The organism is Propionivibrio sp. (assembly GCF_029255185.1).
Classification (GTDB): domain Bacteria; phylum Pseudomonadota; class Gammaproteobacteria; order Burkholderiales; family Rhodocyclaceae; genus Propionivibrio.
The window spans coordinates 1-41377 of sequence record NZ_JAPUVO010000081.1 but is presented as its reverse complement, the minus strand read 5'-3'; the positions used below and the strand labels follow the sequence as shown (position 1 = coordinate 41377).

General features: G+C 55.5%; 37 protein-coding genes and 1 pseudogene. 8 read left to right on the top strand and 30 right to left on the bottom strand.

From position 1 onward, the window contains the following. A partial coding sequence (locus Q1J43_RS05440; RefSeq protein WP_301101374.1) for a hypothetical protein occupies nt 1-219 on the top strand: 219 nt, incomplete at its 5' end. A gap of 173 nt (nt 220-392) precedes the next feature. Here the strand turns inward: Q1J43_RS05440 and Q1J43_RS05435 are convergent. The 10 genes from Q1J43_RS05435 to Q1J43_RS05390 all read right to left on the bottom strand — a co-directional run bounded on the left by Q1J43_RS05435 (nt 393) and on the right by Q1J43_RS05390 (nt 12775). Further along, nucleotides 393-1367, bottom strand: coding sequence for a hypothetical protein (locus Q1J43_RS05435; protein ID WP_301101373.1), 975 nt, complete (start codon nt 1365-1367; stop codon nt 393-395). Nucleotides 1368-1511: 144 nt separating this feature from the next. Next, nucleotides 1512-2651, bottom strand: a complete 1140-nt coding sequence (locus Q1J43_RS05430; RefSeq protein WP_301101372.1) for a glycosyltransferase family 4 protein — start codon at nt 2649-2651, stop codon at nt 1512-1514. Continuing rightward, the gene (asnB, locus tag Q1J43_RS05425; RefSeq protein WP_301101371.1) at nt 2648-4612 is read right to left on the bottom strand and encodes an asparagine synthase (glutamine-hydrolyzing); all 1965 of its coding nucleotides are present in this window, start codon (nt 4610-4612) and stop codon (nt 2648-2650) included. Before asnB (Q1J43_RS05425) ends, Q1J43_RS05430 begins: the two co-directional genes overlap by 4 nt. Beyond that, the gene (gene asnB / locus Q1J43_RS05420) at nt 4600-6528 is read right to left on the bottom strand and encodes an asparagine synthase (glutamine-hydrolyzing) (RefSeq protein WP_301101370.1); all 1929 of its coding nucleotides are present in this window, start codon (nt 6526-6528) and stop codon (nt 4600-4602) included. The genes asnB (Q1J43_RS05425) and asnB (Q1J43_RS05420) overlap by 13 nt, the downstream gene beginning before the upstream one ends. Before the next feature lie 3 nt (nt 6529-6531). Next, on the bottom strand, nt 6532-8508 hold the full coding sequence (locus Q1J43_RS05415) for a glycosyltransferase (RefSeq protein ID WP_301101369.1): 1977 nt from the start codon (nt 8506-8508) through the stop codon (nt 6532-6534). Continuing rightward, the gene (locus Q1J43_RS05410; RefSeq protein WP_301101368.1) at nt 8505-9296 is read right to left on the bottom strand and encodes a class I SAM-dependent methyltransferase; all 792 of its coding nucleotides are present in this window, start codon (nt 9294-9296) and stop codon (nt 8505-8507) included. Before Q1J43_RS05410 ends, Q1J43_RS05415 begins: the two co-directional genes overlap by 4 nt. 14 nt (nt 9297-9310) lie before the next feature. Then, entirely contained in the window at nt 9311-10039 is a 729-nt protein-coding gene (locus Q1J43_RS05405) for a class I SAM-dependent methyltransferase (RefSeq protein WP_301101367.1), read from the bottom strand. After that, nucleotides 10032-10964, bottom strand: a complete 933-nt coding sequence (locus Q1J43_RS05400; RefSeq protein ID WP_301101366.1) for a glycosyltransferase family 2 protein — start codon at nt 10962-10964, stop codon at nt 10032-10034. The genes Q1J43_RS05405 and Q1J43_RS05400 overlap by 8 nt, the downstream gene beginning before the upstream one ends. After that, nucleotides 10958-11956, bottom strand: coding sequence for a glycosyltransferase family 4 protein (locus Q1J43_RS05395; RefSeq protein ID WP_301101364.1), 999 nt, complete (start codon nt 11954-11956; stop codon nt 10958-10960). The genes Q1J43_RS05400 and Q1J43_RS05395 overlap by 7 nt, the downstream gene beginning before the upstream one ends. Before the next feature lie 357 nt (nt 11957-12313). Then, the gene (locus Q1J43_RS05390) at nt 12314-12775 is read right to left on the bottom strand and encodes an AP2/ERF family transcription factor (RefSeq protein ID WP_301101363.1); all 462 of its coding nucleotides are present in this window, start codon (nt 12773-12775) and stop codon (nt 12314-12316) included. 136 nt (nt 12776-12911) lie between these two features. On the opposite strand from Q1J43_RS05390, the pseudogene Q1J43_RS05385 reads away from it, so the two are divergent. Further along, a pseudogene (locus tag Q1J43_RS05385) lies at nt 12912-13463 on the top strand (IS110 family transposase); the annotation flags it as partial. Nucleotides 13464-13647: 184 nt separating this feature from the next. Here the strand turns inward: Q1J43_RS05385 and Q1J43_RS05380 are convergent. From Q1J43_RS05380 to Q1J43_RS05370, 3 genes are all read right to left on the bottom strand, one after another. Further along, complete coding sequence (locus Q1J43_RS05380) at nt 13648-14133, bottom strand: VOC family protein (RefSeq protein ID WP_301101362.1); 486 nt, start codon at nt 14131-14133, stop codon at nt 13648-13650. Between the two features lie 127 nt (nt 14134-14260). Next, a complete protein-coding gene (locus Q1J43_RS05375; RefSeq protein ID WP_301101361.1) occupies nt 14261-15307 on the bottom strand; it encodes a hypothetical protein in 1047 nt (348 codons plus the stop codon). A gap of 418 nt (nt 15308-15725) precedes the next feature. Beyond that, nucleotides 15726-15953: an ATP-binding protein gene (locus Q1J43_RS05370; protein ID WP_301101360.1), complete on the bottom strand. Its 228-nt coding sequence runs from the start codon at nt 15951-15953 to the stop codon at nt 15726-15728. Nucleotides 15954-16056: 103 nt separating this feature from the next. Here Q1J43_RS05370 and Q1J43_RS05365 point away from each other — a divergent pair, with 103 nt between their 5' ends. After that, on the top strand, nt 16057-16185 hold the full coding sequence (locus tag Q1J43_RS05365; RefSeq protein WP_301101359.1) for a hypothetical protein: 129 nt from the start codon (nt 16057-16059) through the stop codon (nt 16183-16185). 49 nt (nt 16186-16234) lie between these two features. On the opposite strand, the gene Q1J43_RS05360 is transcribed toward Q1J43_RS05365, so the two are convergent. Then, nucleotides 16235-17419: an NnrS family protein gene (locus Q1J43_RS05360; RefSeq protein ID WP_301101358.1), complete on the bottom strand. Its 1185-nt coding sequence runs from the start codon at nt 17417-17419 to the stop codon at nt 16235-16237. 262 nt (nt 17420-17681) lie between these two features. On the opposite strand from Q1J43_RS05360, the gene Q1J43_RS05355 reads away from it, so the two are divergent. Then, nucleotides 17682-18011, top strand: a complete 330-nt coding sequence (locus tag Q1J43_RS05355) for a DUF2934 domain-containing protein (protein WP_301101357.1) — start codon at nt 17682-17684, stop codon at nt 18009-18011. An 80-nt stretch (nt 18012-18091) separates the two neighbouring features. Here the strand turns inward: Q1J43_RS05355 and Q1J43_RS05350 are convergent, their stop codons facing one another. Further along, a complete protein-coding gene (locus Q1J43_RS05350) occupies nt 18092-18514 on the bottom strand; it encodes a BON domain-containing protein (RefSeq protein ID WP_301101356.1) in 423 nt (140 codons plus the stop codon). Between the two features lie 438 nt (nt 18515-18952). Between Q1J43_RS05350 and Q1J43_RS05345 the strand changes: the two genes are divergently transcribed. Then, on the top strand, nt 18953-20656 hold the full coding sequence (locus tag Q1J43_RS05345) for an ABC transporter ATP-binding protein/permease (RefSeq protein WP_301101355.1): 1704 nt from the start codon (nt 18953-18955) through the stop codon (nt 20654-20656). 383 nt (nt 20657-21039) lie between these two features. Here Q1J43_RS05345 and Q1J43_RS05340 read toward each other — a convergent pair whose 3' ends face one another. From Q1J43_RS05340 to Q1J43_RS05275, 13 genes are all read right to left on the bottom strand, one after another. After that, nucleotides 21040-21303 carry a helix-turn-helix transcriptional regulator gene (locus Q1J43_RS05340; RefSeq protein ID WP_301101354.1) on the bottom strand — a complete coding sequence of 88 codons (264 nt, stop codon included), beginning with the start codon at nt 21301-21303 and terminating at the stop codon, nt 21040-21042. A gap of 142 nt (nt 21304-21445) precedes the next feature. Beyond that, entirely contained in the window at nt 21446-22762 is a 1317-nt protein-coding gene (locus Q1J43_RS05335; RefSeq protein ID WP_301101353.1) for a type II toxin-antitoxin system HipA family toxin, read from the bottom strand. A gap of 1 nt (nt 22763) precedes the next feature. Then, nucleotides 22764-23132 carry an XRE family transcriptional regulator gene (locus Q1J43_RS05330; RefSeq protein WP_301101352.1) on the bottom strand — a complete coding sequence of 123 codons (369 nt, stop codon included), beginning with the start codon at nt 23130-23132 and terminating at the stop codon, nt 22764-22766. Between the two features lie 136 nt (nt 23133-23268). Continuing rightward, nucleotides 23269-26154: an adenosylcobalamin-dependent ribonucleoside-diphosphate reductase gene (locus tag Q1J43_RS05325; protein ID WP_301101351.1), complete on the bottom strand. Its 2886-nt coding sequence runs from the start codon at nt 26152-26154 to the stop codon at nt 23269-23271. A gap of 371 nt (nt 26155-26525) precedes the next feature. Then, nucleotides 26526-27950, bottom strand: a complete 1425-nt coding sequence (locus tag Q1J43_RS05320) for a bifunctional enoyl-CoA hydratase/phosphate acetyltransferase (RefSeq protein WP_301101350.1) — start codon at nt 27948-27950, stop codon at nt 26526-26528. 196 nt (nt 27951-28146) lie between these two features. Next, nucleotides 28147-29100 carry a flagellar filament capping protein FliD gene (gene fliD / locus Q1J43_RS05315; RefSeq protein ID WP_301101349.1) on the bottom strand — a complete coding sequence of 318 codons (954 nt, stop codon included), beginning with the start codon at nt 29098-29100 and terminating at the stop codon, nt 28147-28149. Between the two features lie 248 nt (nt 29101-29348). Next, nucleotides 29349-31064 (bottom strand): alpha/beta fold hydrolase, encoded by a 1716-nt coding sequence (locus tag Q1J43_RS05310; RefSeq protein WP_301101348.1) that lies wholly within the window; start codon nt 31062-31064, stop codon nt 29349-29351. 426 nt (nt 31065-31490) lie between these two features. Beyond that, nucleotides 31491-32363, bottom strand: coding sequence for a carboxylating nicotinate-nucleotide diphosphorylase (nadC, locus tag Q1J43_RS05300; protein WP_301101346.1), 873 nt, complete (start codon nt 32361-32363; stop codon nt 31491-31493). Between the two features lie 61 nt (nt 32364-32424). Continuing rightward, complete coding sequence (locus Q1J43_RS05295) at nt 32425-33165, bottom strand: UDP-2,3-diacylglucosamine diphosphatase (RefSeq protein WP_301101345.1); 741 nt, start codon at nt 33163-33165, stop codon at nt 32425-32427. 26 nt (nt 33166-33191) lie between these two features. Continuing rightward, complete coding sequence (locus tag Q1J43_RS05290; protein ID WP_301101344.1) at nt 33192-33683, bottom strand: peptidylprolyl isomerase; 492 nt, start codon at nt 33681-33683, stop codon at nt 33192-33194. A 9-nt stretch (nt 33684-33692) separates the two neighbouring features. After that, nucleotides 33693-34259 (bottom strand): peptidylprolyl isomerase, encoded by a 567-nt coding sequence (locus Q1J43_RS05285; RefSeq protein ID WP_301101343.1) that lies wholly within the window; start codon nt 34257-34259, stop codon nt 33693-33695. After that, entirely contained in the window at nt 34259-35497 is a 1239-nt protein-coding gene (locus tag Q1J43_RS05280; RefSeq protein WP_301101342.1) for a L,D-transpeptidase family protein, read from the bottom strand. The genes Q1J43_RS05285 and Q1J43_RS05280 overlap by 1 nt, the downstream gene beginning before the upstream one ends. Next, entirely contained in the window at nt 35467-36573 is a 1107-nt protein-coding gene (locus Q1J43_RS05275; RefSeq protein ID WP_301101341.1) for a tetratricopeptide repeat protein, read from the bottom strand. The genes Q1J43_RS05280 and Q1J43_RS05275 overlap by 31 nt, the downstream gene beginning before the upstream one ends. A 121-nt stretch (nt 36574-36694) precedes the next feature. On the opposite strand from Q1J43_RS05275, the gene cysS reads away from it, so the two are divergent. Together cysS and Q1J43_RS05265 are read left to right on the top strand one after the other, a co-directional pair. Then, complete coding sequence (cysS, locus tag Q1J43_RS05270) at nt 36695-38086, top strand: cysteine--tRNA ligase (protein WP_301101340.1); 1392 nt, start codon at nt 36695-36697, stop codon at nt 38084-38086. Between the two features lie 85 nt (nt 38087-38171). Continuing rightward, a complete protein-coding gene (locus tag Q1J43_RS05265) occupies nt 38172-38810 on the top strand; it encodes an MBL fold metallo-hydrolase (RefSeq protein ID WP_301101339.1) in 639 nt (212 codons plus the stop codon). A gap of 49 nt (nt 38811-38859) precedes the next feature. Here the strand turns inward: Q1J43_RS05265 and Q1J43_RS05260 are convergent, their stop codons facing one another. Both Q1J43_RS05260 and Q1J43_RS05255 read right to left on the bottom strand, forming a co-directional pair. Continuing rightward, nucleotides 38860-40077 (bottom strand): HDOD domain-containing protein, encoded by a 1218-nt coding sequence (locus tag Q1J43_RS05260; protein ID WP_301101338.1) that lies wholly within the window; start codon nt 40075-40077, stop codon nt 38860-38862. A gap of 139 nt (nt 40078-40216) precedes the next feature. Beyond that, nucleotides 40217-41011, bottom strand: a complete 795-nt coding sequence (locus Q1J43_RS05255; protein WP_301101337.1) for a M90 family metallopeptidase — start codon at nt 41009-41011, stop codon at nt 40217-40219. Nucleotides 41012-41162: 151 nt separating this feature from the next. Between Q1J43_RS05255 and Q1J43_RS05250 the strand changes: the two genes are divergently transcribed. Continuing rightward, a partial coding sequence (locus tag Q1J43_RS05250) for a hypothetical protein (RefSeq protein WP_301101336.1) occupies nt 41163-41377 on the top strand: 215 nt, incomplete at its 3' end.

Below are 41377 nucleotides of genomic sequence, written 5' to 3'. Positions count from 1 at the left end.
TCGCTAAACTTCACCGCTGAGGTATGGCGCAACTTCCGCAGTTGGCTTCGCACCATGAATCCAGCGCTACCCCCATCCGAGCTTGTCGTCGCAAACGCCCTGCGGGCGGCCATCCCGGCATTTTTAACGTTTCCACAATTAGACCCCAGCCTCAAGAAAATAACGAGCAAATACACCCGTTACGATCTGGCCTCGGCCGCCAGCCTATTGGTCGCGTGAAAAAAATCGGAAAAGTCGACACTGTCCAGTTCCTAGTTAGTTGGGGTAAGTGTTGTGCAATCAATGCACGAACAGCGCGATCAGGATGATGATCGGGATGGGAATGCCGAGAAAAAACAATAGAAGTGAACGCATAGTGAGGCCTCTTGAAGTTGGATATTTGAACTGGATAGTCAGGCGTCACGCTGCCGGCCACCGTAAGTAGCAGCCAAGCTCGCGACGAAGGCACCGATGAGCAAGGACACAAACACCCACAACGCCGCGTAGGCCGATGCCTTGCGTGCCTTGTCGAGGGCATCTTTGGCGGCAACTTCGGCATTGTGCAGCTTGGCCTGAGCGCGCGCGTAGACGTCGGTCACGCGCTTCTCGGCCTCTTGCTGCGACATCCCCGTACGTTGGGCAACGAGCTGACCGACGTACTGTATGTCCGTGGGCGGCAGGGGTTCGGAACGGCTGACGTTCATGAAAATACGGCCAACCTCCGCGGCATCTTTGGTCATTGTGCGCTCGGAGGCTTGAGCAGGTACGGAAGATCCGGTCGGACTGGCAGCCTCAGCGCTCCCACTACGGCGAAACAGCGAATCGACAAAGTAAGCCATTGGCCCACTGTCCTCAGCGGCCATCTTTCCAGATGCAGTAAAGCCACTCGCAGCCACGGTGGCAGTGTTGGCTACACCACTAACGACCGAGGCCCCGGCCTGGATACCGCCATTGAGGATGCCCCCGATAGCCGAGGTCAGCAGCGTGGCGGTGGCCAGCGAGGCCACCGCCCAAGCCAGAAAGCCATGCGCGGTGTCACGGAAATAGACCTCGTCGGTGTGCGTATCCATCCATTTGCTTCGCAGTCGGCCGGCCAAGTAGCCCCCCATCGCGGAAGAAAGCAACTGCGTGAGCGTGAGCCAAACGATGGTGGATACGCCAAAATTCGCTGCACTAATTCCTTCAGAGGACCACGGGGATACCGATGACAGGCCGAGCCCGACACCGAGAATGAGCAGGATCAATGACAGGGCAGCGCCGGCAGCAGCGCCCGCAGCGATGGCGCCCCACGAGACAGCGCTGGTGACGGAAATTACGGTGTCGGCGTGGCTGTCGGCCAGGGCACCGCGTTGGCGTGGATCAGGAGGTAAGGTGGCAGTAATGGGCATGGCAGTCCTTTCGGTCAAAGGTGATCACAGGTGCTCAAATCATGTGCCCCCTATTGGGTTCACGAGTTGCACACTAAGGTTCCTGAAAATTTGCGTCGGTGCGGTAACCAACACAGGTGTTTGGACGTCTTGCGATACTGTCGCTCACTCTGATTGCCCTGACAGAACTTTCCCAATAGCCACCAGATATTTCTGGATCACAATCTTTTCGTCAAATTCTCGAATAATCCGCTCCCGTGCGGCTTTGCCCATCTGGGCCCGCTCCTTTGCTGACAGCAGCAGCATGCGGCGCATTGCTTCGGCAAGCGCTGTTGAATCCCGCACTTTGCAGAGCAAGCCGGTCTCTCCATCAAGCACGGCTTGCCGGCACCCGGGAACATCCGTTGCTATCGTTGGCAAGGCCATGCTGGCTGCCTCAAGTAATGTTTTTGGCATGCCTTCCCGATATGACGGCAACACCACGCAATCGGCTTCGGCATAAATCGAAACCGTATCGTCCGAGTGACCAAGATACTCAATAACGCCTTCATGCACCCAGGCATCCACCTCGGCCCGTGTTACCGCAGAAGGGCTAGGCACATCCAGAAAACCCAGCAAACGAAAGGACACTGCAGGAAACTCTGCTTTCAACTGGCGAGCGGCGGCAATGTACTCACCAACGCCCTTGTCCCACATCAGCCGCGCCACCAACAAGAAGACGAAAGCCCCCCCTTCCCGTGCGTTTCTCCTTGGAGAAAACCGGGATACATCGACGCCGGAACCCGGAAGCAAGGCCGTTTGCTCCGCCCTGACCAAACCGGCATCAAGAAAAACCGCCCGGTCTTCGGCATTCTGAAAAAAAATGCATTTTGGCCAAGAGAAAGCGATTCGATACAGAACTCGTGCTATGCGGTTGAGCCAGCCGCCGGCGATAAATGTCCGCCCCAAGCCTGAAACATTCGCCACCACCGGTATGCCCCACACGCGAGCCACCAGCGCAAGATAAATATTCACCTTTGGGGTGTAAGTCAGCAGTAAGGCCGGACGTTCGCGCCCCAACAAGCGCACCATTTGCCACAAGGTCATCAACTCTCGTAATGGATTGGTGCCTGCATTATTGAGTTGCATTGGCACATAGCGCACGCCGCAAGACTCTACCCTGCCAATGTAATCATCTGGCGGCGCATAGGCGGTGACGCGAAACCCTGCTGCGCCAAGTGCTGTAAGCAAACCACGACGAAAATTGAAAACATTCCATGTGGTATTTATAGCAACCCAAACTTCCTTGGACGGGGCCTTGCTCATGGCGAAGCGTTTTCCGCCTCCAGCCACGCCTGATACATCAGCACATCCCACAAGTGGTACTGCCAATTGCGTTGGCCGGAAAGATGCTCTTTCCATTTGCGACGGATGGGCGCCGGCTGGAAATAGCCTTCACGCCGTAATCTTTCCTCACCAAGCAGTTCTTCGGCCCATTCACGCAAGGGCCCACGCAGCCAGGAGTCGATCGGCACACCAAAGCCCATCTTGGGTCGATCGACGAGTGCTGCTGGCACATGCTTGTACAGCACTTGGCGTAAAAGCCACTTTCCTGTTCCCCCACGAACCTTGTAATGCATGGGCAGACGCCAGGCAAATTCAAAGATTCGATGGTCAATCAGTGGCACCCGTGATTCGAGACTGACCGCCATGGCGGCACGATCCACCTTTACCAGGATGTCATTGGGGAGATAATTTAACGCATCGAGCAGCATCATCTGCTCGGTTAACGAAGGCAGTGAGGGCGGCCGACCAGACAGCGGCGTTTCCGGCTCGGCTGCGCCCAGCACCACGTCGCTAGGTTCCCAGTGGCTCACCAGGCCGCGATACAAGCCCATGCCACTGGCAGCGTCGAGCAATGTTGCTCCCTTGTGCAGCTTGTCGCCGGGTGCTGGCCAGCGGTGTGCCTTGGGAATGAACGGGGCTGCCAGTCGATAGATGTTGTCCCAAGCTTGAGGCGATAGCGAAAAAATGACATGTGCAACAGCCCTTCTCAACGCATGAGGCATCAGTTCAATCTTCCCCCACAGTCGCGCGGCGAGAAAGTAGCGCGAGTAACCACCGAACAGCTCGTCGCCGCCATCGCCAGAGAGAGCCACCGTGACCCGCTCACGAGCCAGTTGCGCGACCAGGTAGGTGGGGATCTGCGAGGAGTCAGAAAACGGCTCATCGTAGATTGTAGGCAGCTTCGGGATCACCGCCAGCGCATCCTGTGGCGATACGTACAGCTCAGTGTGCTCGGTTCCGATATGGCGGGCAACTTCGCTAGCGTAAATGGCTTCGTCATAACCCGCCTCGCGAAAGCCGATCGAAAAACTCTTGACCGGGCGGCTAGACTGCGTTTGCATCAAGGCAACGACGGCCGAGGAATCGATCCCGCCGGAGAGAAAAGCGCCGAGCGGAACATCGGCCAGCATTTGCCCGGCCACCGCGCGGGACAACTCGGCCTCAAGTGCCGCTACGGCCTGCGCATCGCTGGCAAAGGTAAATGGCTTGCTTACCCCGGTCATTGCCGCGGCCAATGCCGACCAATAGGCCAGGGGTTGCGGCATCTGCTGTTGTCGCATCGCATCCGAAGTCAGTTCCAGCCATGTTCCCGGCATAAGCTTGGACAGGCCACGGTAAATGCTATAGGGCGCCGGAATGCAGTTGTGGCGCAATAGCAGCGCCAGTGCTCCCCGGTCGACTTCGCCGCTAAAGCCGGGCAATGCTTTGAGTGCTTTCAACTCCGAGGCAAAGGCAAAGGCCCCGGCCACATAGCCGTAGTAGAGAGGCTTTTCACCCAGGCGATCGCGGGCCAGGACAAGTTTGCGTTCCTGCCTGTCCCACAGGGCGAAGGCGAACATCCCCACGGTCGCTTTTAGCGTCTTCTCGACACCCCAAACGGAAAAGCAAGCCAGCAGAGTTTCCGTATCCGATTGTCCGCGCCAGGGGGTGAGGGCGGACGTCTGCAACTCAACCCGCAAATCCAGATGGTTGTAGATTTCTCCGTTAAAAACGATCACATACCGCCCGCAATGGGAGTGCATGGGCTGATGGCCCGCAGACGAAAGATCAAGAACCGAGAGACGAACATGCGCCAGACCAACAGCCTCATCGTTGTCGCACCATACCCCTTGATCATCCGGGCCACGGTGCTGCAAAGGGGCAATCATTAGCCCCATCACGGATGCGATCGGTTGATGATCCAGGGCGGCAAGCCCCAGTACGCCGGCTAGGCCGCACATGCGTTGCGACCTTTAACCCAGTTTTTACGCCATTGGACATACATCAGAACCGTCCATAGCCGAGGAAGCCTGTCTGCGCCGGCCAGGTGTTCACGCCACGCCTGTTTGACCGGCCCAGGAATCAGACCCGCGTCTTCAAGGTCAGCAGTGCCTAGCATGGCCTCAGCCCAATCGCGTAATGGCTCCCGGAGCCACTTGCCCATTGGCATGCCGAAACCTTGCTTGGGTCGCTCGATCAGTTCCCTCGGCACATGGCGATAAAGCACTTCCCGAAGCAACAACTTCCCCTGATCACCATTCTTGGCAAGCTTGAAACTTTGCGGGAGGCGCCAACTCCATTCAAACAGCGGATGGGTCAGCAAGGGCACCCGGGCCTCCAGCGACACGGCCATACTGGCCCGATCAAGCTTGGTCAGAATGTCATCTTGCAGATAACACTGTTGATCGACAAGCATCATTTCTTCTGCCCACATCAGGTCGGGGTAATTCACAGAATCCGGCCCTAACGCTGCACGCGACGATTTCCCGAGTAGCTCCTCTGGAAAAGGCCACGCTGACATCGTCAACGCATACGCCTGATCACGAGAACATCCGAGATAGGCGGCAACACGCCTCACCCTCTCTGACAAACCGGATGCTCCGCCATAGCGATGTCCCAATAGAGGATTTATCGTATCGTCCCAAAATACATTGGGGACGCATTGCAGCATGCCCGCTGCCAGTTTTGAGCCTCGTTTTCCCAGGCGCTTGCGCCATTTTTCAATCCGCTCGGCCCAAAAATATCGGGGGTAGCCACCGAAGAGCTCATCCCCGCCATCGCCGGAAAGGCTAACCGTGACATGTTCACGAGCGAATCTTGAGACCAGGAAAGTCGGGATCGAACTCCCGTCAGCAAAAGGCTCGTCATAGTATGACGCCACCTCGGGAATCAGCGCCGGTATGTCTTTGGCATTCAGAATCAATTCATGATGATCCGTACCCAAATGAACGGCCACAGCCCTGGCATAGCGTGACTCATCATGGCTGGGATCTGAAAATCCAATCGCAAACGTAGTAACCGGCCGGGGCGATACGGCCTGCATCAAGGCCACTACAGTAGAAGAATCAACCCCGCCGGAAAGAAAGGCCCCATAAGGAACATCCGACTGCATATGCAAGCTAACGGAGCGGCGTAAGCGCGCTTCTAACTCATCAGCAGCTTCTGAAAAACTTAACTTCAAGGGCTTGTCGCGACCTGCCCGCGCACTTGCCTCGGCACTCCAGTAAGGAAAAATACGGACACCATTGGCGCCCCGGCGGAGCAGACAACCCGAAGGCAGTTTTTTAACTCCGAGCACGATCGAAGCCGGAGCGGGGATGCTCAAATAACGGAAATAAGCATAAAGCGCATCAGGGTTAATCGAATCATCCAGCCAGGGTACAGGCTGTAACGCTTGCAATTCAGAGGCAAAGGCAAAGCCGGCCTTCGCATCGGCGTAATAAAGAGGCTTGATGCCCAGAGGATCGCGCGCGAGCCACAACGCTCTTTCAAAGGTGTCGTACAGGCCAAAAGCAAACATCCCTTCAAAACGAACCGTTGCGGCCTCAACCCCCCAGCACTCACAGGCAGCAAGAACGACTTCAGTATCGGAACGGCCTCGAAAAACCGTACCGACGTCCTCCAGTTCCCGGCGAAGATCGAGATAGTTATAAACCTCGCCGTTAAACGTCAACACATAGCGACCGGTGTTGGAAATCATCGGTTGCCGGCCTTCAAGGGACAGGTCAAGCACTGACAAACGACGGTGACCGAGCCAGACACCCTCTGCGGACCACTCGCCGGCTCCGTCAGGGCCACGATGCGTCAAGCGCTTCAGAATCTCTGTCGTACAGTTTGACGCAGTGAATTGACCCAGTAGGCCCGCGATTCCGCACATAGGCTATTTCTTGACGCCTACAGCACACCAGTAAGGCTCCCGATCAGAGAAGCGAACATCGATCATTCCTGCTTCTCGCAACATGCATTCAATCTGCCCTTTACTAAAGCGCTGCTCCAGACGCGTACCGAAACGATCCAGCGCATCGGTTCGCATTACATAGAACGACTTGTCTCGGTAATAGGCAAGTGGCCACCCCATCGGCATTTTTCCCATAGCGGCGAGTTGTTTTGCGCATCGCGCCATAGGCCAGTAAACCAAGGCTGCAATAATTTCACAAAGGATGCTTTTTGCACCGAACGGCATTGTCGAAACAATTTTTCGTGTCAGATCGCTGAGTTTCCACACGGCTCTGTACCACCACGACCTGTTATCAAAAGCGTAATAAAGATACAAGAGCAGAGGTGCTCCACGCTTCATCTTCACGGCAATAGATGCGATGGCTGCGGCAGTATCGGGTACATGATGCAAAACCCCGAGTGAGTACGCGAAATCCAGACTCCCATCTTCAAAGGGAAGTTCAGCAACTGAGGCGTGGCCAAAAGTGCAGTTAGCGATGTTGCCGAGATTTTTTCGCGCTACTTCGAGAGCTTGTTCACTGGCGTCAATTAAATGCAGAAAACCGACTCTAGGGGCAACAATCGAAGCCCATCGGCCGCTTCCACAGCCTATATCAGCGCCTACTGCGTTGCTTGGCAAATTGCCCCAAGGAAATATCGAGAAATAATCGTTGAATATTTGCTTTTTTTCGATCTCGATCAAACCACTTTGATCAAATGCCGCCCATTCAAGACCGAACCCTCCCACCGTTTTTGTATCAACATTCCTCATCTGAAAGTCTGAATCTATTCCATGGACAATCCGTTTAATGGCAATCTCATGGAACTTCGCACAGGCGCCCAGGGTGAATTTATCGGCCACCTTTTTTTTGCCTGCCTGACCAAATTTAACGGCGAGGCTGCCGTCATTCAACATCGTGATGATTTTTTCAGCCATGGCAGTCACATCCCTTGGCGGAACAACAAACCCATCGACATTATCGTTGACCAACTCAGGTATACCGTCAGCTGCATATGCAACAACCGGACATCCCCACGCAAAGCTTTCTAGCAAAGCCGTTGGACACCCTTCGCCCGAAGGCGAAGGCAAGACAAATAGTCGTGCCCGCTTCAAATAGGACGAGACATCCATCTGAAAACCAACGCACCGCACTGCATGCGCAAGCCCCTTCTGCTCAATCGCATGTTGAACCTCACCAGACATATCATCCCGCCCGACGAAAATAAAGCGGGCTTGAGGGATCGTAGCGAGAACAAGTGTTATGGCATTTAAGTAGTTGAGGTGGTCTTTCCGCGGACTGAGATTCGCTACCGTCAATACTTCTAAGGGACGCGCGCTAGTCTCTGAATCGTCTGCGGGAATTTCTGCAAGGCCGTTGTAGATGACATGAATGCGGCGCGTGGGAATCCTGCAACGCTGGGCCAGCGTATCCGCTGCGATCTGCGAGTTTGTTATGTAGCCATCCACCAGCAGGTTAGACCAACGCTCAAGAAACCTGAACCAGTGATCGAGTCGCGAATCCGAAGCCGGATTCCAACGCACACCTTGCACCAGACAGACACCAGGCATGAGTGGCTTCATCCAGCGCAAAATAAATGCGGCGCGAATACCACAGACATAAATCACATTGATCTGCTCGCGTCGAATGTAAGCCCGCAAGGCAATAAATGCGCGCAGGTTCAACTGGCCGTGAGCTTTTGCTCCCTTGCGATAGCCAAAAACAACGGGGTGGCGCTGTAGTTCACGCACCCAATCGCACCAAGGCCCTTCGCCATCCAGAGTTGCAAGATGATATTCAAGCGCTGACGACTGACACGCCATTCGCGTCAGACTCCGTTCAGCTCCGCCAAGCTCACTACTTGAAAAAAGAAGGAGAACACGTGCAATCGGTACGGAATTTGTGGGAAGCGCCACATTCATTTGGCGTCAGCGCCAAAAGTATGAATAGTATCGTCGAGCCGTGCCCCTTCTCCAGCGCGCAACTTAAAAAATCCCTTGCCCAGCTTGATGATATTACTGGGATCGATACCCGCCATTTCGAACATGGAAAAGATTTCTGGCTCAGTGAAATAGCGCTGGTATTGATGGCTACCAAACCAGTCATACGCTGTGTGCCTGGCATTCTTAAATCCCATCTCCCTGCCAGCTTTTCGTACCATGAACAAAGGCGCCAGAACGGGGCTTAAAGCCCATAACAGTGATTTCGGTAGCCGCTTGGTGATCGAACGGATCGGCTCTAACGCCATCGTTGCCGGCGTGACCATATAAAATGAAACCACCAACTCACCGCGATCGTTCAAATTGTTGATCACTCGCTTCAGAACATTGAGTGGGTCTTCCACATGCTGAATCGCACCAAGTAAATAAATAAAATCCGCTTCGAACTCAACTAAGCCAGCATCGCCCTGAATTACTTCGACGCGCGGCTCGCCTGCAAAGATTTGTCTTTGAAGAGCGGCTGCAGGCTGCGCAAGCTCCACAGAAATGATCCGTACAGCCTTCGTCATGTTTGCCAACGCCCAAACATGCCGACCGTTGCCCGAGCAGACATCAGCGATCACTTTGTCATCATGATGATCGAACCAGAGGCCACAATCCGTGAACAGGCGTCGATGGAAGGTCCGTGTCGAATCGATTACTGTTTGTTTAGTCCATTGCCAGCTAAAAGACTCAACAGATTTTTGAGACTGGGCAGGTGTTGAAAGCATAGTAAAGCCTTTTGTTATCGCAGACGGGCAAGCACGATATAGTGGGTTGCCATCAAGCGGCTGTATAGAGTCAGTCCAATACCAGCTAGAAGGAGTCGTTCTGCGGTTCGTTTAAGCAAGGTGTTGTATGGCGAATAAGGCGCAGACGCATAGTGATAATCTCGAACGATCAAAAAACCGTTTTCCTCCAGGAAAGCCCTGAACGATTTTGTAGTCCAAAAATTGACATGTCCAAGATCATTTTGCTGCCGATGTGTGCGGCGTAAGGCGTGTGAAATGTTTTGCCACAAACAAATCTCAATGGGAACTTCGAAAACAAACCAATCACTTAATTTTCGCAATTGGCTCAGTGTTGTTTCTGGATTAGGCACGTGCTCCAGGACATGGGATGACACAACAACGTCGAATTGCTCGCGATCCGTAGTGTTTGATAAATAATCAATAGTTTCGAAATGCAAGCCATTTCCTGAAAATGTTTTTCGTGCGTTGTTCACACCGGAATTGCTCACATCAACGCCGAGTATTGATGTGCCAAATCCATTACAGTGCATCCAATAGCTTAATACGCCATTCCCTGAGCCGAAATCCAAGACGCGATTTGGTAAAACCATTTCTCCCCAGACTTTTTTAATAGCGGGGAATCTGTCACGAACAGCAGAATCGAATGCATAGGCCTGCTGATAAATAGTGTCCTCCCAAAAGGACTCGTAGAAACCCGAAGGGATGTTTGTCGCTTTATCCATAACGCCTAATCAGTCCAATTTGTTTGGCCATTTTAGCGATTGCGCCACCAAATTTTTGGCCAAGTACTAAAATCACCGCCACACCTAAAGACTCTTTCACGCAGGAAAGAGACGCGCCACGAAACCAAGTTCGCCAAGCCCCTTTTAGGCCCGAAAATTTTAAGTAAACTGCATAGCGCAGTAGCTTTGTTCTATAGATTTTTGGAGCTTCACGAATATATAGAAATGCAAAACGATCAAACAGGTTTTTATAACACTCGGCGGTCTCTCTGGCCTTGTTTGGTGTAGTCCAGGCAGCCGACACAGAGGCGACTCTATCGTCGTGATAGATACGCAGCACTTGCGGCGTGATCCAGAATGGCCCATCCAGAGCAAAGTTAATGTAACTCACAATTCCACAAGACTTGCGCATATTTAGATCAATATAAGGTTTTTGACGAATATATTCGCCGCGAAATAGCGGGATGTATTCCCCGGAATGGCGCTCATTCAGGAGGTCATTAAGAGACAGCAGTCCTTTATAATCAGGTTCTTGAGAAGTTATTTGAAATTTTGTATTTTGGCAGGCGGCATAGCAAATATTAACTTTGGCGGGCCATTCCTGAAGGATTTTCTCCATCACCGAAGGCCATTTCACCACCAACTCGTCGTCCGAATCCAGTATGGATACAATATCTCCTCGCGATGCTGCAATACCGCTATTACGTCCTGCGCACATGCCGCGATTAGTTTTGTGCACCACCAATTGGGCAGCGGTGAACTGTTCAACGATATAGGCTAATTCCAGGGCATCATCGCTACCATCATCAACCACAATCGCTTCAACCTGCCAATCCGTCGGCACGGGCCATCGAAATACAGATTCCAGTGTTCGTAGTATTGTTGTGGATGAATTATGTGCGGGAATAACGTGCGATATCAACATGCGAAACGCTCCGTCATTAGTTTTGTGCTGGCCTGTCTTGCTCGTAAGCGCCACTCCCGATCCACTACAAAGCGCTCAATCGACTGCTCTAATTCTAACTCGAATAAACTCGTATCCGCCGCACGGATGAGTTGTTTAATATCGGATAGCTTGAAGTAAGCGGAAGACGGCATTACACCATCCCAGATCGAAATTGGCGGCGACAGAAGGTTTCCATTAACCCCGTTATCAACCAACTCGCTCAAGGCATAAACATCGGTGGCGATCACTGCCAAGCCATGTGCCAAAGCCTCTAGTGCGACCATGCCAAAAGATTCAACATAGGTAGGAAGAATAAGAACGTCAGCATTCTGCATGAAGCGGGTGTGCACCTCATCGCGGGTAAAGTGAGCCTTGTGGACAACAAGGCCGTCGCAACCTTCCGCGAGGGCGGCGAAATCGGGAGGAAGATGGGCGATTACATCCAAGCGGCACGACCCCAGTCGTGCATACACACGTCGAAAAGCCTTGAGCATGGCCTCACCGCCCTTGATTTCGAATTGCGTACCGACAAAAAGGAATCGACACACATCGCCAGATGGCTTTATAACAGTAGAAACAGGGGAAATGCATGGATAGTGCACCGTGGCTTTAGCATAAACGGCCATCCCGAAAAGCGAACAAAGGCTGTTTCGGCAAGCCTCGCTCATACAACGAATTTCACGGCAGCGCTTTGAAAGAAGGATAAATTTTATTAGCCGATTATAAAGTGGCATGGCCCGCAAGTTATAACCAACAAGCGACCAAGGATTATCAATATCAATAATAAAATCACCAGTGGCTATTAGGGCGCCCCATACATAAATCACTGAATCCTTCGGTGCAACTCTTGGGCGTAACTTGATATTTAACAACGGCAGGGTTTGTTTCCAGGACATTATTAGTTTTGAAGAATTTGCATAACTAACATCAACCTGAGTACCGGTGTGTAAATCAAGCAGGTCGCGATTCATTACCTCGCTTACAGGCCACCGACGGATGGTGTCCAGTTGACGATCTCTAAATGTGCAATGAGGGTAAAAGTAAATTTTAGTCACAGATGGACTCAGAGGCTGTGAATTAATGGATAAACACTCCAAAAGCTATCATTCCGGTGAAAACTGGAATCCGTTCATTCCTCTGATATTCATTAACAATTAGATAAACGAGCTAGACCCCGGCTGCCGCCGGGGTGACGAGCGAGGAAATCAGGTGGTAATCAATTTTTCACATGCTTTCAATCTTGAAAGAAGCGTTCTTAATAAACATTAACGCAGCAGCCATTTCCAAGAAGTTCGGCCCAAGACACATCAGGCAATATGTTGCACGATCTAACCTTGTTCGTTAGGCCAGCAAACTTGAGTGTTTTTTATTTCAAATATCCGTTCAAGCTGGCGCTGTCTCTCGGCAATGGCAAGTTGTTTTGCCTTGCGTTTGCCATAAATGCTTACTGAGAATGTTCGTGATTTTCTAATTCCATTTTCATCGATCCATTCGGCTCTCCATCTTTCTGAGCCATTCGTTCTTTTATAAAGACCAACGCCCGGAATGCCCGATGTGTTATTGCGCCGGACAATCGTCCGATGCCACAGATTACGCTCGGCTGCTGGAGCAGCAAGGATTAGCTCATCGCGGTATTCAAGGGCGGCTGATAAGGCTTTTTGCTTCCCACCCAAAATATTATCAGAGAACATTTTTATGATGACGTTGCCTCTCCGTTGAACTTGCACGAGCCAAGCATGGGTCCTCCGGGTGTCATTATCTATGCGGCGAATGTTGCGATGGTGTTTCATTGTCCCTCAGGGATTAGGCATAACGAATGAAAGGGACTTCCCCGTCCCGAGGAAGCGGAGTTAAAGCCGCACGCCAACGCAGTGCCAAAATGGTGATGTCGAAGTCGTCCATTTGAAACCACGAAAGGGGAAGTGCATGAGCATTATGACGATAGGAATTGATCTTGCCAAGAACGTCTTTGCTGTTCATGGTGTTGATGAGAATGGCAAAGCGGCCCTGATCAAGCCCAAGGTAACAAGAGAGCAACTGCTACCGATGATCGTCCAGTTGCCGCCCTGCCTGATCGGCATGGAAGCCTGCTCAGGCGCACATCACTGGGCACGGTTTTTTCGGGAATATGGCCACAGCGTCAAACTCATCGCCCCCAAGTTCGTCACCCCCTACCGTCTGAGCGGCAAACGCGGCAAAAACGACGCGGCCGATGCCGCCGCCATCTGCGAAGCCGTCACCCGACCCAGCATGCGCTTTGTCCCGGTCAAGGAAGAACATCAGCAAATCATCCTCTGTCTGCATCGCACCCGCCAAGGCTTTGTCGAAGAACGTACGGCGATCTATAACAGGATGCGCGGCCTGATGTCCGAGTTCGGCATCGTCCTGCCGCAGAAGGTCGCCTGCCTGCGCCGAGCGATTGGAGCGTACCTCGAAGATCTGCCGGGCCACGCCAACCGTTGTATTGGCGACCTCCTAATGCAGTGAAAATGAAATCAGACCAGAGAAAAAAATGAACTAAAAAATATCACGCGCACTTGCGAATTCGGGGAAGCCCTTGTCGTAGAGCTAACCGGCGCTGCGCGGCTTTATCGCGCAGCGTCCAGCGACCGAAGGGAGCGAGCTTGAGCGCCATGTCGTTATCCCGTCTTTCACGAGAACCTCAACCACGTATCGCCGCCTCGATTGTGGCAATGTCGATCTTTTTCATCGTCATCATTGCATCGAACGCGCGCTTGGCGATAGCGCGATCGGGGTTGGTGTACGCTTGAGTCAGGACGATCGGCGTAATCTGCCAGGACAATCCCCACCTGTCTTTGCACCAGCCGCACTCGCTCTCTTGCCCACCGTTGCCGACAATCGCGTTCCAGTATCGGTCCGTCTCGGCCTGGTCAACGGTCGCGACCTGAAACGAGAACGCCTCGTCGTGCTTGAACGCGGGCCCTCCGTTGAGCCCGATGCAGGGAATACCCATCACGGTAAACTCGACTGTCAAGACGTCTCCCTTCTTGCCCGACGGGAAGTCGCCTGGTGCGCGGTGTACCGCGCCGACGAACGAATCGGGAAAAGTCTCGGCGTAGTACCGCGCTGCGTTCTCAGCGTCATCGTCGTACCAGAGGCAAACCGTGTTTTTCGCAGGCTTTGTCATGTCATGACTCCATTGTGATGAACCATTGGAATTCAGGGGCGACGGAACGTTCCACTGGCGAGATAACGTTCAAGCTTAGGGACGCGCCGCATGCGGCGCGTCCCTTGGAGCGCAGTGTTGGGCGCCCTCACGGCAAGACCGCAAGGAAGATAAACACGGCGAACAGCACTAGATGTACGGCTCCCTGAAGCACTGTAGAACGCCCCCCGGCCAAGGTCATTGCCGAAATCATCAGGGTGAGCACGAGCAGCACCATCTCCTTTGGAGGCAGCCCGAGATCCAGCCGCAGTCCCCATATGATGGAAGTGGCTGCCACAGCTGGTATGGTCAGGCCGATTGTGGCAAGCGCAGAACCCAGAGCCAGATTGAAGCTCGTCTGCATGCGATTGCGCATGGCTGTTCGGACTGCGGCCCAGGTTTCGGGCAGCAGAACCATAAGCGCGATAGCGATGCCGATGACCGCATGCGGCACCGATGCCGCATTAACAATGGCCTCAATATTAGGCGCAAGCGCCTTGGCAAGGCCAACGACGGCAACTAGACAGAGAAACAGCAGCGCAAAACTTGTGAACGCCACAGACGCAGGGGGCGGAGTTGCAGGTTGGTCCTCGGACTCCACTCCGACGGGCAGAAAATAACTACGATGGCGCACGGTCTGCACGAAAACAAAAACTCCGTAAAGCGTAAGTGAGACCACGCCAACAAAGGCAAGTTGGACCGACGAGAGCGTTGGCCCAGGCGTGGAGGTAGTGAACGAGGGCAGCACCAGCGTCAAGATAGTGAGGGTGGCAAGTACCGACAACGCCGGGTTGGTTCCTTCGACCCTGAAGGTGAGCACGCGATGCCGCAAAGCCCCCATCAGTAGGCACAGTCCCACAGTGCCGTTACAGACGATCATCACGGTCGCATACACCGTATACTGATACGGTGTCGTCAGGAGTTCGTGGCTAAACTCCTGACCATCGCAGATCTCCCTGGCGCGAACAAGAAATCCGCGTTCAACTTCCTCTCGCTTATGAGCACCGGCGCCGTTGGCGAATAGCTTGTATTGCCGTGGTCCGACTTCTAGAACTTCAAAACTCATCATCGCCCCCTCAAGCCAACGAGAATTCGGGGTTGAAGCACATCCGTCGATCATTGCCAGAGCGGGCAAAAGAAATAGGTAGGGCCGCATGTAATCTCCTAAGAAGAGCTCCAATCGGGATAGGAAGAAGCCTCACGGCCCCTCCCTCCCACACCACCGGACATACGGGTCACGTATCCGGCGGTTCGACGAATTAAATTTCTACCGTGGTGGTGCAAGATTCGGTAGTCCCAAGTTTATGAAGAACTGTAATGTGCGTATTTCGCCGAACGTGACCGGTGATTTCGCCAAAGCGTGACCGATGCGGAGATGCTGTATGGGTAAAGATTGATGTTGCCTCAAACGGTCATGCTCTTGGCGAAATCGCGGTTACGCTTTTGTGAAACGACGGTCACGCTGTCGCGAAATTGGAGAGGCGGCAGGGTTATCCACGGTGCCGCCTCCCGCTGATTTATCAAGCGGGAGGCGAGCGGCGCGGTGGGTAACCCGTGTTGCGTGCAAAGGCGGTTCATCGTGCTGGATTTTCCTGCTTACGCAGGGATTCGCCAGTCAGGGCGAGCTTGTGCGCCGCGTGCAGCACCCGATCCAGAATGGCATCCGCCAGTATTGGATCGTTGAGATAGGTATGCCAGTGTTCCGTCGGTAGCTGGCTGGTGATCAGGGTGGCACGCGTCCCCACCCGGTCATCAATCACCTCCAGCAGATCGTTACGTCCCGCCTGATTCAACGGCGCCAAGCGTGGTCAAGCGATCTACATGACAAATGTCGCCGTGGAAGCGTACCCGACTTCAGGGAGGAATGTACCTGTCAGAAATGAAAGGTGACAGCAGAAAAGCAAGGTGGGTGCGAAGATGGCGCCGCCAGCGGCAGCAATCGACAATCTCGTCTATCAATCGCTGCGCAACGCCAGGGCGACGGCGTGGGTCTTATTGGAGGCGCCGAGTTTCTCGACGATGTTGTTGACGTGAAATAAGGCATTGGCAGTTCAATGCCAAAATTCCGATTTGACATTAAACACTAGCCCGCTTGCCCATCCAGGCGGGGGCGGGTCAGAACGGGCCAGTAACGTACGCCATAAAGACCGAAGGCCAGGGCCCACAGCAGTCCCGAGAGTTGAATGCTCGCTAGATAAAAGTCCGGCGATACGATGCCGCCGAAGACACGAACAAGCGCTGCGATCTGAACCAGAAGAAACATGAGCACTTCGAAGCCATCCGCGATCAGATGCCGCCCGGTATGGCCGCGGGCGGTTCGGGTCATCATGCCCAGCGTCAATCCGCCAATTGCGCCTGTTGTCAGGGCGTGAATGGCATAGGATCCGGACAAAAGGTGCAGTGCAGTCATGCCACGCAACGCGAGATAAGCCACTATCCAGGCATAGGCCGCATGCAGTATCCATACCAGCGGCGTATTCAGGGTGCGCCACGGTTTCCACAGGGACAGCCGCAGTCCATGGGCCAGGGCACCGAGCAGTGCAATTATGGCGATGACATTCTGAGGTAATTGCAGCAGGTCTGCGGCGAACAGCAGCAATATCGCGCCAAGTGCGCATTTTTCCAGCAGCGCGTGGCGTGTGGCATTGGCTCCAGGTACTCCGTTGTTGGTGAACATCGGAATCACGCGGCCAGCCACGACTGCCATGGTGAACAGGATCACGTCCAGTGCGAGTTGCAGACCCAGGCGCGGTTCCACTTCGAAGCGGCCTTGCAGCGCCAGGTGCAGGGCCAGGGACAACAAGGCCATCAACACCAGCAGGCCGACAAAGAAATAGTTGCGGACATTGCGCGATCGGAAAAGCGGAACGCCAATTGCCACGGCGATGGCGAGAGGAAAGGCCGCATTGACCACCGCTGCCGTCATGGCCAGAGGGGTCAGTAGCAAAACCCTGCCGCCGATCCAGAGCGCTGCCAATGCCATCAATGGGACGCCACTCGGAGTCGGCTGCTTCGTCCACGCGCGCACGGCAGTCAGCAAAAAGCCAGCGATCACCGCCGTGGCATATCCGAACAGCATTTCATGACCATGCCATGCTGCCCCTTTCAGGTACGCGGAGGGCAGGTCGCCGGAAAATTGCATTGACCAGAGCAGCACACTGAAAGCACTGAAAAAACTCGCCAGCAGATAAAACGGGCGAAATCCTAAATTCCATAGCGCGTGGTGGTGATTCGTTGTCGGCACGTGTGCAGGCGGCAGTTGGTTCATGGGGCGTCCTGAAAAATCCATCGTGATAGCCAGTTTAGCCGTCCTTCATCGAGAACACCTTGTTGTTTTCGAATCGGATGCTGGCGATTGGCAGATGCAGACTTTGCTGTGCCGCGACGCTTGAGCGGCCTAAGCGCGCCAGCGCACAGAACGGCAGGCGATATCCGCCTAATCTCATCGGCACCGGTGGTGGTCACCGATCAAGCGGCCCCGAGCGCAGATTTCTGAAGCTGCGGTTTACTGGGCGCGTGTCAATAAGGAGATGAAAATGAAGAGTAGGCACAGGATCGAGAATAAACACGAAGGCAATCACAAAGATAAAGCAGTGATCGCCGGAGCGGCTGATTTCCACGGCGAACGAATTCAGCAGGAAGCGGACATCGAGGCGAAGAATGAGACGGCGAACCGCCCCGAGGGTAATTACGAATACGAGCAAATGATCGCTGAGAACGCCGTATTCAACCCCAAGCAAATGATTGAGGAAGCGGCCTTTTATATCGCCGAACAGCGCGACTTCGCTCCCGGAAATGAGCTAATCGATTGGCTCCAGGCCGAAAATGACGTGGAGACCACGCTGGGCAACGCGAAATAGCTGCAACTTATAGTTTTCTTTCTCGCCCGCGCCGAAAATCGCGCCGTCGCCATCTTTTCGTTGGCGGCGGCGGTCACGCGTCAGTTCAACTTCAGCACTAGCCGGTTATCAACACCCTTAACGCCTGACACCGCAGCGGCCAAGGCTTTGGCCCGCTCGCTACTGGCCAGCGAATCCGCTGAGCCGCTCAGGCTTACGACGCCTTTTACGGTGTCTACACTGATTTGCAGGGTCTTAAGGCCCGGCTCGGCAAAAATGGCCGCCTTGACCTTCGCCGTAATCTCAGCATCGTCAATGGCGACCGCAGTTTTGGTGCCTTGTTCGCCCAGCTTGTCACCGACCTTATCGACCGTCTCGCCAATTTTCTTGCCGGCTTCATTCGCGGTCTGGTCGATCTTTTTGCCAGCGCTCTCCGCCGGGCCGGGCTTGCTGTCACAGGCGGAAAGCCCGGCAACGAGTAGCAGCGAAATGCCGATTAATTTTAAATTTTTCAAGGTTTTCATTGTGCGGCCCTTTCCAGAGGTGTTCACATCGCCAAAGTGGTTCCCCTCAGTTGATGGCGAATCAAATGAAGAGGCCGCCTTCCCAAACCGGAAGCCGGGCGATTATTCACGCGAACGCACTGTCCCACTTTCTTACACAAACTTCCGTGCGCTATCGAACATAGGCAAGGGCTTTTGGAAATGCGTGCAGATGTCCCGGCGCGCTGCGATTTTTCAAAGGCTATGTGCGCTGCAGGACAGACCCTGCCAGTTTCTGGGCGCGATAATCGACGGACGATCCGGGGTGGATTGAACGCCGGGCGCGCCCGCCTGGGGTCGATTTCTGGAGCAGCGCATGAACTATCGTCTGTCAGTGTTTGATACTCAAACCCAACGGAGGTCATATCGTTGTTTCGAGGGCAGGAATGACCGTTACGAGCCGTTCGCCAGGTCTTGTCCATGATCTACTTTGATTACCATCTTTGGCGGCGCTTCCGGTCAATTGCCGCACCCTACTGGTTGCGTGAAGAAAAATGGCAGGCGCGCGGACTGCTTGTCCTGCTGGTGCTGTTATTGTTGGGGCAGACCGGGTTTTCGGTGCTCTTCAACCAGCTTACGGGCGAGTTCACCTCGGCATTGGCGGCCAAGGATGCTGACCGGTTCTGGACGTCGATCGTGCAATGCCTGGGCATCCTGATCGTGGCCATACCGATTTATGCGTTTTATTACTATGTGCGCGACAAACTCGGTCTTAACTGGCGGCGCTGGCTAACGCGAAATTTTCTCGGCAGCTATTTTAGCCATCGGGCTTATTACGAATTGAATGCCAATGCCGAGATCGACAACCCCGATCAGCGTGTTGCCGAAGACATCAACACCTTTACCCAGAAATCACTTCAATTTCTGCTGGTCATCGTCGGTGCCGTGCTGCAACTGATCGCCTTTTGTGGCGTGCTTTGGTCGATATCCACCGAACTGGTTTTTTTCCTGGTCATCTATGCCGTTGCCGGAACGGCGGTTACCGTGTTGGTATTCGGCAAGGTTCTCATCAGGCTCAATTTTTATCAGCTCAGGCGTGAAGCTGATTTCCGTTTCAGTCTGGTGCGTATTCGCGAGAACGCCGAAGCCATTGCCTTCTATCGTGGTGAAGCCCAGGAAGCTTGGCAGGTCGGTCAGCATTTCAATGAGGCCTTCAGCAATTTTAATAAGCTGATCCGCGCGCAACTGAATCTGAATCTTTTTCAGTACGGCTTCAGTCTGATGACCATTGTGTTGCCCTACGCGATCATTGCCAGCCGGGTTCTCTCAGGGGAACTTGAAGTCGGGCGGGCGATCCAGGCAGCCGGTGCGTTTGCCGCGATATTGAGCGCACTGACGGTGATCATCGATAACTTTGAAAGCTTCAGCAAGTTTGCCGCCGGGATTGATCGTCTCGATAGCTTCGCCAGATTCCTTGCTAAGAAAGATGGTGGTTTGCGCAAGCCAGGGGATGAAATCGTTTTTGTCAGCAATTCGCACCTGGCAATCGAAGATCTGACCTTGCTGACGCCGAATCATGCGCGAACTCTGGTCAGGGATCTTTCGTTGACCATTGATCCGGGGCAGGGGGTGATGATCGTCGGTGCCAGCGGTTGCGGAAAAAGTTCGCTGCTACGCGCCATTGCCGGTTTGTGGCGTTCCGGAAGTGGCCGCATCATCCGGCCGGATGCCGGAGAGATGCTATTTCTGCCGCAACGTCCGTACATGCTGCTCGGCAGCCTGCGCAGTCAGTTGTTGTATCCGCAGCAGGACCGGCAGATCAGTAACGAGGAACTCCAGAGTCTGCTTGAGCGTGTCAATCTGCCTGATCTTGCCGACCGCTTTGGCGGCTTTGAAGCCGAACTTGACTGGGCCAAGGTATTGTCTGTCGGCGAGCAACAGCGCGTGGCTTTTGCCCGCGTGTTGCGCGTCGAACCGCGCTACGCCATCCTCGATGAGGCGACCAGCGCTCTCGATATTGCCAACGAGGACAGTCTGTATCAACTGCTGGCGGGCAGCACGACGACGCTGATCAGTGTCGGTCATCGTCCTTCAATCCTGAAATACCATCCACAGGTTCTGGAGCTTCTGGGTAACGGGGAATGGCGGCAGTATGCAGCGGAAGACTACCGCGCGAAGCAGTAGCCCTGCGTTCGCCTCTTTGGTCAATAGTTTGAAGCCAGGAGCGATTGGGCCAAGTCGAGCTCCTCGTGCTCAAATGCTGGCGAAAAATCATCAAGTTCTTGTGGCTTGAGGCCAACTTCGGCGCTCAGTGCGACGGTCCGCCAACTCGTTATCGCCTTTAGCACGTCAGAAAGAGTTGCCCGAGCCTGATTGGCATCCAGCATGAAGCGGTTGGCGAGCTCAAACAACGTTTTGATGGACGTAATGGGACCAGTAAGCGAAGCTTGAATACTCTCGGGTGCCGTCCTTTGCGTACGCCAGACGGCCAAGGTCGGCGCCCTCCTTGCCGATGCATACGTCCAATCGAGCAGTTAGCCTCCGAGAGTTGTTGCCAGAGGTGGGCTTCATAGGGCGCCAGCGCCTTTTTCGAGTTTTGGGGGCCTGGCGCGTTGCGGAAGCTTCTCGTCAGCAAGCATCAGCCCAATGGAGTCTTCCGCAGTGTCCATCAGCCGTCCGAGGCGGTCCAGTTCACCAAAGACTTGCAGTGCACGAGCCAGGTGCTGTAGCGCGATGCCCGCGTGGCCTTGTTCCATGCGCTGCACAGTCTTTGTGGACACACCTATGCGCTCGGCCAGCATGCCTTGCCATGCTGCGGCGCAGCCGGGCACGCTCGAGGTCGCCCCCCAATTTCTTGAGCGTACGACTGACGGGTAAGGGCAGTGGTGTCGCCATATTAAATCCAGAATTTGTCTTAATAAATAGATTAAAAAGTCATATAAGTCGCATTGTTGTTTTTATCGCCAGTCTTTGTCAAGTTCGCCGGAAAGGGCTTGTTCGCTTTCTCTTCGCCGGCGCAGACTGAAATCTAGTCTGGTCGAAGCCTGTGCGTTGGGCTAGGAGTTCTGCGCCGTCGATGCGCTCCGCCAGGCTCTCGATGTCGCGCTCTGTCACGCCGGCCTGCGCGAAGTGCTCCTGCCAGGTGTTCACGACGTCGATGACGGCGACAACTTCGGCCACGGCCTCCGCGGGCAGCAGACCGAATGCATCGCACTGCGACATTGCATTTTCGAGCGTCGAGTCTCGGCCCAGTGCTCCGCAAATAAATTCCTGGTATCCCTGCCCCGAGTTGGTCGGCAGGACGTCGTACGCCGGCGCCAGTTTCAGGCGGCCATTGCTCAACGGGTTCACGACCAGTAGGGCGTGGTTCTTTTCGTGGTCATCCGTGTTGTCGACCAAAATGTTGAAAACCATGCGACGGAAGAGCTCGCGTGCGTCGCGCTGGTTGATGTCGTCTTTGGTGATGCCGACGCGGCGGAGAATCCGCGCCAGTTCGGGGTAGCCCATCTCTGGCTCCTCGCCCGATGCGGTGGCCGCCCGGATGGCGGTGCCGGCCGAGATGCTGTGAATCCGCATACCCAGTTCGCGGTCGAAGCGGCGAATGGCGACCGCGTTTGCCCCGGTGAGGTGGATGACCTGCGTCTTGGCCACCGTGATGCCCGCGCGCTCGGCCAGAGTCATCGTCGCGTGTTCTATGAGTGGCGTGTCGACGGGTTCGTTGTTGAAGAACTTGATAACCCACTGCTCGCCATCGATGTCGATGAGCGCCTTGGGTTTTGCGCCACCGAGCGGAGTGCCTCCGCCCGCAATAATCTTGGCTTCCAGGGGGGTTATGGGTTCCGAAGCTTCAATCTTGGCCGCCACCTCGCTTAGCTGTTGCGCATCGTCAAGCCGAGGAAGCGGACCTACGTCTCGTGGGCTGTAGGTGCTCGACGATGTTGAAACACCGAGCGCACCGAATCGGTCGTCGCCGGCGTAGTACAAATACTCCATGAGGGAGAGGCGCTTGGGCTTTTCCACGCAACGGATGACCTTCTCGCCCCAACGGTCCGGCCGCGCATCATCGACTGCGCCGACCGCGCGTTGCGCATCGGCCGCCAGACGGCCTGGAGGCATGTGCCCTATGTCGACGAGGGGCAGGTCCTCGCTCAGCGCGAACCCATTGTCTAGCCACTGCTTGCCGTAGTGCAACGAGACGCCCTTGCCGGCGGCAACCAGCCTCAGCGCTCCGACGTAGCGCGGTGTGCCCGGGTCACCCAGGTACCAAAGGTACAGGTCGTCCAGACGCATCTTAGCCCGTCGTCTGGTTCTTACGCGTACGCCCTTCCGCGGAGGCTTGGGTACGCGCGCGGCCTAGTTCAAGGGCCTCACGGACATCCATCTCAATGGCACCTCGGTCGTACTCAGGCGCCGCGAGATTTCCAAGCTCTCCGTCTCGCTGGATGAGCCAGAGCGCCGTCGCGATGATGCCGATGCCCACAGACGGGTCACCGGCTTCGAGGCGCTGCAGCGTGGGCACAGAAACCCCCATGCGTTTCGCCCAGGTCTTCAATGACTCTTTGCGACGCAAGCGGGCCACAGCCAAGTCGGCACCAAGTTTTTCGAGGGCGGCAGCCGTCGCAGGCGGGAGATGCAGGAGGGCACGAGCGGTTTTTGGCATACACATAGATTATAACGGAATTAGCTGTTTGGTCAATATCTATGTGTATGCCACATGGCCTCTCCTCACTTATCTTGCGAAGCCCCCGGCAAATGACGGGGTGCGATTCAAACTCATGTGACCATCTACACAAGCCTTAACCACAGGTCCCTACCGCGCCACAAGCAGTGCAGAAGTCGCAACCGTCCTTGCGGATCATGGTGTGGTTGCCGCATTCGGCGCACAGTTTGCCGGCCGTGGGTTTGGCTGCCGTGCTGCCGACCGGGGTTTGCAGAATGCCCATTTGCTGTAGCGGCATACCGTTCTCGTCGAGGATGCCGAGCATGGCGTAGCGGTGGATGATGAGTTGTGCCATGTAGGCCACTGTCGATGGGTAATTGGTTTGCTTGCGCGTGCCGGGGATGAAGGCCATGAAGTCGCCGAGCGGCTCGGGGTAGTCGAGCAGTTTCCGAAGTTTCATGCCAATCCAGGCCGGGTCGAGAACGCGCATGTCGAGCGAGAGCAGCTTGGTCAGGCCGTCGAGGGCGCGCGGGTAGTTGCCGGAGAGCCATACCGAGTAGGGGCGGGTGACACCGTCAGGCAGGGTGATTTCCTTGAGGCCGAGAACGAAGTCTTCATCGGTGGCCGGGTTGAAGATGTCGACCGTCCATGACAGGGTGCCGTCAGTACCGGTCTTCGGTTCTTTCAGGCTGAACATGGCATCGAGCACTGGCGTCGGACCCTCGTTCTTGAAGGCGCCGAGTTGCTCAACGCGAAACTGGATCAATCGCGCCATGGCGGAGACCAGGGAGGGCATGCGCAGACGCTCGCCATGCGGCGGGAAATGCATGTCAAAGCCTTCGCCATTTGGCGTTTTAGCCAGTGTTTCGAGTTTCAATGCCAGCCAACCGTGGTCTTTGGCGCGCATGTCCATCGATAGTGTCTTGGCGACGGCGCCGAGGCCGCGTGGTTGCGCTGGGCCGTTGACCCAGGCTTCGAACGGCCATGAGCGGCCTTCTTCCTCGACATGGCCGACGAAGAGGGCGAACTTGCCAAGTTCGTGCTCAATCATGTAAGTCCACGCCATATTGCCTTCCGGTAGCTTAGGCCGGCCCGGCCAGCGCAGGCTGGAGAGCACCGGCGCAGGAAGGTTCTTGATCGACAGGCGGCGGTTGGCGTCGCCGCTGATAAAGTCCTGAGGCTGCTTTTTGTCTTCGGCCTGCTTGGTCGACTCGACCGAGAGCACCGAGCCCAGTACGCTGTTCGGGCGGTAGGTGGCCAGACCCTTGAGGCCGGCTTTCCAGGCGCTCATGTAGAGGTCCTGGAATTCCTCGTAGGGGTAGTCGGCCGGGACGTTGACCGTCTTCGAGATCGAAGTGTCGATGAAGGGCGCGACGGCGGCGACCATGTCCTTGTGCGCCTGCGCCGAGATTTCGAGCGCGGTGACAAAGTAGTCGGGCAACTTCTCGACATCGCCGCCCATGTGCTTGTACAGACGCCAGGCGTAATCCTCGACGGCGTATTCCTTGAGCGTGCCGTCGATCATGCGTTTCTTGCGGTTATAGGTCCACGAGAAGGGGGGTTCGATGCCATTGCTGGCATTGTCGGCAAAGGCCAGCGAGATGGTGCCTGTGGGGGCAATCGAGAGTAGGTGCGAATTACGCAGGCCGTGCTTGCGGATCTCGGCCTTGACCTCGGTCGGCAGACGCGAGGCGAAGTTGCCACCGGAGAGGTACAGTTCAGCGTTGAACAGCGGGAAGGCGCCGCGTTCCTTGGCCAGTTCGACCGAGGCGAGGTAGGCGGTGTTGCGCATGTGTTCGGAAATGCGCGCGCCCATGGCGGTGGCTTCCGGCCGATCGTAGCGCATGCACAGCATGCACAGAGCATCGCCCAAGCCGGTATAGCCGAGGCCGACACGGCGCTTGCTGGCTGCTTCTTCGCGCTGGCGGTCGAGCGGCCAGGCGGTGACATCGAGCACATTATCGAGCATGCGGGTCGACACCTTGACGACTTCGCCGAAGGCAGCAAAGTCGAACTCGGCACGGTTGGTGAAGGCGTTTTTGACGAACAGGGTCAGGTTGATCGAGCCCAGGCAGCAGCAGCCATAGGGCGGCAGTGGCTGTTCGGCGCAGGGGTTGGTAGCCTCGATAACTTCGCAGTAATAGAGGTTGTTATCCTTGTTCATGCGGTCGAGGAAGAGAATTCCCGGTTCGGCATGATCGTAGGTGGACTTCATCACCTGGTCCCACAGGTCACGGGCGCGTACCTTGCGATAGACCCACGTGCCGTCGTCACGCTGATAGGCGCCGCCGGCTTTCATGTCGGCATTGGGTTCGGCGCGGTGTGTCAGTTCGACCTCGGAATCGGTTTCAACCGCCTGCATGAAGGGGTCGGTGACGCCGATCGAGATGTTGAAGTTGGAGAGGTCGCCGTGGTCCTTGGCGTGGATGAAGACTTCGATGTCCGGATGGTCGCAGCGCAGCACGCCCATCTGTGCGCCGCGGCGGGCGCCAGCGGATTCGACGGTTTCGCACGAACGGTCGAAAACACGCATGTAGGAGACCGGGCCGGATGCGCGCGACTGGGTGCCCTTGACCTGCGCGCCTTGCGGGCGGATCGACGAGAAGTCATAGCCGACGCCGCCGCCACGACGCATGGTTTCAGCGGCTTCGGCGAGCGCACTGTAGATGCCGGGTTTGCCGTCGACGAGTTCGACGATGGAATCACCCACCGGCTGCACGAAACAATTGATCAGCGTAGCCGCCAACGGCGTGCCGGCGGCCGAATTGATGCGACCAGCCGGGACAAAACCGTTTTCCTGCGCCCACAGGAAGCGTTCCTCCCATTTGGCGCGGTATTTTTCTTCTTCGTTGGCGGCCAGGGCGCGAGCCACACGGCGGCGAACGTCATGGACGCTGGCTTCGCTGCCTTTGGCGTACTTTTCGATCAGGACTTCGGCGGAAATTTCCTGTTCGGCCATGGGCGCGGTTTGCGGCATTTCAACGATCGCGGTCAAGGATAGTTGCTGTGAATTCTGGCTCATGTTTTCCTCTCTGTTTTTGTGGCAACGGCCTGCGGTGTGTGCGGTGTGGACGATACGGGTGACCATTGAAATCAAACCGACGCGAACGGGGTGCTCTGAACATCAGGGGGTAAAGCTGAGTTTTTTAGTCAGGCAAGACATAAATCTACTGCATGTAGTGTCCATAGGCAAGAAAATGACTAAATGTAGTTGTTGTTGACCATGCGCAACAGGCAGAAAAAGACTGTGGAATCACCAATTTGCGTGGAATGAAGTTTATTTTTACTGCGCCGCACAATTCGGTGTGTGGCGCGCCGGCGGGTAACACGGCAAGCGCGTTACCCGCTGCGGCAGGTGTTTTGCGCTGGCGTTGATGGCGAGGATACCCTTGCTTAATCCGGCGTCAGTTCCTTGTTGCGGTTGGCGTGGGCGATCAGCGTGGCGATGACGCAGGAGGCGATGCGTGTTTCGGCGGTGTCGGCGCGGCTAGTTAGTACGATGGGCACCTTGGCGCCGAGGACGATGCCTGCGGTGAGGGCGTTGGCAAGATATTCGAGCTGTTTGGCGACCATATTGCCAGACTCCAGATCGGGAACGACGAGGATTTCGGCACGACCGGCGACTGCCGAGTTGATGCCCTTGGTCTTGGCGGCCTCGATCGATACCGCGTTGTCAAAGGCCAGCGGGCCGTCGAGCAGGCCGCCCTTGATCTGGCCGCGATCGGCCATTTTGCACAGTGCGGCGGCGTCAAGCGTGGACTGGATCTTGGGATTTACGGTTTCGACCGCCGAGAGAATCGCCACTTTCGGTTCCGGGATGCCGATGATGTGCGCGAAGTCGATAGCGTTCTGGATGATGTGCACTTTTTCTTCCAGCGTCGGCGCGATATTGATCGCCGCGTCGGTGATCAGGATCGGCCGCGGGTAGGTCGGCACATCCATCAGAAAGACATGGCTGATGCGGCGCGCGGTGCGCAGACCGGCAGCTTTTGATACCACTTCAGCCATCAGTTCGTCGGTGTGCAGGCTGCCCTTCATCAGCGCTTCGGCGTCGCCGTTGCGAATCAGGGTGACGGCCATTGCTGCCGAGTCGTGGCTGTGTTTGACGTTGACGATGCGGTGTTGTTTGAGGTCCAGGCTGTATTCTGCGGCAATGGCGCGTATCTTGGTTTCGGGGCCGATCAGGATGGGGTCGATGAGGCCGGCTTCGGCGGCCATCAGTGCGCCTTTGAGCGATTCCAGGTCACAGGGATGAACCACCGCCATGTCGATCGGCGACAGTCCCTTGGCGCGCGATACCAGTGTTTGCAAGCGGGCGAATTTGTCCGAGATGGTAATGTCCGGCAGGTCGACGCGCTTGGTGATCATCTTCTCGGCCGGCGCCAGTACTTCGGCGGTGCCATGCACGACCTGCATGCCGTCCTGGTTGATGCATGAGCAGTCGAAAATGATGTGCTGGTTGTGGGCGAACATCTGCTTCGCGGTTACCGTAACGGTAATCATGTCGCCGAGTCGTACTGGTCGCGCAAAATGCAGCGCCTGATCAACGAGGATGGTCCCCGGCCCAGGGAATTGTGTTCCGAGCACGGTTGAGATGAGCGAGGCGCTCCACATGCCGTGCGCGATGACCTCCCTGAACATGCCGCTATTGGCGAATTCCTGGTCGCCCATCGCCGGATTCATGTCGCCGGACATGATGGCGAAGAGTTTGATGTCTTCGGCACGTAGCGAGCGAATCAGTGACGAACTGTCGCCGATGTTTATCTCGTCGAAAATCCGGCTTTCAAGGAAGTGCTGGTGAGTTTCTATACGCATCATTACGCTCCGAGAAGGACTTTTTCAACCACGCCGTGTATCAGGGTGCTTCCCTTCAAATCATGCGGGAAATTATAATCTGCTGCGGTGCAACATACAAATCTTTGTTGCAAGATCCGCAGAATGCAGGACAGGCCAGCGCTGCTGACCAAGTCCGGAGCAAAGTCTGGCCCGGTGGTGGCGTGGGTGCGCCGTAGTTTCAGATCTTGAATATCTGATCGTAGGCAGCCAGCGCCTTGGTGATTTGCGCAGACGGCTTGGCCGGATCGCCCAAGCCGAATTCAGCCTGGAGTGAGGGTTTGTTGTCCGAGATGTAGTCAATGACCCGGTCCAGATTGGCCAGCCGGTTAGGGATGAAATTGTTGGGGGAATTGAGCAATTCGGCCGATTTGGCAAAGTTTGCGCTGAACTGCTGTAGGGTATCGATCGTTCCGTCCCTGTTGCTCGCAAGCGCCGCATCCAGTCGGGTGGCATCGAATGAGGCGAGATTGGTGTTCTGATCAATGGTAAAACCCAGGTCACGTAGGCCGTGAAAGCCGTCTTTCGCTCCGTTAAAAGGGTTCTCGACGCTTTGCTCGAGTTCGTAGAGTGAAACTTCGGCGGCTTGAGTTCCGGCCAGCACGCCATCGCTCTTCACCGTTGCGTCAAAGCGCTTGATCCATTCGTTGTACTTCCCGGCAAAGGTCTGAAGCTGGGCATTGATGGCCTCGTTGTCCATTGCAGCGTTGACGCTGCCCAGCGTCTGTCCAGCGTCTTGCAAGCCGGCAACAGCGGTTTTCATTTCGCTCAGTTCAGAGAACTGAGCTTTGTAGGTGACGTCTTTGGTGTTGATGACGCTCATCATTCGGTAAGCGGATTGCGGGTCGAAGAGCGACATATTAAGGCCGCTGGCCGAAAGCTCCTGGCTGGAGGTCGAGGCGCCAAGGAGCGAAAGCGGATCGCTTGCGCTGGTCAGAAAATCGAGTCCTGAGGATGCTTGGCCCCCATTGAAAACCGAACCGAGCAGTGAATTGACCGACTGCGCCTGAAATGCGGCCAGGCGCAGAGAAAGCGACGATGAAAAGTCACCGCTTTCCGGCGTCGTGGCGCGCCTGGTTTCTGACATGCTACTTGGCTGAGCCTGGCTGAATAGGGTAATGGATAAAGGTGACATGGCGACTCCTGTTGCAACATTATTAAGATCAGGCGACTCGCTAACGGGCGCCGTTCAATGAGAATCATATTCTCAACACGCAATATACGGGCCAGTTGTTTCCAGTACCGCTGGAGGGTCCAAAAGCAAGCTTTCGGAAGACGCGTCGACCAGGGCAGCGGCAAAAATTGCCGCTCGTCTGGGTCGAAATGGCCGGTCGCTTGGGTGAAGTCTGGAGTGCTTGCAACAATTTCCAGATGTTGCAGAGGCTATTTTTCGAATACGTAGGTTCCCGGCGCAGGACCGAGATCAGGATAGTTGTTGGCCTTGGTGTCGGGTGGCGCGACCATTGGCCCGCACTGCGGCGTGAGCCAGGCCAGCCAGTCTTCCCACCACGACCCCTGGGTTTTCCCGGCTCTTCCGAACCAGTGTTCGAAATGCTCGTTACGTTCGGGTTCAGCAACCCAGAAAGCGCGTTTGGGTGGATTGACCACCGGATTGACGATGCCAAGAATGTGACCCGAGGTGGACAAAACGAAACGTACCGGCGCCTTGACGTTGATGTACTTGCGGATACGGTAGGACTGTCGCCAGGGAACGATGTGATCGTCCTCGGCGCTTACCGCATAAAGCGGTTGGGTGATGCGATCAAGGTCGATCGGCTCGCCGGCGATGGTCAGTGCATCACGCTTCATCAGGTTGTTATTCAGGTACATTTCGCGCAGGTAGAAGGAGTGCATGGCGGCCGGCATGCGCGTCGTGTCCATATTCCAGAACAGCACGTCAAACGCAGGTAGTGGCTCACCAAACAGATAACTTTTCTCGAAATAGTGCCAGACCAGGCTGTTTGAGCGCAAAAGACGGAAGCTCGATGCCATGTCGTTGCCGTCGAGATAGCCGACTTTCGCCATTTTCGCTTCGAGCGAACGAATCGCGCCCTCATCGATGAACACATCAATGTCACCCGGCTTGGAGAAGTCGGTCAGGGTGGTGAATAAGGTCCAGTTAGCCACTGGCATATTTTTCTCACCATAGTGGCGACTGGCCCAGGCCATGTAGGTCGCTACCAAGGTGCCGCCAATGCAGTACCCGGTCAGATTGACCTGCGGCACCTTGCACAGCTTGCACACGGCACCGACCACCTGATCGACACCTTCGAGCAGGTAGTCGTCAAAACTGACATCTGCCATCTCGGCAGTCGGGTTTTTCCAGCTTGTGATGAATACGCTGTAGCCCTGGTCGGTGAGGTATTTGACCAGACTCTTCTTGGCCGTCAAATCCAGGATGTAGAACTTGTTGATCCAGGGCATGATGATGACGATAGGTGTTGCGTGCACTTTGGCGGTTGTCGGCGTGTAGTGGATCAACTCAAGCATGCGGTTGCGGAAAACCACCCGCCCCGGCGTTGTGGCCAGATCAACTCCCACCGTAAAGGCATCGGCTTCGACCATGCGGATGTTTTTTGCTTCGATATCGCGTAGCAGGTTCTTGAAGCCCTGCTTTAGACTATCTCCATTGCTCTGAAGGCATTTGCGCATGGCAACCGGGTTGGTGAAAAAGAAATTGGTCGGCGCCATTGCGTTGAGCCACTTTCTCACCCAGAAAGCCGCCCGCCGGCGCTCCTTGTCGGAAAGACCGGGGGTTTCGAAAAGCATGTCCTCAAGCCGATGTGTAAACCCAAGGTATGACTCCTTGATGATGTCCCAGCTTGGTATTTCAGTCCACACCGGGTCGGCAAAGCGAGCATCATCGGCATGCGGTTTGATCACATCGTCACTCGCCAAACCGAAGGCGCGGCGCATGAGGTGTGTCTGAATGGCCAGGACATCGCTGGACATCGCGCTGAGCGCCCGCGCAAACTCCTGCGGATGCATCATCCACGCCACCTGAGCATTGAGAATTGACGTTGTCACGCCAAAAGGGTCGAGGCGCTGCTGAAGCCTGGCCATCAAACCTTCATAGGTACTGACTCCCGTTAGATCCATGGCGAAGTCCTGTTTTCTCAATAAACCGTTACTGCCCATAACGCCCTCCATTGACAGAGACAACGCCGCTCCGAAGCAGACCGGGCGCGGCACCCCTCCAGCCTAAGCAAAGCAGCCTTTGGAAATTTCAAAACCACGTTACCCGGGCGTCGTTTTTTCAGGGAACTGCGTCTCACTCAAACCTGAAATTCTGGCGAAACAACCATCCAGCGGACAACGACGTCCCGGCGGACAGCCATGCTCCAAGACACATTGTTGCTGCGTCTGGTCGGTTAGGACAATCGTGTGTTCAGCCTCGCAGCGGCCAATCGGGGAATCTAAAAAGGTCATGACGCACTCCTTACCAAGGTCTTAGAACCACTATAGACCCTGCGTCAGTGGCATACAACGTGGAGTAACCGGTGCGTACCGCCAGATCACCCGTATTTACTGAGCCTGAAAGCGCATCGACAGATCGAGAGCATGAACATCCTTGGTCAAAGCGCCAACCGAGATGCGGTCGATGCCTGTTTCGGCAATGCTGCGCAGTGTTTCGAGCGTGACGTTGCCTGAGGCTTCAAGTACGGCACGACCCGCAGTAATCGCGACGGCCTCATGCATCTGGTCAAGGCTCATATTGTCGAGCAGAATCATTGTCGCGCCGGCGGCGAGCGCCTGATTCAGCTCGGCGGCGTTTTCGACCTCGACCTGAATGAACTTGCACTGGCCGGCCGTCGCCACGGCTAACCGTGTTGCCGTGGCCATTGCAGCAGCAATGCCGCCGGCAGCGAGGATATGGTTTTCCTTGATCAGAATTGCATCGTACAAACCCAGGCGATGATTGCTGCCGCCGCCGCACTTGACGGCGTATTTTTGTGCCAGACGCAAGCCGGGAAGTGTTTTTCGGGTATCAACAACCTGCGCCCGGGTGTCGGCAATGGCGTCAGCATACTGGCGTGTCTTGGTCGCTACGCCAGAAAGCAGTTGCAGAAAGTTCAGTGCCGTACGCTCGCCTGTGAGCAGGGCGCGCGCCGGGCCTTCAATTTCGCACAGAATCTGGTCGGGAACGACCCGGTCGCCGTCGGCGGCTGTCCAGATGATCGAAATAGTGGGGTCGAGTCTGGCGAAGCAGTGTTCAAACCATGCTCTGCCACACAACACAGCGTTTTCGCGGGAGACAATGGTGGCGCGTCCGATGGCATCGTCAGCAACCAACTGAGCCGTGAGATCGCCGCTACCGACGTCCTCGGCCAAGGCGACAGCAACATTGCGCTCGATTTCAGCAGCGAGCAGGGCAGCCTCGGAAAGTGAAGAGTTCATGAAGACTCCACAGGGCAAGAGTAAGGAAGGCCGGATTTTATCATCTGGCGTTCAGGCGCCGTCAGCGCAGTACTTCACGACTGAGCTGACGCCCGTCCCAGCTCAGGCATTCACCGTGATCTTCGTGCCAGTCCGACATCACCCAGCGTTCGACATGAATGCCGTCAACCAGGTGGTCGTGCCTTGCCGGGCGGTGGGTGTGACCGTGAATGAAGGTGGCATAGCCATGATGGCGCAGGAAATCCTCCGTGTCTGCGGGATTGAGATCCATCATGTACTGCGTCAGTTTCAGTTTTTCGCGCTTTGAATCTTCGCTCTGCTGGCGTAGCGCGGTGGCAATGGCCTTACGCTCTTGCAGCGATTTGTTGAGAAAGGCAACACGCCAGGCGGGATCGCGAACCCGCGTACGAAATATCTGGTAGTCGGTGTCGTCGGTACACAGCAGGTCGCCGTGTGAGAGGACAAACTGCCAACTGGGCAGCGACAGCACGTAGGGGTCAGGCAGTAGGCTGGCGCCGCTGCGTAGGGCGAATTCGTTGCCGAGTAGGAAGTCTCGGTTGCCGTGCATCACCGATAGTCTGACGCCGCAATCGGTCAGCGCACGCAGGGCATTGATGATTCCATGATTGAAGCCGTCCTGCACATCATCAATGCAGTCGTCACCCGGCCAGACCTCAAAGAGATCGCCAAGGATGTAAAGATGCTCGGCGGCGCGTGCGCGACCGCCAAGAAAATCAAGAAAGATACGGGTGGCGCCGGGCGCCTGCGGCGACAGGTGCAGGTCTGAAATGAAGTGGAGCACGGCCGATTCAGACCCGAACGAGCTGCTCAGTTGACTTCAGCGCGCTCGATGATGACGTCCTCTTTCGGCACGTCCTGATGGAATCCTGTACTGCCGGTTTTTACGTCCTTGATCTTGTCGACCACCTCGTTGCCTTCGACCACCTTGCCGAAGACACAGTAACCCCAGCCATTGGCGTTCGGTGCCGTGTAGTTGAGGAAGTCGTTGTCGGCGATATTGATGAAGAACTGCGCGGTGGCTGAGTGCGGATCGGAGGTGCGCGCCATGGCGACCGTGTAGGCGTCGTTTTTCAGACCATTGTCGGCTTCGTTTTTGATCGGATCCTGGCACGGTTTCTGTTTCATACCCGGCTCGAAGCCGCCACCCTGGATCATGAAGCCCGGGATGATGCGGTGAAAAACCGTGTTGTCATAGTGTCCGGCCTGGGCATAAGCAAGGAAATTTTTTGCCGATTCCGGTGCTTTTTCAGCGTCGAGTTCAAGGGTTATGACGCCAAAGTTGGTGTGCAGCTTGATCATGAAAATGCCTTACTTTTTATCAGGGTTGATTTTGATTGACTGGATGATGACAGGTTCGATCGGCACATTCTGGTGCATCGCGCGGTTGCCAGTGGGCACTTTGGCGATTTTGTCGACCACGTCCATGCCTTGAACCACTTTGCCAAACACGGCGTAACCGCCGCCATTTAACGGGTAGTCAAGCTGATTGGAGTTGTCCTGGTGGTTGATGAAAAACTGCGAGGTGGCCGAGTGGGGTTCGGCGCGGCGCGCCATGGCAATCGTTCCACGCTCGTTTTTCAGACCATTTTTTGATTCGTTGAGAATCTGGCTGGCGGTTGGCTTTTCACTCATGTCTTTCAGGAAACCGCCCCCCTGGATCATGAAACCATCAATGACGCGGTGAAAGATTGTGCCGTTGTAAAAGCCGTCCTTGGCGTATTGCAAGAAATTTTTGACGGTGATCGGGGCTTTTTCCGAGTTGAGCTCGATGACGATGGTACCCATGCTGGTCTGCATTTCGACGGTGGGGGCGGCTATCGCTGCGGCTGAAACAAACAGTCCTGCAGCAAGCAGCAGCTCAAGAACGTGCTTCATCAACTTGCTCCTTCAAAAATAATTTTCCAGGTACCGTCTTCGCTGACCCAGTACTGACGTTTTTTCATCTGGTTGTTGAGGTTGTTGCTCTGGTAGTCCTGCTCGAAGGTGACGATCACCAGTTCTTCCTTGCCCGGATTGCGGAACATGGAGACATTGGAGAGCTTGACCTTTATCCATTCCTTGCCGGCATTCACCTTCTGCTTCTGCTGGGCGAACTGCTCGAGGTCTTGATCCTTGCTCTGGAATTTCTTCGAATAGTGTTTCAGGTAGCGGCCAACATCCCTGCTTTCCCAATCGTTACGCCATTCTTCGATTTTCTTGTTGAGCGTGCTACGTTCCTTCTGCCAGTCGTCAAATGAAAGCCATTCGACCGAATTGCTGATAATGACGGGTGTCAGACCGATCTGTAAATTCTTGGCTAGAGCGTCGAGATCGGTGTTGGCCAGAACGACGCAGCCGTCAGAAGCCTTGGGTGGGCGTGAGAAGGTGTCCGACGGCGTGCCATGCAGCCAGATGCCGTGCCCATTACGCCCCTGACGCTTGTCCCATTCGTTGGGGTAGTTGATCGGGAAGGCGCCACTGCCGTAAAAGTCGCCAAGTTTATTAAGGGGCAGGCTGGAGGTGACATGATAGACGCCGACCGGGGTCTTCTTGTCGCCTTCGCGGGTCTTATCGGCGCCCAGCTTGCCGTGCGTGATGTAGTAGTCGGCGACAAAGCGTGGCCGGCCATTGTCGTTTTGGTAGAGGTAGAGGCGCGACTTTTGCGTATCGACAACGATCGCGTGTTCCTGGCCGGGCTGCATTTGCATCAGATAGCGCGGCACGTAGTCAGCGGTAGCCTGCCGGCTGCGGTAGGCCTTGAGACGGGCAACGACTTCCTCGCGCAGATCGGTCAGTTTCTCCTCTGGCGCATTTCGGGCATTGCCGAAGGTTGACAGCGGCATGCTACGGGCTAGCAACAGGTCGCCCTTGATCAGGTGAGCCAGACGGAAATTCGGATACTGTTGCAGCAGCGTTTCGGTCCGTTGAAGCGCTGTGTCGAGATGGTTTTTCTCAATCTCGACAAGAATCCTGGACAACTGAGGTTCCGGACCCGAGTCTGAAAAAGTGACTGGTGGCTTGCTTGAACTGGCAACAACAATCGACCCCGTAGCGCACACGCCAACCAGGGCGGTGAAAGCGATAGCGAGCGTGACTCTCCGCATCAACTGACGCGTTCCTGCAAAATGAGCCATTTGTTTCCGGCTGCTTTCACGAAAACAATGGTCTTGCCGGCGGATGACTTGAGCGTTGCCGACGTATAGCTCTGGCGAAATCTGACCGTGGCCTTGTCGCCAGTGACTGAAACTTTTATGTCTTCAACTTTGACCTGCAATTTGCCCGGCTTGTCGATGCGTTGTGCGCGCTCGGTTTCCCACGCCTTGCGCGCCATGCCGTTGGGGGGTTGGAAATCGGTGGCGTAGTAGCTCAAATAACTTTTCACATCTTTGCGCGACCAGGCGCTGGCCCAACCGAGCAGGGTCTTGGTGACATCAGATTCGTTTCCTGCCGCGGAGGAGGCTGGCGCTGCTTTTTCTACAGGCGTCTTGGTTTCGGAAGGTTTTACGGCGGCAACCGTTTCGGACGCTTTTTCAGCGGATTTGACTGCCGGAGGTGGCGGCGGGGCCGAGGGTGTTGTTACTGCAGGCGCCGTTTTGGGTGCTTCTGCTGCTGCAAGCTTCACCGGCGGCTCGACTGCCGGGCGTGTGGCCGCCGTTCCTGGTTTGGCACTTGGCTTGGACGAGGTGCTGATCAACTCCTTGATCATCGACAGTTTCGTTTGCGTCGCAGCGTTCGATGAGTCGAGTTGGAGCGCCTTGTCGTAGGCTTGGCTGGCGAGTTTGGCGTAAACATCACCAAGATTCTCATGCGCGATGGAGTAGCTCGGATGCGTCCGGATGGCCATCTCAAGGGCGGAACGCGCCTTGTCGTATTGCTTCTGCTGGGCGTAAAGCACGGCGAGATTGTTGTACGGCTCGGGCAACTCGGGAAAATCCTCGGTCAGCTTGGTAAATACCGCAATGGCGTCGGCCGGGCGTCCCAGGTCGGTCAGGATCAGTCCTCTCAGAAAACGACCTTGGGCGTCCTTCGGCTTGCTCGAAATATACAGGTCAACTTTTTCAAGGGCTTGCGGCATCTGATTCTGTTTCATCAGACGCTGGATGTCCGGCAGGGATTGGGCCTGTGCAAGGGAAACGGAAGCGCTCAGAACCAGGCCAAGGATAATGGCTGAAAAGCGCGCCAGTGAAGGCGTTTGGGAGGTGGGACGCATCGTTATGGTATACTTCTCAAGGGTTGGTGACTTAACCGCCTAATTCTAACAAGAAGCGCGTCGAATCCAAAGTACTCCTTATGCTCCCGTTTTTTCATGGGGCGTTCTCGTGAGCCGAAGAATGCTGAAAATCTACAATACTCTGGTCAGAGAAAAGCAGGACTTTGTCCCCATCGAACCCGGCAAGGTTCGCATGTACGTGTGTGGGATGACTGTCTACGACTACTGCCATCTTGGTCACGCCCGTGTTCTGGTTGTTTTTGATATGGTTCAACGCTGGTTGCGGGCGAGTGGCCTGGAGGTGACCTATGTGCGAAATATTACTGATATCGATGACAAAATCATCAAGCGTGCGCTGGAAAACAAAGAGACGATCGGGGAGTTGACTGGGCGCTTCATTGGATTCATGAACGAAGACGCGGCGGCGCTCGGCGTCGAGAAACCCAACTTTGAGCCACGCGCCACCGAGTATGTGCCGCAGATGCAGAAGCTGATCGGTCAGCTTGAAAGCAATGGACTGGCCTATCAGGCGGGCGACGGCGACGTGAACTTCTCGGTGCGCAAGTTTCCCGGTTACGGCAAGCTTTCCGGCAAGTCGCTTGACGATCTGCGTGCAGGCGAACGGGTCGACGTCGAACAGGCCAAGCAGGATCCGCTCGACTTCGTCTTGTGGAAGCACGGCAAGGAAGGCGAACCGTTCTGGGATTCGCCTTGGGGCAGGGGCCGGCCGGGTTGGCACATCGAATGCTCGGCGATGAGTTCCGACCTGCTCGGCAAACATTTTGACATCCACGGCGGCGGCCAGGATTTGCAGTTCCCGCACCACGAAAATGAGATTGCCCAGTCCGAAGGCGCCAATAATTGCCGTTTCGTCAATTATTGGATGCACAACGGCTTTGTACGTATCGATGACGAGAAGATGTCCAAGTCGCTCGGCAATTTCTTCAGCATTCGCGAAGTGCTCAAGAAATACGACGCTGAAGTGGTGCGTTTCTTCATCCTGCGCGCGCACTACCGCAGCCCGCTCAACTACTCCGACATCCATCTCGATGATGCACGTCAGGCATTGGCGAGGCTCTATACCGCGCTCAAGGCCGTCAAGTCCGAGGATGTTCCGGTTGACTGGAGCGATGCCCATGCCCGGCGCTTTCGTCAGGCAATGGACGACGACTTCAATACGTCCGAAGCTTGCGCCGTACTCTTTGATCTGGCCTCCGAACTCAACCGTAGCAAGACGCCGGCGCTTGCCGGGCAACTGCGTGCATTGGCCGGCCTGCTTGGCTTGCTCAAACGCGATCCACAGACCTTTCTGCAGGCCGCGCCAGTGGGAGGGGAGGGCCAGGGCGCTGCGGCTGAATGCTCAGCCAACAGGATCGAAGCACTGATCGCTGCACGGATTGCCGCCAAGAAAGCCAGAAACTTCAGCGAAGCCGACCGTATTCGCAGCGAACTGCTGGCCGCCGGTATTGTGCTTGAGGATGGTGCGCAGGGGACGATCTGGCGCCGCGCCTGATCGCAACTGCAACTGGCGGACGATACAAAATAGTACTCAGCTACTATACTTCGCGCTCTTTTTCGAGCATCAGGCGATAGCATTCATGGGCATAAAATATCAGATCATTCCAGTCACGCCGTTTGAACAGAATTGCAGCCTGCTGTGGTGTGATCAGACGCTGCGCGCAGCAGTGGTTGATCCTGGTGGTGACATTGCGCGCATCCTGAGCGCGGTGAAAAAAAACGGGGTTGTTCTGGAAAGAATTCTTGTAACCCATGGGCATATTGACCACGCCGGGGCCGTTGCTGAGCTGGCCGATCGGTTTTCCCTGCCGATTGAAGGTCCGCAGCGTGAAGATCAGTTCTGGATTGATGGCATGCCGGAGCAAAGCAGGATGTTTGGATTTCCGGATGTGCGCGCTTTTACGCCAGATCGCTGGCTGGAGCAGGGTGATCGCGTCAGTTTCGGCCAGGTCGAAATGGAGGTCTTGCATTGCCCGGGGCATACGCCCGGACATGTGGTCTTTTTCAATGCTCCCGGTCGACTGGCCATTGTCGGTGATGTTTTGTTCCAGGGCTCGATTGGACGTACGGATTTTCCGAAAGGTGATTTCGCAGCACTGATTGCGTCTATCCATGGACGACTGTGGCCGCTTGGCGACGATGTTGCCTTCATCCCTGGGCACGGGCCGATGTCGACCTTCGGCAGCGAACGGCGCAGCAATCCTTTTTGCGGTGAGTGATCCGGCAGCAACCGCGCTGTTTAAGGTTCGCCGCCGGGAGGTCAGGGGGTCAGTCGTGATTGTTGATGTTTATTCGACTAGCCCAGTAGAGGGCTGTAATCTGCGATTTTGCGTGCATTGCGGGGCTGATTCCGAGGCCGGAAAGAATCGTTTCCGCGCCTGAAAAATTACCCGCTTCGCTGGTTATGATTGCTGCAAGAAGCTGGCCGAGAACTCCACCCTGGCCCCCAGAGAGCAAGGCGTCGACAACCTCGTCATGCAATGGCAGTTCCTTGAGGACGTCTTTCATCGGTAGATTGATCAACACCTCGAGCAGAGAAAACAGCCCGATCATGAACGCGTTGTCGCATAGATCAGGAATGTCGGGTTGTGGAACGATTGCCGCACTGAGCAGTTCCATCTGGCGTCCACGCGCGGCGGCGAGCTGCATCAGGGGGTTGGGCGCATTGCCATCGGCCAGATTATTGGCATAAATCAGCAACTGCAGCCAGCGCTGCAACTGGCGACGTCCGAGTATCGCGATCGCCTGGGAGAAATTGCTGATCTTGGTTCTGGCGCCCACAGCAACCGAATTGACTAGACGGAGCAGATTGTAAGAAAGCTTCGGTTCTTCACGGAAGATTCCCTCAATCTCACGCGTGTCGCCGTCCTGTCTGACCAGGTTTAACAGCCGGAGCAACTTAAAGCGTGTGAGATCAGGCTCTTTGGCGTAAAGCGGATTTTGTGTCGCCAGGAAGTGGCTGTCAGACCAGTCAAACTTCTTCTCGGTCAGCCAACTGAACATTTCATACGAAGCGACGCTGGTGGCGATCTTGTGGAATCCAGCGTCTTTAGTGTAAGACAAGTCATTTGCCGAGAGTTCCTGGCGGGCGAACGTCGCATCAAGCCACAGAGAGTCAAACGCGGCAACCGGCACTTTCCTTAGCAGTTCGCCATGGTCTATGTGCAGGCCGAAGCGATTGCCCTGGGTGCGAAGGTACTTGCACCTGGCCAAGGTTTGTGAGTTTTCAAGACTTGTGGCGGGAAGAACGAAAACGACCTGCCTGGCATCAAATCTGTCGAAAAACGAATTTTGTTCCATAGCCGCCGGATTGAGTGGCGCAACCATGGGAAATATGTCGGCCAGCGGTGCAGCGGTCGATTCGGAAAAACAGCGCGCAAGGTCGGCGCTTTCGGTTGTGAAGGGTGACCGGGATTGCCAGTCAATGGCGGCCCAACTGCGGTCGGCAGCGAGAATCGGGCGAAAGAAAAAGTAAGGTTCTGGCATATATGGAGTGCTCTTGGTGTTTTCGCGGAGTTGATTCTGTTTTATGCAAAGTTGCTCAGATTGGACACGCATTGCATTCTAGCCCATATCGGCAGTTATGGATCAAGCTGTAGTCTTGGAAGCCAGGGCAAACCGGTTGTTAGCGAACCCCGTCACTGCGTGCGGCCGGATCCTGCCGGTAGAAGCGGCTCATCTGCACGTAGAGCGTCGGGTAGGCTTGACGCAGGATATCCGGTGTTTCAAAGAAAGTCTCGCTCATGACGGCGAAGAATTCGCCGGGGTTCTCGGCGGCATAGGGGTCGAGCAGGGACGTTGCGTAGAAGTCTTCGCCGTTTTCCTCGGCAACATCAACTCGCGCGCAGAAATTGTCGTAGGCGGCGAGCAGCGCTGCTTCCCATTCCGTGCGCGAGACGTTCGCCGGCAGTGGCGGAATGCCGTTGGCCTCGCCGCTCTGCATGTCGAGCTTGTGCGCGAACTCGTGAATGACAACGTTATAACCTGAGCCGGCCATTTGTGCATCGCGCCAGGATACGAGCAAGGGGCCGCCCTCCCAGGCTTCGCCCGAGGCAATGTCGTTGTACTCATGGACGATGCCGAATTCGTCTTCGACGCTACGCGGGATAATGAATTCATCTGGATAGACGATGATGCCAACCCAGTCGCGATATCGTTCCAGGCCGAGATTAAGGATTGGCAGACAACCCTGCACGGCAATCGAAACACATATGACATCGCTAAGTTCCAGGCCACCGGCGCTGGTAAATTCTTTTTCAGCGAGGAAGGCTTTGCTCAACTTGCGCAAACGTGATTTTTCTTCTCGGTCCAGTGGGTCGACAAAGGGCAGCGTGGCCAGCGTTGCTTCCCACAGAGCGTCGGGCAAAGGATGGGGCTGATTTGATTCGCGCAGCCAGTGGATGAGTTTGCCGATGGTCATTGGTTTAGCGGAGCTTAATGGTGGTATCGGGATGGTGAAATCTGGCGACCATAATTAAACTACTCAAATTGAGTTTAGATCAGGTAATCTGTGGAAATCGCACCATCACTATATATCGGCCTGCTGAATCATCAACATTTAGGAGAGTGAAATGAACGTTCTGCGCAATGCCTCCTTGGCGGTCAAGCTTACCCTGTCGGTGTTGCTGGTACTGGCCACTACCCTGATTGGGAGCACGTTTTTTTTGGTTCAGTTCACCATTAATCAGATGGAAAAAAAGGTTTCAACTGACCTTAAACAACAACTGCTACTCATCACGAATCAGCTGCAAAGCTATAACAGTGGATTGGAGATGACGCTTTCCAG

Excerpts from the sequence above, each read along its gene's own strand:
- Q1J43_RS05435 (WP_301101373.1), bottom strand. The coding sequence starts at position 1,367 with ATGCCCATTACTGCCACCTTACCTCCTGATCCACGCCAACGCGGTGCC.
- Q1J43_RS05430 (WP_301101372.1), bottom strand. The coding sequence starts at position 2,651 with ATGAGCAAGGCCCCGTCCAAGGAAGTTTGGGTTGCTATAAATACCACA.
- asnB (WP_301101371.1), bottom strand. The coding sequence starts at position 4,612 with ATGTGCGGCCTAGCCGGCGTACTGGGGCTTGCCGCCCTGGATCATCAA.
- asnB (WP_301101370.1), bottom strand. The coding sequence starts at position 6,528 with ATGTGCGGAATCGCGGGCCTACTGGGTCAATTCACTGCGTCAAACTGT.
- Q1J43_RS05415 (WP_301101369.1), bottom strand. The coding sequence starts at position 8,508 with ATGAATGTGGCGCTTCCCACAAATTCCGTACCGATTGCACGTGTTCTC.
- Q1J43_RS05410 (WP_301101368.1), bottom strand. The coding sequence starts at position 9,296 with ATGCTTTCAACACCTGCCCAGTCTCAAAAATCTGTTGAGTCTTTTAGC.
- Q1J43_RS05405 (WP_301101367.1), bottom strand. The coding sequence starts at position 10,039 with ATGGATAAAGCGACAAACATCCCTTCGGGTTTCTACGAGTCCTTTTGG.
- Q1J43_RS05400 (WP_301101366.1), bottom strand. The coding sequence starts at position 10,964 with ATGTTGATATCGCACGTTATTCCCGCACATAATTCATCCACAACAATA.
- Q1J43_RS05395 (WP_301101364.1), bottom strand. The coding sequence starts at position 11,956 with ATGAATCGCGACCTGCTTGATTTACACACCGGTACTCAGGTTGATGTT.
- Q1J43_RS05390 (WP_301101363.1), bottom strand. The coding sequence starts at position 12,775 with ATGAAACACCATCGCAACATTCGCCGCATAGATAATGACACCCGGAGG.
- Q1J43_RS05380 (WP_301101362.1), bottom strand. The coding sequence starts at position 14,133 with ATGACAAAGCCTGCGAAAAACACGGTTTGCCTCTGGTACGACGATGAC.
- Q1J43_RS05375 (WP_301101361.1), bottom strand. The coding sequence starts at position 15,307 with ATGCGGCCCTACCTATTTCTTTTGCCCGCTCTGGCAATGATCGACGGA.
- Q1J43_RS05360 (WP_301101358.1), bottom strand. The coding sequence starts at position 17,419 with ATGAACCAACTGCCGCCTGCACACGTGCCGACAACGAATCACCACCAC.
- Q1J43_RS05355 (WP_301101357.1), top strand. The coding sequence starts at position 17,682 with ATGAAAATGAAGAGTAGGCACAGGATCGAGAATAAACACGAAGGCAAT.
- Q1J43_RS05350 (WP_301101356.1), bottom strand. The coding sequence starts at position 18,514 with ATGAAAACCTTGAAAAATTTAAAATTAATCGGCATTTCGCTGCTACTC.
- Q1J43_RS05345 (WP_301101355.1), top strand. The coding sequence starts at position 18,953 with ATGATCTACTTTGATTACCATCTTTGGCGGCGCTTCCGGTCAATTGCC.
- Q1J43_RS05335 (WP_301101353.1), bottom strand. The coding sequence starts at position 22,762 with ATGCGTCTGGACGACCTGTACCTTTGGTACCTGGGTGACCCGGGCACA.
- Q1J43_RS05330 (WP_301101352.1), bottom strand. The coding sequence starts at position 23,132 with ATGCCAAAAACCGCTCGTGCCCTCCTGCATCTCCCGCCTGCGACGGCT.
- Q1J43_RS05325 (WP_301101351.1), bottom strand. The coding sequence starts at position 26,154 with ATGAGCCAGAATTCACAGCAACTATCCTTGACCGCGATCGTTGAAATG.
- Q1J43_RS05320 (WP_301101350.1), bottom strand. The coding sequence starts at position 27,950 with ATGATGCGTATAGAAACTCACCAGCACTTCCTTGAAAGCCGGATTTTC.
- fliD (WP_301101349.1), bottom strand. The coding sequence starts at position 29,100 with ATGTCACCTTTATCCATTACCCTATTCAGCCAGGCTCAGCCAAGTAGC.
- Q1J43_RS05310 (WP_301101348.1), bottom strand. The coding sequence starts at position 31,064 with ATGGATCTAACGGGAGTCAGTACCTATGAAGGTTTGATGGCCAGGCTT.
- nadC (WP_301101346.1), bottom strand. The coding sequence starts at position 32,363 with ATGAACTCTTCACTTTCCGAGGCTGCCCTGCTCGCTGCTGAAATCGAG.
- Q1J43_RS05290 (WP_301101344.1), bottom strand. The coding sequence starts at position 33,683 with ATGATCAAGCTGCACACCAACTTTGGCGTCATAACCCTTGAACTCGAC.
- Q1J43_RS05285 (WP_301101343.1), bottom strand. The coding sequence starts at position 34,259 with ATGAAGCACGTTCTTGAGCTGCTGCTTGCTGCAGGACTGTTTGTTTCA.
- Q1J43_RS05280 (WP_301101342.1), bottom strand. The coding sequence starts at position 35,497 with ATGGCTCATTTTGCAGGAACGCGTCAGTTGATGCGGAGAGTCACGCTC.
- Q1J43_RS05275 (WP_301101341.1), bottom strand. The coding sequence starts at position 36,573 with ATGCGTCCCACCTCCCAAACGCCTTCACTGGCGCGCTTTTCAGCCATT.
- cysS (WP_301101340.1), top strand. The coding sequence starts at position 36,695 with ATGCTGAAAATCTACAATACTCTGGTCAGAGAAAAGCAGGACTTTGTC.
- Q1J43_RS05265 (WP_301101339.1), top strand. The coding sequence starts at position 38,172 with ATGGGCATAAAATATCAGATCATTCCAGTCACGCCGTTTGAACAGAAT.
- Q1J43_RS05260 (WP_301101338.1), bottom strand. The coding sequence starts at position 40,077 with ATGCCAGAACCTTACTTTTTCTTTCGCCCGATTCTCGCTGCCGACCGC.
- Q1J43_RS05255 (WP_301101337.1), bottom strand. The coding sequence starts at position 41,011 with ATGACCATCGGCAAACTCATCCACTGGCTGCGCGAATCAAATCAGCCC.